This is a genomic window from Isoptericola dokdonensis DS-3, from assembly GCF_001636295.1.
In the GTDB taxonomy this organism is placed as follows: domain Bacteria; phylum Actinomycetota; class Actinomycetes; order Actinomycetales; family Cellulomonadaceae; genus Isoptericola; species Isoptericola dokdonensis.
Map to the genome: position 1 here is coordinate 1134523 of NZ_CP014209.1, position 56343 is coordinate 1190865.

General features: G+C 74.3%; 53 protein-coding genes (2 of these 53 cut by a window edge). 16 read left to right on the plus strand and 37 right to left on the minus strand.

Annotated elements, in window-relative coordinates; all coding sequences use genetic code 11:
* The 14 genes from I598_RS05405 to ileS form a co-directional block, all read right to left on the minus strand.
* A protein-coding gene (locus I598_RS05405) for a P-II family nitrogen regulator (RefSeq protein WP_068201948.1) crosses the window boundary here: on the minus strand, positions 1 to 247 show its 5' portion. Its footprint begins 92 nt before the window's first position; the window shows 247 of its 339 coding nt (coding positions 1-247); it begins with the start codon at positions 245 to 247; its stop codon lies beyond the left edge, outside the window.
* On the minus strand, positions 244 to 1518 hold the full coding sequence (locus I598_RS05410; RefSeq protein ID WP_068201951.1) for an ammonium transporter: 1275 nt from the start codon (positions 1516 to 1518) through the stop codon (positions 244 to 246). The genes I598_RS05405 and I598_RS05410 overlap by 4 nt, the downstream gene beginning before the upstream one ends.
* Before the next feature lie 316 nt (positions 1519 to 1834).
* Positions 1835 to 2986 carry a signal recognition particle-docking protein FtsY gene (gene ftsY, locus I598_RS05415; RefSeq protein WP_068201953.1) on the minus strand — a complete coding sequence of 384 codons (1152 nt, stop codon included), beginning with the start codon at positions 2984 to 2986 and terminating at the stop codon, positions 1835 to 1837.
* A 61-nt stretch (positions 2987 to 3047) separates the two neighbouring features.
* A complete protein-coding gene (locus I598_RS05420) occupies positions 3048 to 3377 on the minus strand; it encodes a hypothetical protein (RefSeq protein WP_157557160.1) in 330 nt (109 codons plus the stop codon).
* 11 nt (positions 3378 to 3388) lie between these two features.
* Positions 3389 to 6946, minus strand: a complete 3558-nt coding sequence (gene smc / locus I598_RS05425; protein WP_068201957.1) for a chromosome segregation protein SMC — start codon at positions 6944 to 6946, stop codon at positions 3389 to 3391.
* Positions 6947 to 7079: 133 nt separating this feature from the next.
* Positions 7080 to 7526: a nucleoside-diphosphate kinase gene (gene ndk / locus I598_RS05430; RefSeq protein ID WP_068201960.1), complete on the minus strand. Its 447-nt coding sequence runs from the start codon at positions 7524 to 7526 to the stop codon at positions 7080 to 7082.
* Between the two features lie 73 nt (positions 7527 to 7599).
* Positions 7600 to 8049 carry a DUF4233 domain-containing protein gene (locus tag I598_RS05435; RefSeq protein WP_068201962.1) on the minus strand — a complete coding sequence of 150 codons (450 nt, stop codon included), beginning with the start codon at positions 8047 to 8049 and terminating at the stop codon, positions 7600 to 7602.
* A complete protein-coding gene (locus I598_RS05440; RefSeq protein WP_068201964.1) occupies positions 8046 to 9710 on the minus strand; it encodes an MDR family MFS transporter in 1665 nt (554 codons plus the stop codon). The genes I598_RS05435 and I598_RS05440 overlap by 4 nt, the downstream gene beginning before the upstream one ends.
* 72 nt (positions 9711 to 9782) lie before the next feature.
* Entirely contained in the window at positions 9783 to 10385 is a 603-nt protein-coding gene (locus I598_RS05445; RefSeq protein WP_083972907.1) for a TetR/AcrR family transcriptional regulator, read from the minus strand.
* Between the two features lie 56 nt (positions 10386 to 10441).
* Positions 10442 to 11182 (minus strand): dihydroxyacetone kinase phosphoryl donor subunit DhaM, encoded by a 741-nt coding sequence (gene dhaM, locus I598_RS05450; RefSeq protein ID WP_232314270.1) that lies wholly within the window; start codon positions 11180 to 11182, stop codon positions 10442 to 10444.
* A gap of 11 nt (positions 11183 to 11193) precedes the next feature.
* Entirely contained in the window at positions 11194 to 11847 is a 654-nt protein-coding gene (dhaL, locus tag I598_RS05455) for a dihydroxyacetone kinase subunit DhaL (RefSeq protein ID WP_068201970.1), read from the minus strand.
* Positions 11841 to 12836: a dihydroxyacetone kinase subunit DhaK gene (dhaK, locus tag I598_RS05460; RefSeq protein WP_068201972.1), complete on the minus strand. Its 996-nt coding sequence runs from the start codon at positions 12834 to 12836 to the stop codon at positions 11841 to 11843. The genes dhaL and dhaK overlap by 7 nt, the downstream gene beginning before the upstream one ends.
* A gap of 85 nt (positions 12837 to 12921) precedes the next feature.
* Positions 12922 to 14337, minus strand: coding sequence for a bifunctional folylpolyglutamate synthase/dihydrofolate synthase (locus I598_RS05465; protein WP_068201975.1), 1416 nt, complete (start codon positions 14335 to 14337; stop codon positions 12922 to 12924).
* Complete coding sequence (gene ileS, locus I598_RS05470; RefSeq protein ID WP_068201977.1) at positions 14334 to 17651, minus strand: isoleucine--tRNA ligase; 3318 nt, start codon at positions 17649 to 17651, stop codon at positions 14334 to 14336. The genes I598_RS05465 and ileS overlap by 4 nt, the downstream gene beginning before the upstream one ends.
* Positions 17652 to 17978: 327 nt before the next feature.
* Here ileS and I598_RS05475 point away from each other — a divergent pair, with 327 nt between their 5' ends.
* Both I598_RS05475 and I598_RS05480 read left to right on the plus strand, forming a co-directional pair.
* Positions 17979 to 19277, plus strand: coding sequence for an MFS transporter (locus I598_RS05475; RefSeq protein ID WP_068201979.1), 1299 nt, complete (start codon positions 17979 to 17981; stop codon positions 19275 to 19277).
* Positions 19278 to 19316: 39 nt separating this feature from the next.
* On the plus strand, positions 19317 to 19955 hold the full coding sequence (locus I598_RS05480; RefSeq protein ID WP_068201981.1) for a LysE family translocator: 639 nt from the start codon (positions 19317 to 19319) through the stop codon (positions 19953 to 19955).
* Between the two features lie 39 nt (positions 19956 to 19994).
* Here I598_RS05480 and I598_RS05485 read toward each other — a convergent pair whose 3' ends face one another.
* Positions 19995 to 21602: a molybdopterin-dependent oxidoreductase gene (locus I598_RS05485; RefSeq protein ID WP_068201983.1), complete on the minus strand. Its 1608-nt coding sequence runs from the start codon at positions 21600 to 21602 to the stop codon at positions 19995 to 19997.
* 221 nt (positions 21603 to 21823) lie between these two features.
* On the opposite strand from I598_RS05485, the gene I598_RS05490 reads away from it, so the two are divergent.
* The 3 genes from I598_RS05490 to I598_RS05500 are packed head-to-tail and all read left to right on the plus strand — an operon-like array spanning position 21824 to position 24844.
* Entirely contained in the window at positions 21824 to 22921 is a 1098-nt protein-coding gene (locus I598_RS05490) for a putative F420-0 ABC transporter substrate-binding protein (RefSeq protein WP_232314271.1), read from the plus strand.
* A complete protein-coding gene (locus I598_RS05495; RefSeq protein ID WP_083972909.1) occupies positions 22914 to 23978 on the plus strand; it encodes a putative F420-0 ABC transporter permease subunit in 1065 nt (354 codons plus the stop codon). Before I598_RS05490 ends, I598_RS05495 begins: the two co-directional genes overlap by 8 nt.
* On the plus strand, positions 23975 to 24844 hold the full coding sequence (locus I598_RS05500) for an ABC transporter ATP-binding protein (RefSeq protein ID WP_083972910.1): 870 nt from the start codon (positions 23975 to 23977) through the stop codon (positions 24842 to 24844). Before I598_RS05495 ends, I598_RS05500 begins: the two co-directional genes overlap by 4 nt.
* Positions 24845 to 24850: 6 nt before the next feature.
* Here the strand turns inward: I598_RS05500 and I598_RS05505 are convergent, their stop codons facing one another.
* Positions 24851 to 25231: a DoxX family protein gene (locus tag I598_RS05505; RefSeq protein WP_068201985.1), complete on the minus strand. Its 381-nt coding sequence runs from the start codon at positions 25229 to 25231 to the stop codon at positions 24851 to 24853.
* A 25-nt stretch (positions 25232 to 25256) separates the two neighbouring features.
* Here I598_RS05505 and I598_RS05510 point away from each other — a divergent pair, with 25 nt between their 5' ends.
* A complete protein-coding gene (locus I598_RS05510; protein WP_068201987.1) occupies positions 25257 to 26444 on the plus strand; it encodes an FAD-dependent monooxygenase in 1188 nt (395 codons plus the stop codon).
* Between the two features lie 5 nt (positions 26445 to 26449).
* Here I598_RS05510 and I598_RS05515 read toward each other — a convergent pair whose 3' ends face one another.
* Both I598_RS05515 and I598_RS05520 read right to left on the minus strand, forming a co-directional pair.
* Entirely contained in the window at positions 26450 to 26701 is a 252-nt protein-coding gene (locus I598_RS05515; protein WP_068201989.1) for a DUF1272 domain-containing protein, read from the minus strand.
* Between the two features lie 123 nt (positions 26702 to 26824).
* On the minus strand, positions 26825 to 27451 hold the full coding sequence (locus I598_RS05520; RefSeq protein WP_068201991.1) for a hypothetical protein: 627 nt from the start codon (positions 27449 to 27451) through the stop codon (positions 26825 to 26827).
* A 29-nt stretch (positions 27452 to 27480) separates the two neighbouring features.
* Here I598_RS05520 and I598_RS05525 point away from each other — a divergent pair, with 29 nt between their 5' ends.
* Genes I598_RS05525 through I598_RS05540 form a run of 4 tightly spaced genes read left to right on the plus strand, consistent with a single transcriptional unit; the run spans position 27481 to position 30666 of the window.
* Positions 27481 to 28092 (plus strand): HhH-GPD-type base excision DNA repair protein, encoded by a 612-nt coding sequence (locus I598_RS05525; RefSeq protein ID WP_068201993.1) that lies wholly within the window; start codon positions 27481 to 27483, stop codon positions 28090 to 28092.
* A complete protein-coding gene (locus I598_RS05530; RefSeq protein WP_068201995.1) occupies positions 28089 to 29144 on the plus strand; it encodes a glutathione S-transferase family protein in 1056 nt (351 codons plus the stop codon). Before I598_RS05525 ends, I598_RS05530 begins: the two co-directional genes overlap by 4 nt.
* A complete protein-coding gene (locus I598_RS05535; protein WP_198155755.1) occupies positions 29144 to 29806 on the plus strand; it encodes a DUF4126 domain-containing protein in 663 nt (220 codons plus the stop codon). The genes I598_RS05530 and I598_RS05535 overlap by 1 nt, the downstream gene beginning before the upstream one ends.
* A gap of 11 nt (positions 29807 to 29817) precedes the next feature.
* Positions 29818 to 30666 carry a hypothetical protein gene (locus I598_RS05540; RefSeq protein WP_068201996.1) on the plus strand — a complete coding sequence of 283 codons (849 nt, stop codon included), beginning with the start codon at positions 29818 to 29820 and terminating at the stop codon, positions 30664 to 30666.
* Between the two features lie 359 nt (positions 30667 to 31025).
* On the opposite strand, the gene I598_RS05545 is transcribed toward I598_RS05540, so the two are convergent.
* Positions 31026 to 31478 (minus strand): anthrone oxygenase family protein, encoded by a 453-nt coding sequence (locus I598_RS05545; protein WP_068201998.1) that lies wholly within the window; start codon positions 31476 to 31478, stop codon positions 31026 to 31028.
* Complete coding sequence (locus I598_RS05550) at positions 31475 to 32392, minus strand: SDR family oxidoreductase (RefSeq protein ID WP_068202001.1); 918 nt, start codon at positions 32390 to 32392, stop codon at positions 31475 to 31477. The genes I598_RS05545 and I598_RS05550 overlap by 4 nt, the downstream gene beginning before the upstream one ends.
* A gap of 131 nt (positions 32393 to 32523) precedes the next feature.
* Between I598_RS05550 and I598_RS05555 the strand changes: the two genes are divergently transcribed.
* Complete coding sequence (locus tag I598_RS05555) at positions 32524 to 33486, plus strand: AraC family transcriptional regulator (protein ID WP_068202002.1); 963 nt, start codon at positions 32524 to 32526, stop codon at positions 33484 to 33486.
* Between the two features lie 6 nt (positions 33487 to 33492).
* On the opposite strand, the gene cutA is transcribed toward I598_RS05555, so the two are convergent.
* Positions 33493 to 33834 carry a divalent-cation tolerance protein CutA gene (gene cutA, locus I598_RS05560; protein WP_068202004.1) on the minus strand — a complete coding sequence of 114 codons (342 nt, stop codon included), beginning with the start codon at positions 33832 to 33834 and terminating at the stop codon, positions 33493 to 33495.
* A gap of 87 nt (positions 33835 to 33921) precedes the next feature.
* On the minus strand, positions 33922 to 36249 hold the full coding sequence (locus I598_RS05565; protein WP_198155756.1) for a M28 family peptidase: 2328 nt from the start codon (positions 36247 to 36249) through the stop codon (positions 33922 to 33924).
* Positions 36250 to 36317: 68 nt separating this feature from the next.
* Between I598_RS05565 and ddaH the strand changes: the two genes are divergently transcribed.
* Positions 36318 to 37073: a dimethylargininase gene (gene ddaH, locus I598_RS05570; RefSeq protein WP_068202006.1), complete on the plus strand. Its 756-nt coding sequence runs from the start codon at positions 36318 to 36320 to the stop codon at positions 37071 to 37073.
* A gap of 251 nt (positions 37074 to 37324) precedes the next feature.
* Positions 37325 to 38470, plus strand: a complete 1146-nt coding sequence (gene corA, locus I598_RS05575; protein WP_083972912.1) for a magnesium/cobalt transporter CorA — start codon at positions 37325 to 37327, stop codon at positions 38468 to 38470.
* A 1-nt stretch (position 38471) separates the two neighbouring features.
* Here the strand turns inward: corA and I598_RS05580 are convergent, their stop codons facing one another.
* Positions 38472 to 38906, minus strand: coding sequence for a cold-shock protein (locus I598_RS05580; RefSeq protein WP_068202009.1), 435 nt, complete (start codon positions 38904 to 38906; stop codon positions 38472 to 38474).
* Between the two features lie 96 nt (positions 38907 to 39002).
* On the opposite strand from I598_RS05580, the gene I598_RS05585 reads away from it, so the two are divergent.
* Complete coding sequence (locus tag I598_RS05585; RefSeq protein ID WP_068202011.1) at positions 39003 to 40346, plus strand: AI-2E family transporter; 1344 nt, start codon at positions 39003 to 39005, stop codon at positions 40344 to 40346.
* A 33-nt stretch (positions 40347 to 40379) separates the two neighbouring features.
* Here I598_RS05585 and I598_RS05590 read toward each other — a convergent pair whose 3' ends face one another.
* The 5 genes from I598_RS05590 to I598_RS05610 all read right to left on the minus strand — a co-directional run bounded on the left by I598_RS05590 (position 40380) and on the right by I598_RS05610 (position 44529).
* The gene (locus I598_RS05590) at positions 40380 to 41168 is read right to left on the minus strand and encodes an alpha/beta fold hydrolase (protein ID WP_068202012.1); all 789 of its coding nucleotides are present in this window, start codon (positions 41166 to 41168) and stop codon (positions 40380 to 40382) included.
* A gap of 76 nt (positions 41169 to 41244) precedes the next feature.
* Positions 41245 to 41625 carry a hypothetical protein gene (locus tag I598_RS05595; RefSeq protein ID WP_068202014.1) on the minus strand — a complete coding sequence of 127 codons (381 nt, stop codon included), beginning with the start codon at positions 41623 to 41625 and terminating at the stop codon, positions 41245 to 41247.
* A gap of 53 nt (positions 41626 to 41678) precedes the next feature.
* Positions 41679 to 42503 carry a coenzyme F420-0:L-glutamate ligase gene (gene cofE, locus I598_RS05600; RefSeq protein ID WP_232314272.1) on the minus strand — a complete coding sequence of 275 codons (825 nt, stop codon included), beginning with the start codon at positions 42501 to 42503 and terminating at the stop codon, positions 41679 to 41681.
* On the minus strand, positions 42500 to 43504 hold the full coding sequence (locus I598_RS05605; RefSeq protein ID WP_068202017.1) for a TIGR03557 family F420-dependent LLM class oxidoreductase: 1005 nt from the start codon (positions 43502 to 43504) through the stop codon (positions 42500 to 42502). The genes cofE and I598_RS05605 overlap by 4 nt, the downstream gene beginning before the upstream one ends.
* A 56-nt stretch (positions 43505 to 43560) precedes the next feature.
* On the minus strand, positions 43561 to 44529 hold the full coding sequence (locus I598_RS05610; protein WP_083973547.1) for a bifunctional helix-turn-helix transcriptional regulator/GNAT family N-acetyltransferase: 969 nt from the start codon (positions 44527 to 44529) through the stop codon (positions 43561 to 43563).
* A gap of 80 nt (positions 44530 to 44609) precedes the next feature.
* Between I598_RS05610 and valS the strand changes: the two genes are divergently transcribed.
* The gene (gene valS / locus I598_RS05615; RefSeq protein ID WP_083972914.1) at positions 44610 to 47384 is read left to right on the plus strand and encodes a valine--tRNA ligase; all 2775 of its coding nucleotides are present in this window, start codon (positions 44610 to 44612) and stop codon (positions 47382 to 47384) included.
* An 86-nt stretch (positions 47385 to 47470) separates the two neighbouring features.
* Here valS and I598_RS05620 read toward each other — a convergent pair whose 3' ends face one another.
* The 7 genes from I598_RS05620 to I598_RS05650 all read right to left on the minus strand — a co-directional run bounded on the left by I598_RS05620 (position 47471) and on the right by I598_RS05650 (position 54702).
* On the minus strand, positions 47471 to 48718 hold the full coding sequence (locus tag I598_RS05620) for a baeRF2 domain-containing protein (protein ID WP_068202019.1): 1248 nt from the start codon (positions 48716 to 48718) through the stop codon (positions 47471 to 47473).
* 298 nt (positions 48719 to 49016) lie between these two features.
* Positions 49017 to 49394: a chorismate mutase gene (locus I598_RS05625; protein ID WP_068202021.1), complete on the minus strand. Its 378-nt coding sequence runs from the start codon at positions 49392 to 49394 to the stop codon at positions 49017 to 49019.
* 77 nt (positions 49395 to 49471) lie between these two features.
* Entirely contained in the window at positions 49472 to 50737 is a 1266-nt protein-coding gene (clpX, locus tag I598_RS05630; protein ID WP_068204993.1) for an ATP-dependent Clp protease ATP-binding subunit ClpX, read from the minus strand.
* Positions 50738 to 50880: 143 nt separating this feature from the next.
* Positions 50881 to 51606 carry an ATP-dependent Clp protease proteolytic subunit gene (locus I598_RS05635; RefSeq protein ID WP_068202023.1) on the minus strand — a complete coding sequence of 242 codons (726 nt, stop codon included), beginning with the start codon at positions 51604 to 51606 and terminating at the stop codon, positions 50881 to 50883.
* A 40-nt stretch (positions 51607 to 51646) separates the two neighbouring features.
* The gene (locus I598_RS05640; protein ID WP_068204995.1) at positions 51647 to 52276 is read right to left on the minus strand and encodes an ATP-dependent Clp protease proteolytic subunit; all 630 of its coding nucleotides are present in this window, start codon (positions 52274 to 52276) and stop codon (positions 51647 to 51649) included.
* 181 nt (positions 52277 to 52457) lie between these two features.
* Positions 52458 to 53855: a trigger factor gene (gene tig, locus I598_RS05645; protein ID WP_068202026.1), complete on the minus strand. Its 1398-nt coding sequence runs from the start codon at positions 53853 to 53855 to the stop codon at positions 52458 to 52460.
* Between the two features lie 208 nt (positions 53856 to 54063).
* Complete coding sequence (locus I598_RS05650; protein WP_068202028.1) at positions 54064 to 54702, minus strand: helix-turn-helix domain-containing protein; 639 nt, start codon at positions 54700 to 54702, stop codon at positions 54064 to 54066.
* A gap of 65 nt (positions 54703 to 54767) precedes the next feature.
* Here I598_RS05650 and I598_RS05655 point away from each other — a divergent pair, with 65 nt between their 5' ends.
* Positions 54768 to 55721 carry an NAD(P)/FAD-dependent oxidoreductase gene (locus tag I598_RS05655; protein ID WP_068202030.1) on the plus strand — a complete coding sequence of 318 codons (954 nt, stop codon included), beginning with the start codon at positions 54768 to 54770 and terminating at the stop codon, positions 55719 to 55721.
* Between the two features lie 12 nt (positions 55722 to 55733).
* Here the strand turns inward: I598_RS05655 and I598_RS05660 are convergent, their stop codons facing one another.
* Together I598_RS05660 and I598_RS05665 are read right to left on the minus strand one after the other, a co-directional pair.
* The gene (locus I598_RS05660) at positions 55734 to 56285 is read right to left on the minus strand and encodes a DUF4190 domain-containing protein (RefSeq protein ID WP_068202032.1); all 552 of its coding nucleotides are present in this window, start codon (positions 56283 to 56285) and stop codon (positions 55734 to 55736) included.
* Between the two features lie 49 nt (positions 56286 to 56334).
* On the minus strand, positions 56335 to 56343 hold the final stretch of the coding sequence (locus tag I598_RS05665; protein WP_083972918.1) for a cation diffusion facilitator family transporter. Its footprint extends 990 nt past the window's final position; the window shows 9 of its 999 coding nt (coding positions 991-999); its start codon lies off the right edge, out of view; the stop codon is at positions 56335 to 56337.

Consider the following 56343-nt stretch of genomic DNA (forward strand, 5'->3'; position numbering starts at 1 on the left):
TCTGGGCCGCGCCGACCACGACGTCCACGATGGAGGGGGCGTCGGCGTCGGACACGAGGACCTCGATACGGACCTTGGGGACCAGGTCGACCGTGTACTCGGCACCGCGGTAGACCTCGGTGTGGCCCTTCTGCCGGCCGTAGCCGCTGGCCTCGCTGACGGTCATCCCCCGGACGCCCGCGGCCTCCAGGGCCGACTTCACGTCGTCGAGACGGTGGGGCTGGATGACCCCGGTGACGAGCTTCATGCGCGAACCTCCTTGATGACGGAACCCGACGAGAGACCCTCGTACGCGGACTCACCGTGGACGGCGAGGTCGATCCCGTTGACCTCGACCTCCTCGGAGACCCGCCAGCCCATGGTGGCCTTGAGGAGGATCGCCAGGATGTAGGTGACCACGGCCGAGAAGACCATCGCGACGACCGCGATGATCGCCTGGACGGCGAGCTGGTTGACGCCGCCACCGTAGAACAGGCCGGTCTCCGTGGCGAGGAAGCCGATGGCCAGCGTGCCCCAGAGGCCGGAGACCAGGTGGACACCCACGACGTCGAGCGAGTCGTCGTAGCCCAGCTTGTACTTCAGGCCGACGGCGAAGGCGGAGAACACACCGGCGAGGACGCCCACGAAGATCGAGCCGAACGGGCTCACCGAGCCGGCGGCCGGGGTGATGGCGACCAGACCGGCGACGACGCCCGAGGCGGCACCGAGGGAGGTGGCGGAGCCGTCGCGGAACTTCTCCACGACGAGCCAGCCGAGCACCGCGGCGGCGGTGGCGACGGTCGTGTTGACCCAGGCGAGACCGGCGAAGCCGTCCGCGGTGAAGGCCGAACCACCGTTGAAGCCGAACCAGCCGAACCACAGGAGGGCGGCGCCGAGCATGACGAGCGTGAGGTTGTGCGGGCGCATCGGCTCGGTGCCGAAGCCCTTGCGCTTGCCGACGACGAGCGCCAGGACGAGCGCGGCGACACCCGCGTTGATGTGGACCACCGTGCCGCCGGCGAAGTCGATCGGCGCGGCGATGGAGGCGAAGGGACCGTCGCCGGAGAGGAGGCCACCGCCCCAGACCATGTGCGCCATCGGGAAGTAGCCGAAGGTGACCCAGAGGGCGACGAAGACCATCCAGGTGCCGAACTTGACGCGGTCCGCGATGGCGCCGGAGATGAGCGCGACCGTGATGATCGCGAAGGTGGCCTGGAAGCCCACACCGACGATCCCGGGAACACCGAAGCCGTCGATGATGAACTCACCGGCCTCGTCGTAGATCGCACCCTGCAGCGCGAACTGATCGAAGGGGTTGCCGATGATCCCGCCGATGTCGCTGCCGTAGGACATCGACCAGCCCCACAGCACGTAGATCACCGCGGTGACGGCGATGGCCCCGAAGGACATCATCATCATGTTGAGGACGGACTTGCCGCGCACCATGCCGCCGTAGAACAACGCCAGCCCGGGCGTCATCAGGAGCACGAGAGATGCTGAGGTCAGCATCCACGCGGTTGCTCCGGTATCCAGCTCCATCTGTCTATCTCCCCTCGCCAGCCCGTGTGGCCGGTCGGGGACTACCGTCTTGGAGCGGCATTTCCCCTGAACTGTCCGGGGGTTACAGCCGTGTGACAAGCACCCGCGTCACGTAAACGTTGGGTTTCCGTCCCGCACTGCGAGACGCGGACGGCGGGTCGTGATCGCACCGTGACCTGACCGTGTCCGGGCCGCGACCTCGCGCGCACCGCCCGCTGCACCTCCGGCTCAGCCGGGTCCGTGTCGACCGACCCTGCGGCTCCACGACCGGCGAGCGCCTCGTCCCTCGGCGCGCACCGCCCGCTGCACCTCCGGCTCAGCCGAGGAGACCGTCGACGAACTGCTCCGGCACGAACGGCGCCAGGTCGTCCGGGCCCTCGCCGAGCCCGACGAGCTTCACCGGGACGCCGAGCTGACGCTGGACCGCGACGACGATGCCGCCCTTGGCGGTGCCGTCGAGCTTGGTCAGCACGATGCCGGTCACGCCGGCGACCTCGCCGAACACCTTGGCCTGCTGCATCCCGTTCTGGCCCGTCGTCGCGTCGAGCACGAGCAGCACCTCGCCGAGCGGCGCCTCGCGCGTGATGACCCGGGTGATCTTGCCGAGCTCGTCCATGAGGCCCGCCTTGTTCTGCAGCCGGCCCGCGGTGTCGACCAGCACGACGTCCGCGCCGTCGGCGACGCCCCGACGCACCGCGTCGAAGGCGACCGCGGCCGGGTCCGCACCGTCGGCGTGGGAACGCACCGTCGGGACGCCCACCCGCGAGCCCCACGTCTGGAGCTGGTCGGCGGCGGCCGCGCGGAACGTGTCCGCGGCACCGAGCACGACGCTGCGGTCCTCCGCGACGAGCACGCGCGCGAGCTTGCCGACCGTGGTGGTCTTGCCCGTGCCGTTCACGCCGACGACGAGCATCACGGCGGGCTTCGTCACGCCGTCGACCACGGGGCGCTCCAGGGCGAGCGTCCGGTCGAGCGTCGGGTCGACGACGCGCAGCAGCTCCTCGCGCAGCAGCTCGCGCACGGCACCCGGCTCCCGCACGCCCAGCACCCGCACCCGCGTGCGCAGCGCCTCGAGCAGCTCCTCCGCGGGGCCGGGGCCCAGGTCGGCCAGGAGCAGGGTCTCCTCGATCTCGTCCCAGTCGTCCTCGGTGAGGTGGTCGCGGGACAGCACGCTCAGCAGGCGCGCGCCCAGCGGGGAGCCCGACCGGGCCAGCCGGTCGCGCAGCCGCACCATCCGCCCCGACGCAGGCTCGGGCACCTCGACCGGCGGCGCCGCGACCTCCGGGGTGGCGTCGGCTCCCGTCGCCTCGGCGGCCGCACCGTCAGGCGGCGCGACGACACCGGGCTCCGGGGACTCGTCGAGGGTCGCGGCGCCCCGGCCGCGACGACGGGGGACGACGAACGCGGTCGTGGCGCCCGCCACGACCAGGACGCCGAGAAGGATCCAGAGCCAGGAAAAGTCGGTCACGGTGCCCCAGTCTCCCAGACGCCCGGCGCCGCGTCGTCAGGTCGCGGCCGTCCCCGTGGGGTCAGGCGTCCGCGCGGCCCACGGCCGACGGCGGGTGGTGCGGCAGCCGCACCCGGCCCTGCGCACGGTGCAGCACGTCGGTGAGCTCCTCGGCGTCGACGTAGCCCGGCGCGTCCTCGACGTTCGCGGCGAAGAAGTCGTCCATGTCGGTGTCCACCGACTTCGGCACCGCCCCGCGGTGCCGGCGCAGGCCGCCGCGGAAGTCGCGCAGGAACGCGCGCGCACCACGGACGTCGTCGTCGCCCTCGCGGCGCTCCATGACGCTCGCCACGAGGAACACGGCCCCCGCGAGCAGGAGCGTGACGACGAGCCAGACGACGAACGTGACCATGTCCACCATTCTCACCCTGCCTCGGCGGTTTCACGCAGGCGCTGGGAGATGACCGTCGTCACACCGTCCCCGCGCATGGTCACGCCGTACAGGGCGTCGGCGACCTCCATCGTGCGCTTCTGGTGCGTGATGACGATCAGCTGGGAGTCCTCCTGCAGCTCGCGGAAGATGTCCAGCAGCCTGCCCAGGTTGACGTCGTCGAGCGCGGCCTCGACCTCGTCCATGACGTAGAAGGGGCTGGGCCGCGCCTTGAAGATGGCCACCAGGAAGGCGACCGCCGTGAGGGACCGCTCCCCGCCCGACAGCAGGGAGAGCCGCTTGACCTTCTTGCCCGCGGGTCGCGCCTCGACCTCGATGCCGGTCGTGAGCAGGTCCCCGGGATCGGTGAGCACGAGCCGTCCCTCCCCGCCGGGGAAGAGCCGGGCGAACACGCGCTCGAACTGCGCCGCGGTGTCCTGGTAGGCCTCGGCGAACACCTGCTGCACGCGGTCGTCGATCTCGGAGACGATGTGCAGCAGGTCCTCGCGGGACTTCTTGAGGTCCGCGAGCTGGGTGGCGAGGAACTGGTGCCGTTCCTCCAGGGCGGCGAACTCCTCCAGCGCCAGCGGGTTGACCGTGCCGATGCGGCGCAGCGCCTTCTCCGCGGCGGCGAGCCGCTTCTCCTGCTCGGCGCGCACGTACGGCACGGGTGCGGGGTCGGGGTCGTCGTCGGCGGCGCCCTCGGGTCGCGGCACGGGCACGTCGTGGTGCGGCCCGAACTCCTCGACGAGCAGGTCGGGGTCGGTGCCGAGCTCGTCCACGGCCCGGCCGCGCAGCTGCTCCCAGCGCGCGAGCTGGGCGGCGCGGGCCACCTCGTCGCGGTGCGCGGCGTCGGTGAGGTCACGCAGCTCGCGGGTGTGCCGGTCGACGTCGCCACGGGTCCGGGCGACCTCCTGGCCGGCCGTCCCCCGGTCGGCCTCGGCGGAGGCCCGCTCGTCCGCGACCCGGTCGAGGGAGGCCGCCAGCGCCGCGAGCACGACGTCGGTGTCGGCGCGGACCTCGGCGGCCCGGCGCGCCTGCCCGGCCCGGCGGCGGGCCCGCTCGGCGGCCTGGGCGCGGGCCTGTCGCTCCTGCTCGGCGGCGCGGGCCAGGCCCTGGGCGCGGCCGGCCACGGCGCGGGCGCGCTCCTCGGCGGTGCGCAGCGCGAGCCGGGACTCCGTCTCCGCCTGGCGCGCCCCGGTGGCCGCCGCCTGGGCGGCGTCGCGGGCGGCGGCCTGCCGGGCGAGGTCGTCCTCCGACCCGGCGGGCTCCGCCTGGGCCACCTCGAGCCGCCGGACGAGGTCGGCCAGCTCGGTCTCGTCGGCGGCGCGGCGAGCCTGGACGGCCTCCACGGCCTGCCGGTGCCGGTCCGCCTCGGTCTGCGCGGCGCGGCGGGCGGCGCCCAGCGTGCCGAGCTGCTCGGCCACCGCGGCCATCGCCGCGTCCGACTCGTGCAGGCGGGCGAGGGTGGCGTCGTGCCGGTCCTGCGCCTGTGCCGCCGCGGCGCGGGCGTCGACGAGCCCGGCCACGCACCGCTCGGCGCGGGCGAGCGCGTCCTGCAGTCCCGCGCGCGCCTCGTCGAGCGCGCCGGTGAGGTGCAGCACGCTCGGCGCCGCGGCCGAGCCGCCGGACGCACGCGTGGCGGTGAGCAGGTCACCGGCGCGGGTCACGACCACCCGGCCGGGCTCCGCGGTGAGGAGCGCGCGGGCCTCGGCGAGGTCCTCCACGACGACGACGTCCGCGAGCAGGGACCGCAGCGCGGAGGCCGCCGGGCCGGAGGCGGTGACGACGTCGAGGACGGCCCGCCCGGACGCCGGCGCGGACGCCACGACAGGGGCGTGGTCCCCGCCGACGACGATCCCGGCCCGGCCCGCGTCGTCGTCGCGCAGGGTGCGGATCGCATCGACGGCCGCGCCGAGGGACTCGACCGCGACGGCGTCGGCGAGCGGCCCGAGCGCGGCGGCGACGGCGGCCTCGTAGCCGGGCTCGACGCCGAGCAGAGCGGCCACGGAGCCGAGCACCCCGTGCTGGTCGCCCGCGAGGAGCGCGCCCGCACCGTCCTTGCGGTCCAGGCTGAGCTCGAGCGCCTCCACCCGCGCCGACCAGGTCGCGCGGTCGGTCTCCGCGGCGGCGGCCTCCGCCTCCAGCGCGGCGACGGCCTCCGTGGCCCGGTCGAGCGCGTCGGCGGCGGCCTCGTGCTCGGCGTCCAGGCCCGCCTCGCCCGCCTCGGCGCCGGTGACCTCCGACTCCAGGGCGGCGAACTCCCCCGCAGCGGCCTCGGCGCGGCGTTCTGCCTCGCCGAGCTGTTCGCGCACCCGCTCGAGCTCGGCGTCCGCGGACTCGACGCGGCTGCGCCGCGTGGCGACCTGCCCGGCGAGGCGGGCCAGGCCCTCGCGGCGGTCCGCCGCGCCGCGCAGCAGCGTGGCCACCTCCCGCTCGGCGTCCGCGGCGGCGCGCTCGGCCTGCGCCCGGGCAGACTCGGCGTCGCCGAGCGCGGCGCGGGCGATCTCCACCTCGCGCGTCAGCTCGGCCTCGGAAGCACGGGCGCGTTCGGCCTGCGCCTCCAGCGCGTCGGGGTCCTGCCCCTGGTGGGCGGGCTCGGCGACCCCGAGCAGGCGGACGCGCTCGTCGGCGAGCGACGCGACGCCGCGCAGCCGCTCCCGCACGGCCACCAGCCCGTGGTACGTGTCGTTGGCGGCGGCCGCCGCCCGGGAGGCGCGGGCCGCGTCCACCTCGGCGCGCGCCAGCCGCGACCGGGCGTCGTCGAGCGCCTCCTGCGTCGCCTCCCGGCGCTCGGCGAGCGCCGCCTCGTCGGCCCGTTCCTGGTCGAGCCGCGCGCCGAGCTGTGCCAGGTCGTCGGCGAGCAGGCGGGCACGGGCGTCGCGCAGGTCCGCCTGCACGACACGTGCCCGGCGCGCGGCCTCCGCCTGCCGGCCGAGCGGCCCGAGCTGACGGCGCAGCTCGGTGGTGAGGTCGGTGAGGCGGGCCAGGTTGCCCTGCATCGCCTCCAGCTTGCGCAGCGCCTTCTCCTTGCGCTTGCGGTGCTTGAGGACCCCGGCGGCCTCCTCGACGAACCCGCGCCGGTCCTCCGGGGTGGCGCGCAGGACGGCGTCGAGCTGCCCCTGACCCACCACGACGTGCATCTCCCGGCCGATGCCGGAGTCGCTGAGGAGCTCCTGGATGTCGAGCAGGCGGCAGCCGCTGCCGTTGATCGCGTACTCCGACCCGCCGCTGCGGAACAGGGTGCGCGAGATCGTGACCTCGGTGTACTCGATCGGGAGGGCGCCGTCGGTGTTGTCGATGGTGAGCGCGACCTCGGCCCGGCCGAGCGGGGGGCGACCCGACGTCCCGGCGAAGATGACGTCCTCCATCTTGCCGCCGCGCAGCGACTTGGCGCCCTGCTCCCCCATCACCCACGACAGGGCGTCGACGACGTTCGACTTGCCCGAGCCGTTGGGGCCCACCACGCACGTGATGCCCGGCTCGAAGCTCAGCGTCGTCGCCGAGGCGAACGACTTGAAGCCCCGGAGCGTGAGCGTCTTGAGGTGCACCCGCCGAGCGTAGCCGCCGCGGGCCGCGGTTCCGCGCAGGCGGGCCGGTGTTCCGGGAACGGCGAGGGCGGGGCCCCGGCGTCGCCGACCGCTGCGGGTCGACGACCGGGACCCCGCCCAGGTCGACGGTCGGTCAGGCGGCGGTCTGCGGGAACCACAGGCCGATCTCGCGCGCGGCCGACTCGGGCGAGTCCGACCCGTGCACGAGGTTCTGCTGGACCTTGAGGCCCCAGTCGCGGCCGAGGTCGCCGCGGATGGTGCCGGGCGCGGCGGCGGTCGGGTCGGTCGCGCCCGCGAGGGAGCGGAACCCCGCGATGACGCCCTGGCCCTCGGCCACGACCGCCAGGACGGGCCCGGAGAGCATGAACTCCACGAGGGGCGCGTAGAACGGCTTGCCCTCGTGCTCGGCGTAGTGCTGCGCGAGCAGCTCGGGGGTCGCGTGCTTCAGCTCGACGGCCGCGAGCGTGTAGCCCTTGGCCTCGATGCGCCGCAGGATCTCGCCGGACAGGCCCCGGCGGACGCCGTCGGGCTTGACGAGGACGAGCGTGCACTCGACGGTGACGGTGGTCGGTTCGGTCATGCGGACCACCCTATCGGCGCACCGGTGCCCGGCCGGACCCGGGCCGGCCCGCGAACGGGTCGGACGGGCGGCCTCAGGCGTTGGGCGCGGTCTCCGGGTGCTGCGCGTCGTAGGCGGCCCGCTCGGCGTCGACCCGTCCGCCGAGCCGCAGCGCGACGAACCACATGACGACGAAGACGCCCCCGACGAGGTACATCATCGGCAGCAGCAGCCCCAGCGCCAGGACGGGCACCTGAACCACCGACCCGGCGACGTAGCCGCCGGGTCGGGTGACCATCCGGGACAGGACGAGCAGGACGACGAACAGCACGCCGGTGACGGTCCACATCGCGGCCGTCGAGTCGAGGACGAGCAGGCCCTTCTCGAACACCGAGTCGCGCAGCCCGTACAGGGCCAGCGCGGCGAACGCCACGACGAACGCCTCCAGCTGGAGGACCATCGACGCGAACTGCGGCTTGGCGGCCTTGCGCGGGACGATCGTGTCCCCGGGGGCCGGGCGGTCGTCCTTCTTCCTGCTGCTCACCGCTCCAGGATATCCGCCGTCGGGCGTGCTCCCGGAGTGCCGGTGGCGTCCGAGGTGTCCTCGGCGCGGACGGCACCGGGCAGGTCCGCCTCGTCGGTGACGGCCTCGCCGCGCGCGACCATCCCGGCGACGTCGGACAGCTTGATGACGGGCAGGAAGAACGCCAGGACCAGGCCGACGAGCACGAGCGGGACCAGATACCAGAACGACGGCGCGAGGGCGTCGGCGTAGGCGTCGATGACGCCGGTGCGCAGCGGCTCGGGCAGCGCCTGGACCAGGGCCGGGGTGAGCATCGACTCCTCGCCGCCGCCCGCACCGGCGGGTGCGCCGGCGAAGACCGAGTCGAGGCTCTCGGTGAGGCGGGTGGTGAAGATCGTGGTGAACAGGGCGGTGCCGACCGCCGCGCCGATCTCGCGGAAGAAGTTGTTGGCGCTGGTCGCGGTGCCGAGCTCGTGCGGGTCGACGGCGTTCTGGACGGCCAGCACGATGATCTGCATGACCAGGCCCATGCCGGCGCCGAGCGTGAAGATCATCAGCCCGAAGGTCCACATGGACATGTCGCCGGACAGGGTGGTCAGCCACACCATGGCGAGCGCGACCACGCTCAGGCCCACGATCGGGTAGGCCTTGTAGCGGCCGCTCTTGGAGACCGCGATGCCCGAGACGATGGAGGTGAGCATGACGCCCGCCATCATCGGCAGCATCAGCCAGCCGGACTCCGTGACCCCGGCGCCCGTCGACATCTGCAGGAACGTGGGGATCATCGCCATCGCGGAGAACATGCCCATGCCGAGCACGAGGCCGATGAGCGTGGTGATCGTGAAGGTGCGGTTCTTGAACAGCCGCAGCGGGATGAGCGGCTCGGCGGCACGGTTCTCGACGACGACGAACGTCGCGACGGCGGCGAGGGTGGCCACGACGGCGCCCGTCAGGCGCCAGTCGGACCAGTCGTAGCCGCCGGTGACGATGGACTCCCAGCTCGTGACGAGCACGATGCCGGTGGTCGCGACGGCCATCGAGACGATGCCGCCCCAGTCGACCGGGCGCGACGAGCGGTGCGACGGCAGCTTGAGGGTGATCCAGGCGACGGCGAACGCCGCGATGCCGATCGGGATGTTCAGCCAGAAGGCCCAGCGCCAGCCCGGGCCCTCGGTGAGCCAGCCGCCCAGGAGCGGGCCGAGCACCGCGGAGACGCCGAACAGCGCGCCGAGGGGGCCCATGTACTTGCCGCGCTCGGAGGCGGGCACGATGTCGGCGATGATCGACTGCGACAGGATCATCAGCCCGCCGCCGCCGAGGCCCTGCACGGCCCGCCAGACGACCAGCGCGCCCATGGAGTCGGCGAACCCGGCGCCCGCGGAGGCGATCGTGAACAGCCCGATGGCCACGAGGAAGGGCCAGCGGCGCCCGTAGAGGTCGCCGAACTTGCCGTACAGCGGCATGGCGATCGCCACGGCCAGGATGTAGGCCGTGATGACCCAGCCCTGGTGCGAGACGCCGTGGAGCTCGCCGACGATCGTGGGCATCGCGGTGCCGACGATCGTCTGGTCGAGCGAGGACAGGAACATCGACGCCAGCAGGGCGCCGAAGATCAACCAGATCGTGCGCTGGTTCAGCACCACCAGCGGCTTGTCGGGTGCGGTCGGGGCGGGGTGGCTCATGGGTACCTCGGGTCGTGGCGCGCGGGCGCCGGTCGGGGCGGGGTCGGGCGGGTGGTGCGGGGCGGGCTCCGGTCAGGGGGCGAAGACGGCGCCGAGCTGGTCCAGCACGGACCGGACGTGGTCGCCGACGTCGCCGGTGCGGCCGTCGCGGTCCCAGTCGTCCATCGCGGCGCGGGCCACGAAGAAGACGACCATGGTGCAGGTGTCGGCCGACGCCGGGAGCGGGACGACGCCGGAGCGCCGTTCGAAGAGCGCGACGACCTGGGACTTGTGCCGCTCGAACCAGGCGAAGTGCCGCCCGAGCAGGCGGGGCTCGCGCTGGAGGATCTCGAGGGTCTGGGCGGCGGCGTCCGGGCCGTGGCCGACGAGGGCGTCGAGGAGCCCCCGCACGAGCGGGTCGAGGTCGGTGAGCAGGCGGCCGGTGGGGCCGCCGCCGACGAAGGTCTCGCGCACGTGCGTGTCGAGGTCGAACGAGCCCTGGCCGAGCACGGCGTCGTCCTTGGACTCGTAGTAGTTGAAGAAGGTGCGCGGCGAGATGCCGGCCTCGGTGGCGATGTCCTCGACCGTCACCGCGTCGAGGCCGCGGTCGAGCACGAGCCGCTGGGCGGCCTCGACGATGGCCTCGGCGCGGGCGCGCTTCTTGCGCTCGCGCAGTCCGGTGGGGTCGGGGGTCACCCGGATATTCTGCACGCGCTGCAACTTTGCAGTCAATGCAGAAAGTGTGACGTGCGTCAGACCTCGCCGAACCCGCCCTCGATGAGCCCCGTCACCAGCGCGACCGCCGCCTCGGCACCCGGACCGCGCGCCGCCACCCGCACCACCTGGCCCTCCGTGGTGCCCAGCGACATGAGCTGCAGCACGCTCGAGGCGTCCGCACCGTCGATCGTCACCGTCGCCCCCAGGCCTGCCGTCGACCGCGCCACCACGGCCGCCGGACGCGCGTGCAGCCCCAGCGCGTTGCGGATCCGGACGTGCGCCACGACGTCGTCGCCCCCGCCCGCCGGGGCCGGACGCCCGACCACCTCACCCTGCACCGTCGTCGCGGCCACCGCCGGCGAGTCCGTGCCCTCCGCCTCGACGAGCTCCAGCACCGGACCTCCGCCGATCGACCGGACCGCACCCGCCGCCGCCTCCGCGACCCCCTCGAGGTCCGCGCCCTGCTGAGCCGTCACCGCGGCGGCCACCGCACCCTCGACGAACGGCGCCGAGACCAGCCGCGCCCGGCGGGGCAGGTCCGGGTCCAGCTCGAACGCGCTCTCGACCGTCAGCACCGCCGACCCCAGGTCCGCCAGCACCACGACCGCGTCGACCTCCTCCAGCGCGGCCGCGAGCACCGCCACCACCCGGTCGAAGGACGTGCCCAGCCCGCCGTCGGGGCCACCCGCGGCGGGACGCACGACGACGTCCGGCGCCATCTGCGCCGCCAGCTCCGCCGTGCCCTCCGCGAGCCGCACCGAGTGCGACACCAGCACCAGCCCGACCCTCACGAGGCGTCGGCCGCCTGCGCCGCCTCGACCGCCGCGGCCAGGACCAGCGCCGTCGAGCAGGCCCCGGGGTCCTGCGTCCCCGCGCTCCGCTCCCCCAGGTACGACGCCCGGCCCTTCGTGGCCGTCATCGGGATCGTCGCGAGCGCCCCCGCCGCGGCGCCGTCGGCCGCCGCCCGCAGCACCGCGAGCGCGTCGCCCGCGGTCACCACCGGACCTGCGGCCTCGACCGCGGCGTGCCATGCGTCGACCATCGTCTTGTTCCCCGGCACCGCGTGCCCGCGCGACGCGATGCCCTCACCCGCGGCCTCCACGAGCGCCAGCACCCCGGCGGCGTCCAGCACCGGGCGGTCCGTCACGCGCGAGGCGTGCAGGAACGCCGTGCCGTACAGGGGACCCGCCGCGCCGCCGACGGTCGACATGAGCGTCGTGGCCACCAGCTGCAGCACCTGCCCCACCGTCGCGAGCCGCGTCCCGTCCGGGCCGTCGAGCCGCGCCACGACGGCCGTGAACCCGCGGTCCAGGTTGACGCCGTGGTCGCCGTCGCCGATGAGCCGGTCGAGCTCGGTGAGCTCGTCGCGGTGCGTGCGCACGTCCGCGGCCGCGCACCGCACCCAGCGCACGGCCCAGTCGGCGTCGAGCGCCGTCACCATGTGAGCGCCGGGGTCCGTACCGGCGCGTCCCACAGGGCGGTGAGCTCGTCGTCCAGCACGGCCACGGTCACCGACGCCCCCTGCATCTCCAGGGAGGTCACGTACGAGCCGACGAGCGAACGCACCACCCGCACGCCGCGCGCCTCGACGACCTCCCGGGCGCGGGCGTACGTGCCGTACAGCTCGCTGAGAGGCGTGCCACCCATCCCGTTGACGAACAGCAGCACCTGCTCCCCGCCCGCCGGCGCGAGGTCGTCGAGCACCGCGTCGACCAGGCGCGTCGCGATGTCGCGCGCCCCGCCCGCCGGGATGCGGTGCCGCCCGGGCTCGCCGTGGATGCCGATGCCGATCTCGACCTCGTCGTCCGGCAGGTCGAAGCTCGGGCGTCCGACGTGCGGGACGGTGCACGCGCTCAGCGCGACGCCCATCGTGCGCACCCGCCCCACGGCCCGCCGCGCGAGGCCCGCGACCGCCTCGAGCGAGTCGCCGCGGGCCGCCGCGGCCCCGGCGACCTTCTCGACGAACAGCGTGCCCGCGACGCCGCGCCGACCCGCCGTGTACATCGAGTCCTCCACGGCGACGTCGTCGTTGACCAGCACGCTCGCGACCTCGACGCCGTCGAGCTGGGCGAGCTCGACGGCGGTCTCGAAGTTCAGGACGTCGCCGGTGTAGTTCTTCACGATCGCGAGCACGCCCGCGCCGCCGTCGGCGGCCTTGAGGGCGGCCGCGACCTGGTCGGCGGTCGGCGACGTGAACACCGCGCCGGGCACCGCGGCGTCGAGCATGCCCGACCCCACGAACCCGGTGTGCAGCGGCTCGTGCCCCGAGCCGCCGCCGCTGACCACGCCCACGTGGCCCGGCGGCGTCCCGCCGGCGCGCTGCACGTAGGTCGGCTCGTGGTGCACCGTCAGCAGGTCCGGGTGCGCCGCCGCGAGCCCCTGCAACGCGTCGGTCACCGCCTCGGCAGGGTCGTCCAGCAGCTTCTTCATCGCCCAGCACCCCTCTCGGATCGTCCTCGACCATCCAACACCCGTCACGCCCCGCACGCAGCACCCGGCCGGGTGCAGCGGCCGGTCAGGGGCGGCCGAGCAGCAGCCGGGCGTCGGCCACGGTGACGACCGACCCGGTGACCACGACCCCGGTCCCCGTCCCGACGCCCACGACGTCGTCGGCCTCGACGAGGTCGGTGGCGACCTGGAGCGCCTCGTCGAGCCGTTCGGCGACGTGCACGCGGTCCTCGCCGAACACGTCGCGCGCGACCTCGGCGACGTCGAGCGGGTCGGCGGAGCGCGGCGACGACGACCGCGTGATCACGACGTGCGCGAAGGCGGGCTCGAGCTCGGCGAGCAGACCCTCGGCGTCCTTGTCGGCCATGAGCCCGACGACGCCGACGACGGTGCGCAGCGTGAACGCCTCCTCGAGGGCCGCCACGAGCGCGCGGGCGCCGTGCGGGTTGTGCGCGACGTCCACGAGCACGGTCGGGCTGGACCGCACCAGCTCGAGACGGCCCGGCACGGACACGTCGGCGAACGCCGTCTCCACGACCGCCCCGTCGAGCGCGCGCCCGCCGAGGAGCTGCTCGACGGCGGCCAGGGCGAGCAGCGCGTTGTGCGCCTGGTGCTCCCCGTGCAGCGGCACGAACACCTCGGTGTAGGTGGCCGCGGGGGTGCGCAGGGCGACGAGCTGACCGCCGACGGCGACGCGCCGGTCGACCACGGCGAGCTCGTCGTCCTCGGTGAGGATCCGCGCCCCGACCCGGGCGACCTGCTCGCGCAGGACCTCGGTGACCTCGGGGAGCTGGACGGCCGACACGGCGGTGGCGCCCGGCTTGATGATGCCCGCCTTGACCTCGGCGATCTCCGCCGGCGTGGAGCCGAGCCACCGCTCGTGGTCGACGCTGACCGGCGTGATCACGGCGACCTCGCCGTCCGCGGTGTTGGTGCAGTCCCAGGAGCCGCCCATGCCGACCTCGACCACGGCGACGTCGACGGGGGTGTCCGCGAACGCGGCGAACGCCATCGCGGTGAGCACCTCGAAGAAGTGCAGCCGGGACCTGCCCGCCGCCTCCAGCTCGGCGTCGACGATCTGCACGTACGGGTAGACGTCGTGCCACACCTCGACGAACCGGGCCGCGCTCAGGGGCTCGCCGTCCACGCAGATGCGCTCGGTGACGCTCGTCAGGTGCGGCGAGGTGAACAGGCCGGTGCGCAGCCCGTGCTCGCGCACCAGGCGCTCCGTCATGCGGGCCGTCGAGGTCTTGCCGTTGGTGCCCGTGAGGTGCACGACCCGGAACGCGTGCTGCGGGTCGCCGAGCATCTCGAGCAGCCGGCCGACCCGGTCGTCGATCGTCGGTGCGACGTCGTGCTCCGGCGCCCGGGAGACGATGTGCTCGTAGATGCGTTCCAGGTCGGCGCGGGCCGCGGCATCCTCGGCCGCGTCGCGCGCCGCGTTCCGCTCGGCCGCGCGGGCCTTCGCGTCCTTGCCGCTCATGCGTCCTCCTTCGCGACCCGGACGACGCGCTCGGCGCCGTCCGTGCCGGTGACGGTCAGGGTGGTGGCGAGCGTCTCGCTCGTGACCAGGCCACGGTGCGCCTCGACGTCGGCGACGTGCGCGGCCGGGACGTCGAGCTCCAGCGCGATCCGGTCGCTCACCTCCAGGCCGGCGGCCTTGCGGGCGTCCTGGACGTCGCGGACGACGTCGCGGGCGTACCCCTCGGCGCGCAGGGCGTCGTCGAGCGCCAGGTCGAGGACGACGAACCCACCGCCGGGCAGCACGCTCGCGGCGACCTCTCCCCCGCCGGCCTGCTCGCCGACGACCGTGGTGAGGTCGTACTCGGACTCCAGCATCACGACCGGGCCGTCGTCCGTGGCGACCACGACGGCGCCCTGGTCGTCGCGCGACCACGCACCGGCCTTGGCCGCGCGGATGACGGCCTGGACGCCCCTGCCGAGGCGCGGGCCTGCGGCGCGGGCGTTGACGGCGAGCCGCTCGGTGATGCCGAACCGCTCGGACGCCGCGGCGTCCGCGGTCACCAGGTCGACCGCCTTGACGTTGAGCTCGCCCGTGAGCAGCCCGACGTAGTCGGCGAGCGCCGCCGGGTCCGGCACGGCGACCGTGAGGCGGGCGAGGGGCTGGCGCACCCGCAGCTGGTGCGCCTTGCGCAGGGCGAGCGTCGTGGAGACCACGGCGCGGACCTCGTCCATGGCGGCGACGAGCTCGTCGTCGGGCACCAGCGCGGGCTCGACCGCGCCGTCCGCGGCGGGCCAGTCGGCGAGGTGCACGGACCGACCGCCGGTGAGGCCGCGCCAGATCTCCTCGGCGAGCAGCGGGGCGAGCGGGGCCATCACCCGGGTCAGCGTCTCCAGGGCCGTGCACAGGGTGTCGAACGCGTCGGCGTCCTCCTCCCAGAACCGGTCCCGCTGGGTGCGCACGTACCAGTTGGTGAGGACGTCGAGGTGCTCGCGGACGCTCTCGCAGGCACCCGCGATGTCGTAGGCGTCGAGCTGGGCGGTGACCGTGCCGACCAGGTCGTGGGTGCGGGCGAGCAGGTAGCGGTCGAGGGCCGGGAGGTCCGGCACCCGCTCCGCGGTGACGGGCCCCGCCGTGCGGCCGCGCCCGGCGTCGGCGCTGTTCGCGTACAGGGTGAAGAAGTAGTAGGTGCTCCACAGGGGCAGCAGCACCTGGCGGACGGCGTCACGGATGCCGTCCTCGGTGACCACGAGGTTGCCGCCGCGCAGGATCGGGCTGGCCATGAGGAACCAGCGCATGGCGTCGGAGCCGTCGCGGTCGAACACCTCGTTGACGTCCGGGTAGTTGCGCAGCGACTTGCTCATCTTGCGGCCGTCGGAACCCAGCACGATGCCGTGCGAGATCGCGGAGCGGAACGCGGGCCGGTCGAACAGGGCCGTGGCGAGCACGTGCAGTGTGTAGAACCAGCCGCGGGTCTGGCCGATGTACTCGACGATGAAGTCGCCCGGGTAGTGGTGCTCGAACCAGTCGGCGTTCTCGAACGGGTAGTGCACCTGGGCGTACGGCATGGAGCCGGAGTCGACCCACACGTCCATGACGTCCTCGACGCGGCGCATGGTGGACGCGCCGGTCGGGTCGTCGGGGTTGGGGCGCGTGAGGTCGTCGACGAAGGGCCGGTGCAGGTTCGGCTGCCCGTCCTGGCCGAGCGGCAGCCGCCCGAAGTCGCGCTCGATCTCCGCGAGCGAGCCGTAGACGTCGATGCGCGGGTAGGCCGGGTCGTCGGACTTCCACACGGGCACGGGCGAACCCCAGAACCGGTTGCGCGTGATCGACCAGTCGCGGGCGCCCGCCAGCCACTTGCCGAACTGGCCGTCCTGGATGTGCTCGGGCGTCCAGGAGATCTCCTGGTTGAGCTCGAGCATCCGGTCCTTGATCTTCGTGACCTCGACGAACCAGGAGGAGACGCCCATGTACATCAGCGGCTGCCGGCAGCGCCAGCAGTGCGGGTACGAGTGGTCGTAGGACTCGCGGCGCAGCAGCACCGTGCCGGGCGTGACGGAGCCGGCGTCGGCCTCGCCGCGGGTGGCGGCCTTGAGGTGGTCGATGATCGGCGCGTTCGCGTCGAACACCTGCAGGCCCGCGTACTCGTCGACCGGGTGGACGAACGTGCCGTCCGCCTTCACCGGCATCACCGACGCGACGCCCTCGCGGTCGCAGACGACCTTGTCGTCCTCGCCGAACGCGCCGGCCGAGTGGACCAGGCCGGTGCCGTCGGTCGTCGTGACGAAGTCGGCCTCGACGACGCGGTGGGCGCGCTCGTGACCCGCGTAGTAGGAGAACGGCGGGCGGTAGGTGGTGCCGAGCATCTCGGCACCGGTGAGGCGCGCCACGACGCGCGGTTCCTCGGCGCCGTCGTCGGTGAGCTCGCGGGCGAAGGCCGCGACCCGGGCCTCGGCGAGCACGTAGCGCTGCGCCTGCCCGGTGTACGCCGACTCCACGACGACGTAGTCGATGTCCGCGCCCACCATGACGAGCAGGTTGGACGGCAGCGTCCAGGGGGTGGTCGTCCAGACCAGCAGCTTGTCGCCGGGGAGCAGCGCCCCGCCCGCGGGGGCGTCGAGGACGTCGAGGCCCACCGTGACGGCCGGGTCCTGACGGTTCTGGTAGACGTCGTCGTCCATGCGCAGCTCGTGGGTGGACAGCGGCGTCTGGTCGTTCCAGCAGTACGGCAGCACGCGGTAGTCCTCGTAGACGAGGCCCTTGTCGTACAGCTCCTTGAAGCCCCACAGCACCGACTCCATGTAGGAGGTGTCGAGGGTCTTGTAGTCGTGGTCGAAGTCGACCCAGCGCGCCTGGCGGGTCACGTAGTCGCGCCACTGCGAGGTGTACCGCAGCACCGAGGCGCGGCAGGCGTCGTTGAACTTCTCGATGCCGAGCTCGACGATCTCGTCCTTGGTCTTGATGCCGAGCTGGCTCATGGCCTCGAGCTCGGCGGGCAGGCCGTGCGTGTCCCACCCGAACCGCCGCTCCACCCGCTTGCCGCGCATCGTCTGGTAGCGCGGCACGACGTCCTTGGCGTAGCCGGTGAGGAGGTGGCCGTAGTGCGGCAGCCCGTTGGCGAACGGCGGGCCGTCGTAGAAGACGAACTCGTTGGAGCCGTTCTCGCCCGCGGGGTTCTTGTCCACCGAGGCGCGGAACGTGTCGTCGGCCTCCCAGTAGGCCAGCACGTCGCGCTCGATGTCCGGCAGGCGCGGGGACGCCGGGACGCCGGCGATGCCGAAGGCCGCGCCGGGGGCGCCGGTGGGCTCGGTCGAACGGTGCAGCGGGTAGGCCATGGGTGGGCTCCTGAACGGGCGGTCGGGCGGTGGTACGGGTCGGTCCTGCCGTGCGAGGACGACGCCGCCGCCCCTCGGGGACGGCGGTACCGCGGTACCACCCCGCTTGCGGGTGCCAGGACCTGCCTGGGACCCACCGCTCGTTCACGGCTGTGACGGGCCTGCCCGTCCGGTTCTACTGAGCCGCACCAGGGTGCGGCCGTTCTTCCGGAGGCTCGCCGGTGATGGCCGGGTCGACGCCTGTGCGCACCATCGTAGCCCTCCGACCCGGCGGGCGCGGGACCGGCCCGTCGCCCCGCCGGAGCACGGCTGGGCTAGGTTCGGCGGGTGGCAGCGCACTCCCCCGACCCGGCACCCGCCGTCGAGGTCGTCGACCCCGTCCAGCGACGCACGCTGGTCGTGCTCGTCGCCGCGCAGGTGCTGTCCGGGGCCGGGCTGGCCGCCGGGATCACCGTCGGCGCCCTGCTGGCCGCCGAGATGCTCGGGTCCGCGGGGCTCGCGGGGCTCCCCGCCGCCCTGTTCACCTTCGGGTCGGCGTCCGCGGCGCTGGTGGTGGGTCGGCTGTCCCAGCGGTGGGGACGGCGGGTCGGGCTGGCCGCCGGGTACCTCGTCGGCGCGGGCGGCGCGGTGCTCGTGGTGCTCGCCGCGACCCTCGACGACGTCGTGCTGCTGTTCGTCGCGTTCACCGTCTACGGGGCCGGGACCGCCACCAACCTCCAGGCCCGGTACGCGGGCGCCGACCTCGCCGCGCCGGCCCACCGCGGCCGCGCCGTGAGCACGGTGCTCGTCGCGACCACGCTCGGCGCGGTCGCCGGGCCCAACCTCGTGGGGGTGACGGGCGACCTCGCGACCGGCTGGGGGCTGCCGGCGCTGGCGGGCCCCTTCCTCCTCGCGGCGGCGGCCTACGGCGGTGCGGGTCTCGTGCTGGCCGCGTTCCTGCGGCCCGACCCGCTGCTGCTGGCCCGTGCCCGCGCGGCCGACGACGCGGCCGCCGACGCCGCAGGCGCCCCCGACCGCGCGCCGGGCACCCCCGCGGCCCCGGAGGCCACCGGCGACGCGGGCGACGCGCAGGTGCGCCGCGTGGTGCTGCTCGCGGGGACCGTCATGGTGCTCACCCAGGGCGTCATGGTCGCGATCATGACGATGACCCCGGTCCACATGACCCACCACGGGCACGCCGTCGCGACCGCCGGGCTCGTCATCGCCGTGCACGTCGGGATGATGTACCTGCCCTCACCGCTGTCCGGCCGGCTCGTGGACCGGCGCGGGCCGCGGTTCGTCGCCGTCCTCGCCGCCACGGTGCTGCTGGCCGCCGGGATCGTGTCCGCCGTCGTCCCGCCGTCGTCGGTGGTCGGGCTGGCCGTCGGCCTCGGGCTGCTGGGCCTCGGCTGGAGCCTGGGGCTCGTGGCCGGCACCGCGCTGCTCACCACCGCCGTGCCCCTGGAACGACGTGCCCGCACCCAGGGGTCGGTCGACCTCGCCGTCGCCCTCGCCGGGGCCGCCGGCGGCATCGGCTCCGGGTTCGTCGTCGCGGGGTCGAGCTACGCGACGCTCGCCCTCGTCGGCGGCGTGCTCGGCCTGGCGATCCTGCCGGTCGTCGCGCTCGACGCGCGGCGCCGCGACTGAACCGCCCGACGTCGACGGGCGCCCCGGTACGGTGCCGTCATGACCGTCCCCGAAGCGCTCCTCGCGTTCGCCCTCGTCGCCGGGCTCCTCACCGTCGTGCCCGGCCTCGACACGGCGCTCGTGCTGCGCAGCACCGTGACCCGGTCCCGGGCGCACGGGTTCGCCGCGCTGGCCGGCATCCAGGTGGGCACGCTCGTGTGGGGCGTCGCCGCCGCGGCCGGGGCGGCCGCCCTGCTGGCCGCGAGCCAGACGGCCTACCGCGTCCTCACCGTCGTCGGCGCCGCATACCTGGTGTGGCTCGGCGGAACCATGCTGTGGTCGTCGTTCCGCCGTCCGGCCGGCCCGAGCCCCGACGAGCTCCCGGTGATCTCCGGCGGGCACGGGCGCGACCTGGGAACCGGACTGGTGACGAACCTCCTCAACCCCAAGGTCGGGGTGTTCTACGTCGCGACCATCCCCCAGTTCGTGCCCGACGGCGTCAACCCGCTCGCGATGGGCGCGCTGCTCGCGCTCGTGCACTGCGCGCTCGGGACGGCCTGGCTGACCGGCGTCGTCCTCGCGGCCGGGTCGCTCGGCCCGCGGCTGCGCCGCGCGTCGGCCACCCGCTGGATCGACCGCGTCACGGGCGGGGTGCTCGTCGCCCTCGGCGCCCGGCTGGCCGTCACCGCGCGCGTCTGACGTCCCGGTCCTCGACGCGCGGCGCCGCGACCGGCCGGCTCAACCGACCGACACCTCGACGGTGTGCCACCCCGTCGCACCGTCGGGGGCGGGGGGCGCCTCGTCGGCGGTCTGCACCTGACCGTCGGCGTCCGTGGCCCGCACCGCGACGGTGTGGTCACCGGCGGCGGCGTCCCACGTGTACCGCCACTGCCGCCACGTGTCCGGGCCGACGGTGTCGGCGAGCTCGGCGGCCTGCCACGGCCCGCCGTCGACGCTCACCTCGACCGCCTCGACGCCGGTGTGCTGCGCCCAGGCCACCCCCGCCACGACGACCTCCCCCGCCGTGAGGTCCGCACCCGGGCGCGGCACGTCGATCCGGGACTGCAGCTTGACGGGCCCCAGCGCCGACCAGCCGCGCGGCGTCCAGTAGCCCTCGTCGTCGGCGAACCGCGTCACCTTGAGCTCGGTCACCCACTTGGTGGCCGACACGTACCCGTACAGGCCCGGCACGACGAGCCGGGCGGGGAAGCCGTGCTGCTCGGGCAGCGGCTCGCCGTTCATGCCGATCGCGAGCAGGCACTCGCGGTCCGGGTCGGTGAGCACCTCCAGCGGCGTCCCCGCGGTGAAGCCGTCCACCGACGTCGACAGCACCATGTCCGCCCCGGCCTGCGGGCGGGCGCGCGCCAGGAGCTCGCGCAGGGGGTGGCCGAGCCACAGCGCGTTGCCGATCAGGTCACCGCCCACCCCGTTCGAGACGCAGGCGAGGGTGAGGTGGTGCTCGGTCATCGGCAGGGCCAGCACGTCGTCCCACGTGAGCTCGAACGGCTCGTCCACCAGCCCGGTGACGCGCAGCGTCCACGTCGCCGGGTCCACCTGCGGGACCCGCAGGGCCGTGTCGATGCGGTAGAAGTCGTCGTTGGGCGTGACGTAGGGGGCGACGTCGGCGATCCCGAGGTCGGCCCCCGCCGGCACCGCCGGGGCGGGCGTGGACGGCGACGGCAGGCGGATCGCGTCGCGGACGACCTGCACCGCACGGCTGCCCGCGGACGCCGCCCGCGCCGCCACCAGGGCGACGACCGCCCCGGCAGCCGTCGCGCCCGTCCAGGTGAGGAACGTGCGGCGGGAGGCGCCGTCGGCCACGTGCCCCGGATCGCCCGTCACGACGTCGCCCGGCAGCCCGGTCGCGACGGCAGCCGACGCCGTGCCGGGCACGCGCGCGACGAGCGCCCGCAGCAGGACCACGCCGACACCGACGCCCAGCACCGCGGGCAGCGCCCACACCGGCGTCGCGCCCGGACGGGTCGCCGCGACCACGCCGAGCGCCAGACCCACGACCGCCAGGAGCACGCCCCCGGACGGCGGACGTCGTCGCTCCAGCACCCCCGCGAGCGCCGCGCCCGCGGCCAGCACGACGCCCATGGACAGCAGCAGCACGAGCTTGTCGTTGGTGCCGAACCACTCCACCGCGAAGTCCTTCAACCACGGCGGCACGCTGTCCACGACGACGCCGCCGAGCGCCAGCACGGGCGAGGACGCCGGGTCGATCAGCGCCGCGACCAGCTCGGCGAGCGCCAGGCCCGCCCCGGCGGCGACCACCCCGGCGAGCGCCGCCGCCCCGTCGCCTCGTCGTCGTCCACCGCTGCCGTCGCCCCCGCGCCCGCTCATGTGCCCACCTTGCCACCACGGGCGGCGGTTGCCGAGCCCCGGCGGCGCCGTGGCGCGGAGACCGCCGGCACCGCGGCGGCGGGTACTAGGCTGGAGGTTCGCGGACCACGGGCACCGGTGACTCGCCCGTCGGTGCGGCCCTCCGCTCTGGGTCGCAGGTCCCTGCGGCGCGAGATGACGCGCCTGCCCTGACCGAACCCTGCTCGAGGGAGCCTCCGTCCGTGCGCCTGGCACACCACCGTCCTGTCGTCGTCCCCGCGTCCGGGTCGACCCCGCCCCCGTCCGTCCTGCGTCCCGTCCGTCGCGCGGCCGCGCCGCTGGCCGGCGTCGTCGGCGCGACCCTGCTGCTCGGCGCGTGCTCCGCACCCGACGAGCCCGGCCCGACGACGCAGGAGACCACCGAGGGCGGCGCTTCCGCCTCCGCGACGACGTACCCCCTCACGCTCGACAACTGCGGCACCGAGGTCACGTTCGACGCGGCGCCGCAGCGCGTCGTCACCGTGAAGTCGTCGACCGCCGAGACGATGCTCGCCCTCGGCGTGGGCGACCGGATCGTCGGGGCCGCGTTCCTCGACGGCCCCGTGCCCGACGACCTCGCCGACGCCGCGGCCGGGACCGCCGTCGCCGAACCGCTCAGCGACCAGGTGCCCGGCACCGAGGCCGTCCTCGCCCTGGAGCCGGACCTCGTGTACGCCGGCTGGGAGTCGAACGTGTCCGCCGACGGCGCGGGTGAGCGCGACACCCTGCACTCCCTCGGGGTGGACACGTACGTGTCCCCGGCCGCGTGCAAGGACCCGGCGTACATGCCGGACCCGCTGACGTTCGACGAGGTCTTCGCGGAGATCACCGAGGCCGGGCAGGTCTTCGACGTCAACGAGGCCGCCGCCGACCTCGTCGCGGAGCAGCGGGCCGAGCTCGACGCCGTCGTCCCCGACGACCGCGGCCTCGACGCCCTGTGGTACTCCTCGGGCACCGACATCCCGTACGTCGGCGCGGGCATCGGCGCGCCCGCGATGATCATGGACGCCGTCGGCCTGGACAACGTCGCCGGGGACGTCCAGGACACGTGGACGTCGCTCGGCTGGGAGAGCGTCGTCGAGGCGGACCCGGACGTCGTCGTGCTCGTCGACGCCGCCTGGAACACCGCGGAGAGCAAGATCGAGGCCCTGGAGGCGAACCCCGCCACGGCGACGCTCACCGCCGTCCAGGAGGGCCGCTACCTGACGGTGCCCTTCCCGGCGAGCGAGGCGGGCGTGCGCAACGTGGACGCCGTCGTCGACCTCGCCGCCCAGCTGGCCGCCCTGGAGATCGATGGCTGAGACCACCCTCCCGGCGACCCGCGCACCCCTGACGCGCGGGCGGCTCGCCACGTGGGTCGCCGCCACGGCGGCGGTGCTGGCGGCGAGCGTCGTCGTCGCCGTGACGATCGGGCCCGCAGGTCTGACCCCGTCGGACGTCGGCCAGGTCGTCGCCACGCGCCTGGGCCTGGGCGACCTGCTGAGCCTGGCGGCGCCCGACCGGCTCGACGACGGCATCGTGTGGCAGCTCCGGCTGCCGCGCGTGCTCACCGCGGCGGCCGTCGGCGCCGGGCTCGCGGTGTGCGGCGTCGTCATGCAGTCGCTCCTGCGCAACCCGCTGGCCGACCCTTACCTGCTGGGGCTCAGCTCGGGCGCGTCGCTGGGGGCCGTGTGCGTGCTGGTCCTCGGCTGGCTCGCGGTGCTGCCCGTCGCGGCGTTCGTCGGCGCGGCCGCGGCGCTGGTGGCCACCCTCGTGCTGGCGACGTCGGCCGGGCGGGGCGAGCTCTCCCCCGCCCGGACCGTGCTGGCCGGGCTCGCCGTGTCCCAGCTCGCCGCCGCGGCCACCAGCTTCGTCATCTTCTGGTCCGCGCAGGGCGACCAGTACCGCGAGATCCTCGCGTGGATGCTCGGGTCGGTCGCCGGGGCCACGTGGACGTCGGTGGCGATCACCGTCGGCGCGGTGCTCGTGCTCGGCACCCTGCTGGCGCTCACCGGGTCGGTGCTCGACGCGTTCACGTTCGGCGACACCGCCGCCGCGGCCCTCGGCGTGCCCGTGGCGAAGGTGCGGTGGGGGCTGCTCGTCGTGGTGGCGCTGCTCACCGGGGCCCTCGTGTCCCAGTCCGGAGCCATCGGCTTCGTCGGGCTGATCCTGCCGCACGCCGTCCGGCTCGTCGTCGGCGCCCGGCACCGCACCCTGCTGCCCCTGTCGATGCTGTGCGGCGCCACGTTCCTCGTCTGGGCGGACACCCTCGCCCGCACCCTCTTCGAGCCGCGCGAGCTGCCCGTCGGCATCGTCACCGCCGCCATCGGCGCCCCCGTGTTCGCCGCCCTGCTCTGGAAGGGACGGACCCGCGCATGACCCAGGCACCCACCCGCACGACCCGCGCGACGGCGGACGCCGCGGAGGTCGTCCCTGCGCCCACGGCCGGCCTGGTCGCGCAACGCGTGCGCTGGTCCGTCGGCGGGCGGCTGATCCTCGACGACGTCGACGTCACCGCACCGCCCGGCGCCGTCACCGGGCTCCTCGGGCCCAACGGCACCGGCAAGTCCACGCTGCTGCGCCTCGTCGCGGGCGTGCAGCGGCCCGACGGCGGCGGGGTCCGGCTGGTGGGGCCCGACGGCGGGGACGACGCCGACCTGCTCGCGATGGACCGGCGCCGGCGCGCCCGCACGGTCGCGTTCGTCGAGCAGGACGCCACGAGCGAGCTTCCCGTCACCGTGCTCGACGCGGTCCTGCTGGGCCGCACCCCGCACCGGCACCTGCTCGCCGGCCCGAGCGCCCGCGACCGCGACGTCGCCCGGGCCGTGCTCGTGCGCGTCGGCGCCGCGCACCTCGCGGACCGGGAGGTCGCCACGCTCTCCGGCGGCGAGCGCCAGCGCGTCCACCTGGCCCGCGCGCTCGCCCAGGAACCGCGCGTGCTGCTGCTCGACGAACCGACGAACCACCTCGACGTCGCCGCGCAGCTCGCCACCATGCGGCTCGTCACCGAGCTCGCCCGCGACGGCGTCACCGTGCTCACCGCGCTGCACGACCTGTCTCTCGCCGCCGCGACCTGCGACCACGTCGTCGTCCTCGCCCCCGGACCGGCGGGACGCGTCGTCGCCGCCGGACCCGTCGAGGACGTGCTGGTGCCCGAGGTGATCGACCCCGTCTACGGGGTGCGCACCACCGTGCTGCGCCATCCCCGCACCGGGCGGCCCGTGCTGACGTTCGACGATGTCTGAGCGGGCCTAGCCTGCCGTGCGGGACACCCGCCACGCCCACGCCACCAGCGGGACCTGCAACGGCAGCCGCCCCCAGGTGACGGACCGCCGACGCGACCAGTGCCGGGCCGCCGGACGGGAGTCGAGCGCCATCTTCACGTTGCCGGGGAACACCCCGACGAACAGGGCGGCCGTCGCCAGCCCGCCCGGCCGCCGGGTCGCGGGGATCGCGACCGCGGCCGCGCAGGCCAGCTCGGCCACGCCGCTGCCGTACACCCAGGCCCGCGGCGAGCCGAGCGCGTCAGGGATGAGCCCCTCGAAGACGCGGGGGCGCACGAGGTGCAGGGTGCCGGACGTGGCGAGGACCGCCGCGAGCGTGCAGGCCGAGAGATCCGATCGACGGGACATGGCCCGAGGCTAATAGCCTGGCGCGATGACATCGGAGGGTGGCGCGCCGGGCGCCGGCAGCACGGACGGACGGCGTGCCGTCGTGGTCGGCGGCGGGATCAGCGGGCTGGCATCGGGTGTGGCCCTCGCCCGTCAGGGGTGGACGGTCACCGTGCTGGAGCGCGCGCCGTCCCTCGAACCGGTCGGCGCCGGGATCGCGATCGCTCCGAACGCCGTCCGGTCGCTGGCCGCGCTCGGTATCGCCGAGCAGCTGCGCGACCTGTCCGCGCTGCAGGGCGAGTACGGCATCCGCCGGGCCGACGGCGGCTGGCTGGTCCGCACCGACGCGCAGGAGGCCGGCTCGCTCTTCGGCGACCGCACCCTCGTCCTGCACCGGGCGCACCTCGTCGGGCTGATCGCGGACGCACTGCCTGCGGGCTCGCTGCGGACCGCCACGAGCGCCACCGTCGTCGAGCCGGGGACGGACGGCCGCGCGGCGCGCGTCTCGACGTCGGACGGCGACCTGGAGGCCGAGCTCGTGGTCGCCGCGGACGGGATCGGGTCCGCGACGCGCACCCGCTGGTGGCCGGACGCCCCGTCGCCCGGGCCGGCCGACTCGACCGCCTGGCGCTTCGTGGCGCCCGCCGTGCCGGGGGTCGTGGGGTCCGAGTCCTGGGGGCGGGGCGTCGTCGTCGGGGTCATGCCCCTCGCGGACGGGCGCGTGTACTGCTACGTCTCGGTCGCGCACGCGGCCGGGGTGCCGCGCGACCTGGACGAGCTCCGCGACCGGCTCGCCGGGTGGCATGACCCGATCCCCGCGCTGCTCGCCGCCGTCGACCCCGGCACCGTCCTGCGCAACGAGCTGCGGGCCCTGCCCGCCCCGCCGCCGTCCCTCGCCGTCGGGCGCACCGTGCTGGTCGGCGACGCCGCCCACGCCATGCTGCCGAACCTCGGCCAAGGCGGGTGCCAGGCGCTGGAGGACGCCGTCGTGCTCGGCGCCCGGGTCCACCCCGGGCCCGAGGTCCCCGCCGCCCTGCTGCGGTGGTCCCAGGAACGCCGTCCCCGGGTCGAGCACGTCATGCGGCTCTCCGCCCGCATCGCGGGACCCACTCTGTGGACCTCACCGGTGCTCACCGGCGCCCGCGACGTCGGCATGCGGCTGGCTGGCCGGTGGGGCGCAGCCCTCGGGGCGCGGGCGCTGCGCCCGGTGATGAGCTGGCGCCCGCCCGCCTGACCAGGCTAGGCGCGGGCGAACCGCTCCTGGCACCCGGGTTGCACCACGCGCCGCACCCCTGCCGGGTGCCTCGTCAGAGCCGCCGGCGGACGCACCGGCCGGCGCTGGAGGTCGCCGCCGCAGTTCGGGCACGCCCGCCCGGGGAAGGTGTCGACGCAGGGCGGGCACCAGGTGCACTCGAAGCTGCAGACGTACGCCTCGTCGGCGAGCGCCAGGTCGCGGTCGCAGCACTCGCAGCCGGGTCGGATCTCGAGCATGGCGCCAGGTTATGCCGCCGTGACGGCTCCCGGCGTCCGGGGCAGAGATGTGCCCACGACGCGCAGGTCAGGCAAGGCACAACCCGCTCAGGTGAGTCGCAGCAGGCACAGCCCCACTTGGACTCAGTCCTTCGGCGGTGGTCCTGCGACCAGGGCGAGCGCCTCCTCGTAGGCTCCGCCGAAATCGATCCGCGTCACGTCGCTCGCATCGATCGGACGCACCTTGCGGTGCCACTGGGCTTGCTGATCGACTTCGAGAAGGCGGAGCGTGTCCGCGTCGACCGAGACGACCGCCCCGATGTAGCAGATGTCGGGTCGGTCGAGCTCCACGAAGATCGAGGTCATCGGGGCCATGGCGGCAGAGGTGGCCACGGCGCTTCGGAAGTCGTCGAGCTCGACGTCCGTCGACGGGGGCGGCCACTCCGAGCGAGCCCGCAGCGCCTTCACCGTGAAGGAGTCCGGGTCAGGATCGACGGTGACCGCCTGGATGTCCTCCAGCCGCAGCAGCGTCCAGCCGTCGAACCTCACACTGCCGTCCACCTCTGCGAGGGCCACCCACCGAGCACCGATGCCCACCACGAACCCTTCGACACGGTCCGCACGGCGGATCCAGCGCCGGACTCCCACCATGAGCCGGTCATCCTTCGCTCGCTCCAGCCGGGCGCGAACGACTGAGCTGTCGATGGGCGGCGTCGACTTCTTCCCGGGCACGAGGCTCAGGATGCCGCACCGCGGGCCGGTCGTCTGCATCGTCGATCGCGGCCGGGCATCATGGACTCATGACGACGCAGCTCTGGATCACCGGCGACCCCGACACCGACGCGTTGCTGCGCGACGACCCGTTCGCCCTCCTGATCGGCATGCTCCTCGACCAGCAGTACCCGATGGAGCACGCGTTCGCGGGCCCGCGCAAGATCCGCGACCGGATCGGCACGCTGGACCCGCAGGTGATCGCGGACGCCGACCCGGACGAGTTCGTGACGATGGCGACCACTCCCCCGGCGATCCACCGGTACGGCCGGTCGATGGCGGGGCGGGTGCAGGCGGTGGCGCGCGCCGTCGTCGACGACTACGACGGCGACGTGACGCGGATCTGGACCGCGCCCGGCGCGACGGGCGACGCGCCGACGGGTGCGGAGGTGCTGAAGCGGCTCAACGCCCTGCCGGGTTTCGGCGCGCAGAAGGCGCAGATCTTCCTGGCGCTGCTCGGCAAGCAGCGGGGCGTGGAGCCGACGGGCTGGCGGGAAGCGGCGGGACACTACGGCGACGAGGGCTCACGGCGGTCCATCGCGGACGTCACGAGCGCCGAGTCGCTGGCCGAGGTGCGCGAGTTCAAGAAGTCCGCGAAGGCGGCGGCCAAGGCCGCGCAGGCGACGAAGGCACGCTCGTGAACGCGAACCCGACGGAGCGTCCCGAGCACGCCCAGGGCGGCACGTACACGGTCGAGGGCCAGGAGTACGTGCGCGACCAGCGGTACATCACCACCCGCATCACCGCGGACGGCTCCGACGGCTACCCGGTGGAGGAGGGCCGGTATCGGCTGGTCGCGGCCCGTGCCTGCCCGTGGGCGAACCGCGCGATCATCGTGCGGCGCCTGCTCGGCCTGGAGGACGCGCTCAGCATCGGCCTGGCCGGGCCGACGCACGACGAGCGGAGCTGGACGTTCGACCTCGACCCCGGCGGGAAGGACCCGGTGCTCGGCATCGAGCGGATCCAGGAGGCGTACTTCCGGCGCGACCCCGACTACCCGCGCGGCATCACCGTGCCCGCGATCGTCGACACCCACGACGGCGCCGTCGTGACCAACGACTTCGCGCAGATGACGCTCGATCTGTCGACGCAGTGGACCGCCCACCAGCGCCCCGGCGCGCCCCGGCTGCTGCCCGACGACCCCGACCAGCGCGCCGAGATGGACGCCGTCATGCGGCGTGTCTTCACCGAGGTCAACAACGGGGTGTACCGGTGCGGCTTCGCCGGGTCGCAGGAGGCGTACGACGCCGCGTACGTGCGGCTGTTCGACGCCCTCGACTGGCTGGAGGAGCGCCTCGCGGACCGCCGCTTCCTCATGGGGCCCGCGGTCACCGAGGCCGACGTGCGCCTCTTCACCACGCTCGTGAGGTTCGACGCCGTCTACCACGGCCACTTCAAGTGCAACCGGAACAAGCTCACCGAGATGCCGGTGCTGTGGGCGTACGCCCGCGACCTGTTCCAGCTGCCCGGGTTCGGCGACACCGTCGACTTCGCACAGATCAAGGAGCACTACTACGTGGTGCACCGCGACATCAACCCCACCGGGATCATGCCCGCGGGGCCCGACCTGTCCGGCTGGACGACCCCGCACGGGCGCGAGTCGCTCGGCGGCGACCCCTGGGGCGGCGGCACCCCGCCCGGCCCCGTGCGCGACGGCGAGCAGGTCGACCCCGACCACACGCCGCTGCGCTGATGCTGGAGCTCGCCACCGGCGCAGGCCTGGCGCTGGCAGCCGGGCTCAACGCCTGGATCCCGCTGCTGGCCCTCGGCCTGCTGTCCCGGTACACCGACCTGCTCGCCCTGCCGCCGGGCTGGTCGTGGCTGGAGAACGGGTGGGTGCTCGTCGTGCTCGGCGTGCTGCTCCTGCTGGAGGTCGTGGGCGACAAGGTGCCCCTCGTCGACTCGGTCAACGACGTCGTGCAGACGGTCGTGCGGCCCGGGGCGGGCGGGATCGCGTTCGGTGCCGGCGCGACGTCGGAGACGGCCCGCGTCGAGGACCCCGGCACGTTCCTCGAGTCCGGCGCCTGGGTGCCCGTGCTGCTCGGCATCGTGCTGGCGCTCGCGGTGCACCTCGCCAAGGCGGGCGTGCGCGCCACGGCGAACGCCGCCACCGGTGGGATCGCGGCCCCGGTGCTGTCGACCGCGGAGGACGGCGCGTCCGTGGGCCTGAGCCTCGCCGCGGTCCTCGTGCCGCTGCTCGTCGTCCCGGTGCTCGTCGGGCTGGGCGTCGTGGTGTGGCGGCTGCTCCGCCGACGACGACGCACCGGCCTCCCCGACGACGGGCCGCCCGACACGGCGCCCGGCCCGCCGGCGCTTCCGCCGGCGGTGCCGCCCGCCGGACCGCACGGCCGTTAGGCTCGGTCCCCATGGACGCCCTGCTGCCCCTCGGACCCGCCCCGCGCCCCACCACCGACGACGACCTCGCCGCCCGGCTGGGCGACACCCTCGTCACGCTGGCCGCCGGTCGGGCCCAGGGCCTCGACGCCGCGAAGATCGTGCCGGTGCTCGACGGCGCCGACCTCGCCTCGCTCGACGTCGACCTCACCGGTGTCGCCGTCGGTCTGCCCACCGGGCAGCAGGCCGCCGTCGAGCACTGGCGACCCACCGTCGCGGCCCGCGAGGACGCCACCCTGCGCACGCTGCGGATCGACGCGCACCCGCTGACCGCCGTCGACCTCCCCGTGGACGTCACGGCCGAGCTCGCCGGCGTCCGGTTCGCCTGGGTGTCGACCGACGACGGCCAGGTCGGCGCCGAGCTCGTCGAGCCCACCACCGACGCCCCCGTCACCGGCAGCGCCCGGGTCGCGGTCTCCCGCGCGGGCCTCGCCGGCACCGTCCAGGGGATGCTCGCCGTCGCGCTGCAGTCGAACGGCATCCAGCTCACCTCGTTCGACCTCGACGTCACCCAGTCCGGTCCCCGCGGCGCGGCCCTCAAGGCGTCCGCCGGGATCCGCAAGGGCATGTTCCTGTCGGCCACCATCACCGCCACCGCCTCGGCCGCCGTCGACGACACCATGGTGCTCACCGTCGGCGACGTCCAGCTCTCCAGCGGCAACCCCCTCGTCGGTGCCATGCTCGGCGCGTTCCGCGGCAAGATCGAGGCGGCCGCCGGCCAGCGCATCGACCTGGCCGCCTCCCTCCCGCCGGGCGTCCACCTCACCGACGTCACCCTCGACGTCGGTGACGACGTCGTCATCGCCGCCCGCCTCGGCTGACGAGTCAGCGCTCGTCGGCGCGAGTCAGCGCACGTCGACGCGAGTCAGCGCAGGTCCCGGCCGGTCAGCGCAGCCCAGCACGAGTCAGCGCGAAGGTGCCGCGAGTCAGCGCACGAAGGCGCGAGTCAGCGCTCGTCCGAAGCTCCCGACGCGGCGCGTGACGTGAAAGGACGTCGGGGGATGCCGCGCGTCGTCGTCGATCCCGGAGTGGAGCGCCCCCTGGGGCGCGTGAACGCGACGACGCGCGGCATCCCCCGACGTACGGACCCGACGGTGTGCGCTGACTCGCGCCGAGGAGCGCTGACTCGCGGCAGTCCACGCTGACTCGGCCGAATCTGCGCTGACTCGCGCCCACGCCGTCAGGCGAGGACGAAGCACAGGCAGGCGGCGGCACCGGCCGCGGTGCGGACGTGGTTCCAGCGGAGCCACGGGCCGACGAACCGCTCCCACTCGGCGGCCGGGTCGGTCGCGGCGTCGAGCCGCTGGTTGAGGGGCACGTTGCGCAGGCCGGTGACGCCGAGGACGCCGACGACGGCGAGCACGGCACCGGCGACGGCCCAGGGTGCGCCGTCCCCGCCGGTCACCGGTCCGGCCACGGCCGCCGCGACGGGCACCACGAGGGTCGCGACGAGCAGCACGCCCAGCGGCGGGCGCACCGCCGTGACGTTGATGGACCGCATGGCGGCGGCCGCGGCGTCGGGCGGGAGCCGGCGCAGACCGGCCATGACGAACGCCGAGAACGCGTACAGGACGCCGCCGGCGAGGCCGGTGACGACAGCGGCCGCGACGGCGAGGGCCGCGTAGGCGCTCATGACCCCACCCGTCCCGGCCCGGGCACGAGCTGGGCGCCGGGCGCCCAGACGGCGGCGTCGCGGACGGCGTACTCGCGGAAGTCCGTCGCGCCGCGGCCGATCGCGGCGCGGACGCCGTCGGTGGTGCGGGAGCCGCGACCGTCGAGCACCTCGGTGAAGAGGTAGCGCAGGAGGTCGACGACGTCGCCCGGCAGCCCGAGATCGGCCAGCGCGGTGGTGAACTCGTCCAGCGTGATCGGCACGAACGTCAGGTCGCGCCGGGAGGCGGCCGCGAGCTCCGCGACCGCGGCCGCGAAGGTGAGGGAGCGCGGGCCGGTGAGCTCGTGGACGGCGCCGGCGTGCCCGTCGCGGGTGAGCGCGGCGACGGCGACCTCGGCGACGTCCTCCAGGTCGACGAAGGGCTCGGTGAGCTCCCCGACGGGCAGGGCGAGGGTGCCCTCGAGGAGGGGGTCGAGCAGGAAGCTCTCGGAGAAGTTCTGCGCGAAGAAGGCGCACCGCAGGACGGTCCGGTCGGGGAAGGCGTCGGCGACGAGCTGTTCGGCGCGCTGCGCCTCGGTCTCCCCGCGACCGGTGAGGAGCACGAGCCGACGCACGCCGAGGTCGTGGGCGAGGCGAGCGAGGCGGGTGACGGTCTCGGGTGCGCCGGGGATCGCCAGGTCGGGCGCGTAGGCGACGTAGACGGCGGAGGCACCGTCGAGCAGGGGCGGCCAGGTGGACTCGTCGTCCCAGTCGAAGCGTGGTGTGCCGGTGCGGCTCGCCCGCCGCACCGGGACGCCGAGGGCGTCGAGGCGGTCGGCGACGCGCCGTCCGGACCTGCCGGTGGCGCCGAGGACGGTGACGGTGCCGCGGCCTGTGACGACGCCGTCGTGGACGGACCGGGTGGACGGGGTGGACCGGGTGGACTGGGTGGACATCGTGACCTCCGAGGTCGGGGTGGGTTGGCCCTCCGATTCCACGCCGCCGGGGCGAGACGATCCATCGTCGTGGCGCTCCGATCCATGCGCGAGCGTCTCCCGCGACCGGATCCCGGCCTACGCTGGTGCGCATGGACGTCGTCGCCGGACTCCTCGACGGACCCCGCGCCAGGGGCGCGTTCCTGCTGCGCAGCCACCTGTCCGCCCCGTGGGGGATGCGGGTCGAGGACGAGTCGCCGCTGACGATCGTCCCGGTGCTGCGCGGGTCCGGGTGGGTCGGCACGGTCGGGGGCCCCGGCGGTCCGGTGGACGCACCGACCGATGCGGGCGTGCTGCTCGAGGCAGGCGACGTCGTGCTGCTGCGCGGCCCGCAGCACTACCAGGTCGCGGACTCCCCCACGACGCGACCGACCGTCGTCGTCGGCCCGCACCCGGAGGACTGCCGGGCGATCGACGGCGGCCCCTCGCCGATGACGGTGTTCGGGGTGCGCAGCTGGGGCAACGACCCCGGCGGCGAGACCGTGTTCGTCACGGGCACCTACCCGCTCGACGGGGCGGTCGGGCGACGCATCCTGCGGGTGCTGCCGCACCGGGTGGTGCTGCGCCGCGGCGACGTCGACCCGACGCTGGTGGACCTGCTGGCCCGCGAGGTCGTGCAGGACCTGCCCGGCCAGGAGGCGGTGCTCGACCGGCTGCTGGACCTGCTGCTCATCACCTGCCTGCGCACCTGGCTCGACCGCCCGGACGCCCCCGGCTGGTACCGCGCGGACGCCGACCCCGCCGTCGGGGCCGCGCTGCGGCACATCCATCACGACCCGGCGCGGGCCTGGACGGTCGACTCCCTGGCCCGCGAGGTGGGGTTGTCCCGGGCGGCGTTCGCCCGCCGGTTCACGACGCTCGTCGGCGAGCCGCCGATGACCTACCTGACCGGGTGGCGGCTCGACCTCGCCGCGGACCTGCTGCTGGCGGACGACGACGCCACCCTGGCGTCCGTCGCCCGCCAGGTCGGGTACGCGACGCCGTTCGCGCTGTCGGCGGCGTTCAAGCGGGTGCGCGGCGTGAGCCCGGCCACGCACCGGCGACGGGCCGCCTGACCGGCGTCAGCGCACCTCGGCGCGCACCCAGGACTGATACCCCGGCCCCGCGGCCTTGACGAGGGTGCGCAGCACCTCGGGCACGTCGTAGGGGTGGCGCACCACGATCCACTCCTCGAGGTCCGGTGCGCGCCCCGCCGTGGTCTTGAAGGTCACGCGCACCTCCGTGGTGGTGACGACGGCGCCGTCCCACCAGTAGGTGCTGGTGCTCGGGGCGTCCACCTGTGCGCAGGCGGCGAGCCGTTTGCCCACCGCCTCGGCGGCGAGCTCTTGCGCGGCCTCGACGGTGTCGACCGTCGTGGCGACGAGGGCGAGGGGCTCGCGGGCGTTCGGCAGGTCGATGGCCATGCCCAGCAGCGTCGCAGCACCGGCCGGGTCGCGCCAACCGGTCGGCGGTGAAGGTGTGCCACCGGGGTCGTGACGGTCCTGCGACGGTCAGAGGGTGACGGTGGTCCCGACCAGCACGAGCTCCGCGGAGTGCGACCCGGCGACCCCGACGTCCGCGGGCCGCTCGACGAACCCGGGCAGCCTGTCCAGCCCGCCGCCGGCGGCGACGACCCGCAGCGCGACGTCCTCGCCGGCGGGCACGGTGACGACGACCTGGAAGCCGTCGGCCCCGGGAGCGTAGTAGCGGGTGTCGAGGTGGCCGTCGACGCCGACGGGGATCTCGCGCCCTGCGACGCTCGCGGCCCGGACGACGCCTGGCGCCATCTCGCCGCCGCTGACGTCGACGTAGCGCAGGGCTCCCGCGGTGCCGAGCGCGCCGTCGCCGGGGCGCACCTGCAGGGTCACGGTGCGGCCGTCGCCGGCGGTGACGTCGTCGAGCACCTCGACGGTCGGCACCGGCAGGTCCGCGACCTCGGCGGGCCCGGCCCAGACGTCGTCGTGCAGCGGCGGGAACTGCGGCGACAGCGCCTGGGTCCCGTCGACGTACTGCGCGGTCCAGTCGCTGGGCGTGACCTCGTCGGACACCCACCACGCCTCGCCGGTGTCGGCGTCGAGCGCATAGCCGAGCGCGGTGGGGCGTGGGTGCTCGGCGTCGAACGAGTCGACGGCGAACCCGGTGACGAGGGCCCCGACGGCGACGGCGCCGCACGCGGCGACCGTCCAGCGGCCGGGGCGACCGGTCGGCAGGACGACGGCGAGCACCGGCACGAGCGCCAGCCCGAGCAGGGCGGCGACCACGGCGGGCGCGGCACCGGTGGCGAGGCCGAGCGCGGGGAAGAACAGCAGCACGATCGGCGCGAGCACGACGACGCCGACGCCGGCACCGAGGGTCACCGCGACCCTGCGCCCGACCGGTCCACGGCCGAGCGCGACGAGCCCGGCGACCGCGCCGGCGAGGGCGGGCAGCGCCGCGAGGTACGAACCCCCCGGGGTGAGCGCGGCGAGCACGACGCCCAGCACGGCGAGCCAGCCGAGGGCACCCACGACGAGCGCCGGGGCGCCGAGCCACCGGCGCAGCCCGACGAACCACCCGGTCACGACCAGGGCGACGATGCCGAGCAGCGCCGCACGGAAGCCCCACGGCTGCCACGGGTCGAGCAGCTCGGCGTACCCGGGACGCACCGCGACCAGGGCGGCCCACAGCCCCGTGGCACCGAGGACCGCACCGGCGAGGGGCAGCAGCCCGGAGAGGAAGCCGAGGGCGAGGCGGCCGGGCCCGGCGACGCGGGTGCCGTCGTCGGACCGGTGTCGTGCGACGGCGACGGCCAGGGCGACGACGGCCCCGAGCGCGGCGAGCGCCAGCGGCCACACGAACCCGCCGGGGTAGGTGACGAGCAGCCGGCCCGGCAGCGGGAAGTACGTCGCGTCGGCGGCGGACGGCGCGGCGAGCGCGGTGAGGTCGGCGTCCCCGAGCGTGCGGGTCAGCGCCAGCGCGTTGGAGCCGTGGTGCTGCAGGCTCGCCAGGGACATGCGCTCCGGGGTGTCCTGCGGCGAGTGGTAGGCGGCCGAGCCGTCGATGTAGGCGGTGTTGAGCCCGGTGAAGCGGCCCTCCGGGTCGCCGAGGAACGGCGAGAAGTCCGTGTCGTTCGGCAGGGCCCGGTAGACCTCGACGGCGAGCGAGCTGCCCACCGGGTAGGGCACGTCGGCGTACGCGGACACGAGGTCGGCGTTGCCGTCGGAGGTCTCGAACATGATGGCCGGGCCGGACGAGCCCCGCGCCTCGAAGTTGAGCACGACGCCGCCGGCGGCCGCCCGCGGGTCGGCGTCGACGAACGCCTCGGCCCCGCACAGGCACGCCTCCTCGGCGTCGGTGAGGGCCAGGACGACGTCGTTGCGCAGCGCCGGGCCCTCGCGCAGCGCGCGGACGGTCTCCAGGATCGTGGCGAGACCGGCACCGTCGTCGTTGCCGCCGTACGACACCTCGGCGGAGTCGTAGTGCGCGACGAGGAACAGCGGCGACGTCGGGTCGGTGCCCGGCAGCGTGGCGACGACGTTCTGCGTGGCGGCCACCCGGCTCTGCTCCCCCAGCCCGCCGAACATGCCGGTGCCGCCGACGACCTCCGGCTCCAGGCCCAGCGCGGTGAGCCGGTCGAGGAGGTAGGCGCGCACGTCGTCGTTCGCGGCGGTGCCGTGCGGGTGCACCTGCGCGCCGACGGCCTCGACGACGTCGAAGGCCCGGGTCGCGGAGAACTCGTCGGCGGGCGCGTCGGCGCCGCGCGGGGAGGGCGGGAGCACCGTCCACACCGACAGCGCGGCGAGGACGAGCAGGAAGACGGTGCACGCGAGCGTCGTCGCCCGCGTCCGGGTGATGGTCACGGCGCGCACCGTACGCCCGGGGGCACGTCGTGGCCCAATCGTGACCGGGCGGCGGTAGGTTCGCTCTCGTGCCGCGCCTGATCGTCCGTCCGCCCTCGCCCGCCCTCGCCGACGGCGAGCTGACGCACCTCGACCGGGTCCCGGTGGACGCCGCGCTGGCGACGGCGCAGTGGACGGCCTACGTCGGCGTGTTCCGCGAGCGCGGATGGGACGTCCACGAGCTGCCGCGCGCCGACGAGCACCCGGACGGGGTGTTCGTCGAGGACGCCGTCGTCGTCTTCGACGACCTGGCGGTGCTCACCCGGCCGGGAGCGGCGTCGCGGCGCGGCGAGCAGGCCACGGTCGCGCCCGCGCTCGACGGTCTCGGGCTGACGGTGGCCCGCCTGGGGCAGGGCTCCCTCGACGGCGGCGACGTGCTGAAGATCGGGCGCACCGTGTACGTCGGCCGCGGCGGCCGGACCGACGACGCCGGGATCGCCGCGCTGCGCACCCTGCTCGCCCCTCGGGGGCTGACGGTCGTCAGCGTGCCGGTGACCCGGGTGCTGCACCTCAAGAGCGCGGTGACGGCCCTGCCGGACGGGACCGTCGTCGGCCACCTGCCGCTCGTCGACGCCCCGGCGACGTTCCCCGCCTTCCTGCCGGTGCCCGAGCCGGAGGGCAACGCCGTGGTGGTCCTCGACGAGGGCACCGTGCTGATGTCGGCGTCCGCGCCCCGGACCGCCGCCCTGTTCCGGGATCGGGGCCTGGAGGTCGTCACGACGCCCGTCACCGAGCTGGAGAAGCTCGAGGGCTGCGTCACCTGCCTGTCCGTCCGCGTGCGCTGAGCGGTGACCCCCGGAGTAGACTGTGCCCGGCCCCACCCGGCGCTCGGCACACCGGCCGTCGCCCGACCACGAAGGAGGTACGCGCATGACCCGCAGCGAACCTCCCAGTAGTCCGAGCCGCGACTGAGCCGGTTCCACACCGCCGTCCCGGCACGGGGCGGTGACGCCGCCGTCCCCGAGCGCACCCGTCGGCACCCCCAGTCGCGGATACCAGCACGCAGACCACCGATCCTGCACGCCTGGGAGTCCTCATGGCCTTCAGCTCCAACCGTTCGGTCCGTACCCGTCAGATGCTGGGCGCGCTGCGCCCGCGTCGCCCCGGGGTGAACGACCCCGCCACGGACCCGACGCCCCCCACCCCGATCCGTCCCCGTTCCGCGATCGTCGCGGCCACCGTCTACGACGACGAGGGCCACCGCACGGCGGGCTTCACGCGCCTGGCCGACACGTTCCGCGCGCTGCGCTCGTCCCCCGGCGGGATGGCGTGGATCGGGCTGGAGCGGCCCGACGAGCACGAGCTCGCGGCGCTCGCCCGCGAGTTCGACCTGCACCCGCTCGCCGTCGAGGACGCCATCCAGGCCCACCAGCGGCCGAAGATCGAGCGCTACGGCGAGACGCTGTTCGTCGTGCTGCACGCGGCGCGCTACCTGGACTCGATCGAGGAGGTCGAGTTCTCCGAGCTGCACGTGTTCATCGGCCCCGACTTCGTCGTGACGGTCCGCCACGGCGACTCCCCCGACCTGGCCACCGTGCGCGCCCGCCTGGAGTCGACGCCGCAGATGCTGGCCCGCGGTCCCGAAGCCGTGCTCTACGCGATCATGGACCGCATCGTCGACGACTACGCGCCGGTCGTGTCCGGCCTGGACTACGACATCGACCAGATCGAGGGCGAGGTCTTCTCCGGCGACGCGCACGTCTCCCGGCGCATCTACGAGCTGTCCCGCGAGGTCGTCGACTTCCAGCGGGCCGTGCGCCCGCTGCAGAGCGTCTGCCAGTCGCTGGCCAAGGGTGCCGAGAAGTACCGGGTGGACGAGGAGATGCAGACGTACCTGCGCGACGTCGCGGACCACCTCATCGAGGTCGCCGAGTCCGTCGAGACGTTCCGCGCGGCCCTGCGCGACATCCTCACGGTGAACGCGACCCTCGTGGCGCAGCGGCAGAACGAGGAGATGACGCACCTCACCGAGGTGTCGATCAAGCAGGGTGACGAGGTCAAGCGGATCTCCGGCTGGGCGGCCATCCTCTTCGCGCCGACCCTCGTGGGCGCCATCTACGGCATGAACTTCGACACGATGCCGGAGCTGCACTGGGTCTGGGGCTACCCGTTCGCGCTGCTGCTGATGCTCGCCGTCAGCGTCGGGCTGTACGCCGTCTTCCGCTGGAAGAAGTGGATGTAGGTCAGCCGTCGAGCCAGCCGTGCCCCCGGGCGACCTGCTCGACGGCGTGCCGCACGGCGAGCACCTGACGCCCCGTGAGGTCGCCCGCGGCGGTGAGCAGGCGCTCCGTGAGCTCGGCCCGCAGCTCGGCCGCGGACAGCACGTCGGCGAACCCGTCGTGGGGCGGCGGGTTCGCGGCGTCAGCAGGTGTGGAGGTGCCCGTCCCGAGGGCGGCCTGCACGGCGTCCGCCACCGGCGACGACACGAGCGAGGCCCCGAGGGCTCGCGGCCCGCGGTCGCCGTCCTCGTAGTCAATCTCGACCACCGTGCCGACGGCCATGAGGGACTTGTCGAAGTCGAGGTCGTTCACGTGCAGGAACACGTCCTCGTCGAGGCCGTCGGCCGCGACGAACGCGTACCCCTTGGACACGTCGTACCGCACCACGCTGCCACGCACCCGAGCCACCACCTCTAGCCGCACTGCTCCGACAGTCGCAGCATAGACCCGCGCGGCAGCGCGCCGCGGGGCGAGGACGCCGCTAGCCTCGCCCACGTGACGACCATCGCGCACCCGAGCCCGACGGCCGACGTCGCGGCCGACGGCCCGACCGGCCCCGCCGGGCTCGGCCCCACCCTGCGGACCCTGCTCGGCCTGGCCGCGGCGGTGGTGGTGCTCGCCGGCATGAGCGCCGCCGGGGAGGTGCTCGCCCCCCTGCTGCTCGCCGCCGTCATCGTCATCATCTGCCACCCGGTACGGTTCCCGCTCCTGGCCCGCGGCTGGCCGAGCTGGCTCGCCACGACCGCCGTCATCGTCGTGTCGTACCTCATCCTCGCCGCGCTCCTCGCGATGGGCGTCTGGGCGGGGTTCCGGTTCGCGGCGCTCGTGCGCGAGTACGTGCCGCAGCTGACCTCCATGGTGAACGACATCCAGGCGCAGCTCGCCACGCTCGGCCTGGACACCCAGATCGCGGACGCCGTGACGACGTGGCTCCAGCCGTCCAACATCGTGTCGATCGCGGGCACGGTGACCAGCATGGCGCTCGGCATCGGGACCGCGTTCTTCTTCGTGCTCGCCTACGCCGTGTTCATGGCCGCCGACGGCGCCCGGTACGCGACGGCCCGCGCCCGCTTCGGTCGCACGCACGCGGACGCCATCGACCGGTCCGAGCGGTTCAGCTCAGGAGTGCGCCGGTACTACGTCGTCAACGCGTCGTTCGGTGCCGTCGTCGCCGTGGTCGACGGGGTCGCCCTGGCGCTGCTCAACGTCCCGGGTGCCGCCATCTGGGCGATCCTGGCGTTCGTCACCAACTTCGTGCCGAACATCGGGTTCGTGCTCGGGCTCGTGCCGCCGGCCGTCATGGCGCTCGTCGCCGGCGGGTGGCAGCTCTCCCTCGCCGTCGTCGCCGTCTACTGCGTGGTCAACGTCGTGCTCCAGGTGTTCGTCCAGCCGAAGTTCGTCGCCGACGCCGTCTCGCTGTCGCTGACGCTGAGCTTCGTGTCCGTGGTGTTCTGGACGTTCGTCATCGGCCCGCTCGGCGCGATCCTGTCGATCCCGCTGACGCTGCTGGTCCGTGCCCTCGTGCTGGAGGGCGACCCGCGCAACGTGTGGCTGCGCTGGCTGTCGGGCGACGTCGTCACCGAGGACGACGGGCCACCGGCGCCGGCCCCGCCGCCCGCCGCCGACGACGAGCGGGTCCCGGTGGCCGCGTCCGCCCGCCACCTCGGCACGGCGGTCGAGACGGCCGACGACGCACCGGCCGGGCCGGCGCCCGTCGCCGCCGAACCCGGCCCGCCCGCAGGCCCGGTGCCGACGACGGAAGGCCCCGACACCCCGGAGCCGCCGTTGCGCGACCCGTGGGACGACGTGGACTCCCCCGCCGGGCCGTCCGGCTCCTGACTCCCGGCAGCCGCCCGAGGCCGGGCCGCTCGGTCAGAGCTCGTGGCGGACGAACTGCACGATCCGCGCGGCCATCGCCTCCGGGTCCCACGAGTGGTCCGCGCCCGCGACCTCCTCGACGGTGCCGCGCGTCGCGACGTCGGCGACCCGCTCGGCCGCCACGGGCATCTCGGGGAAGGTGGTCGTGCCGTAGGTGGCCAGCACGGGCACGGCGAGCTCGCGCAGGGCCCCCGTCTCGAGCAGCTCGGTGGCACGCACCAGCGCCTGCCCGTCGGCCCGCTGGCTCAGCGCGGCACGGGCCAGCACCTCGAAGTCGGGCGACGCCTTCATCCCCGCCAGCCACTCCGGCGGCATGTCCTTCATGTACTGCTCGGTGGCGCCGACGAGGTCGCCGACGTCGAGACGGCGCTCGAACTCGGCGATCCAGGCGGTGACCTCCTCGAGCGTGCCCGCCAGCGGCGCCTCCCACAGCAGCAGGCCCGCCACCGGCTGCTCGCGATCGGCGGCGGCCAGCGCGATCGCGGCGCCCGACGAGTGCCCCACCAGGACGGCGGGGACGCCGGCCGCATCGATCGCCGCGCCCAGCGCCGACACCTCGCGGTCCAGGTCGAGGACTCCGTCGGCCGGGCTGTCGCCCCGGCCGAGCCGGTCGTAGACGACGGTCGTCAGGCCGTGCGCGGCGACGAGCTCCGCCGTGCGGGTGGTGACCGGGTCCGTCGCGCGGGTCGGTCCGGCACCGGCCACGAAGACGACCCCCGGGCCGTCCCCGTAGCGGTCGAACCCGACCTGGTCACCGGCCACGCTCGTCACGTGCTGCGTCATCACGTCCTCCCTGCGGCGCGGCAGGTCCGCGCCAGAGGTGACGCTAGCCCCCCGCGCCGACATCCGACAGCGGAGCTCATCCGCCGAAGGAGGTGACGCCGTCGGGGTCGTCCGTGCGGCGGGGCCGCAGCGCGGACGGCGCGGGCCACGGGAGCTCGAACCGCTCGACGGGGACGTCGACGGCACCGAAGTCGTCGGTCTGCACCACCACACGCTCCGGGGTGAGCTCGACCAGCCGTACCCGCAGCGCCGCCGCACCGTCCCGCTCGAGCATCCACACCTCGCCGAGCCACGCGAGGCTGACGTCGTCGAGCACCTCCTCCGCGGCGAGCCAGTCGACGGGTCCCGTGAGCTCCTCGCCGAGGAGGGAGACGGCCACCCAGTCGTCCCCGGCGGGCCTGATCCACCCCACGTGCTCCCGGTCGCCCGGGCGCCGGTGCTCGATCCATCCGTCCATGGTCGCGACCCTAGGCCGACCGGCCGACCCCGTCGAGGCGATTCCGGCGCGGCTCAGGACCCGGCGCGCCCGTCGGCGAGCCCGCGGGCGTACGCCTCGGCCGTGCCCTCGCGGAACAGGTCGTCCGGACCCGTGCGCACCAGCGACCGCGCCCGTGGACCGCCGTCGGCGCCGCCCAGGACGAACCGCCCTGCCCCCCGCACCACCGCGACCGCCCGACCGCTGGCCTTGCCCCGCACGAGCTCCGAGGCCGCGGCGAGCTCGTCGGCCACGGCCGTCACCGTCACCGTCAGCGCGCGCCCGTGGCTGTCGACGCCGCCGCGCAGGTCGTCGAGCACCCGCAGGCCCGCCGAGCCGATCGCGACGTCGGTGACGCCGTCGCGCCAGGTGCGGCCCGCGGTGTCCGTCACCAGGACCGCGAGCCGGTCGAGCCCGAACCGGGCCCGCCACGCGGCCCGCAGCGCGCGGGCGGTCGCGTCCGGGTCGAGCGGCAGCAGCAGCACCGTGCCCTCGGGGGTGTTCGAGGCGTCCACCCCGGCCGCGGCCATGACGAGGCCGAGCCGGTTCTCCACGATCCGCAACGGCGGAGCGCCGGGGCGCTCCCGTGTCGCGACGACCCGCACCGTCTCGTCGGTGATCGCCTGCTCACGGTCGGCGGCGGCCACGACGCGCCCCTCGGCCTTGGAGACGATCTTGGACGTGACGACGACGACGTCCCCCTCGGCCAGGGCGTCGCCCGACCGGGCGGCGTCGGCGGCCAGGAGGTCGCCGACCAGCGCCGCGAGGTCGTCGCCGGGGCGCACCTCCCCCAGGCCGGACGGCGCCCACAGGCTCAGGCGGGCTTCGCCCAGCACCTCGGGACGCTCCGGGACGGTCACCGGACGAGCTTCGGCAGCACCTCGCGACCGAAGACCTCGATCCACTCCCGCTGGTTGCGCCCGACGTTGTGCAGGTAGATGCGGTCGAAGCCGAGGTCGACGTACTTCTGGATGGCGGCGCGGTGCTCGTCCGGGTCGGCCGAGATCACCATGCGGCCCTCGAAGTCCTCGGGGCGCACCAGCTTGGCCATCTGCGCGAAGTCGTGCGGCGAGCGGATGTCCGCCTTGGGGAACTTCATGCCACCGTTCGGCCACTCCGTCATGGCGTTCGCGAGCGCCTCCTCGTCCGTCTCCGCCCACGACATGTGCACCTGGAGCACCTTGGGCATGCCCTCGGGGTCGCGGCCGGACTCCTTGACGCCGGCGTCGAAGCGGCCGAAGAGCATCTCGATCTTCTCCAGCGGCGCGCCGACGGTGATGAGGCCGTCGGCGTGCTTGCCCGCACGCTTGGCGGTGATCGGGCCCGCCGTGGCCACCAGGATCTCGGGGGCGACCTCCGGCATGGTCCACAGCCGGGTGGACTCCAGCTTGAAGAACTGCCCCGAGTGCTTGACGTCCTTGCCCTCCAGGCCGGACGCGAAGAGCTTCTTGATGACGTCGATCGCCTCGAACATGCGGTTGATGCGCTCCGGCGCCTCGGGCCAGTAGCCCGCGGTGACGTGCTCGTTGAGGGCCTCACCGGAGCCGAGGCCGAGCCAGTGCCGACCCGGGTACATCGCGGCGAGCGTCGCCGACGCCTGCGCGACCACCGCGGGGTGGAACCGGAACGACGGGCACGTGACGCCGGGGCCGAGGTCGCCGCGGGTGCGCTCGCCGAGGGCCGACAGGACGTTCCACACGAACGCCGCCTCGCCCTGCTGCGGGACCCACGGCTGGAAGTGGTCCGCGGCCATCACGCCGGAGAAGCCGTGCTCCTCCGCGTACGCCGACAGCGCGACCACGTCGGTGGGGTGGAACTGCTCGAGCATCGCGGCATAGCCGATGGTGAGATCAGGAGCCATACGACCGAGCCTATCCCCGGCGCGGTGGTCCCCACCGCCGGACGGCGAGGGGGACGTCACCGCAGGTTCTTGGCGAAGAAGTGCGTCGCGTGGGGGTTGTCGCTGTAGCGCTCGATGCTCCGGTAGCCGGCCCGCTCGTACATCGCCACCGCCTCGGTCAGCGCCCCGTTGGTGTCGAGCCGCACGACGTCGTGGCCCAGGTCGCGCGCCGCACCCTCCAGGTGCCGCAGCAGCCGGGAGCCCAGACCGGCACCGCGCCACGCGTCGTCGACCCACATCCGCTTGATCTCCGCCGCGCCGTCCTCGAGGGGCTGCACGCCCCCGCAGGCCACCGGGACGCCGTCCGACACCGCCACGACGAAAGCCCCCCGGGGTGCCACGAGATGCTCGGCGTCCGCCGCGAGCGCGGCGTCGACGTCCAAGGTCTCGCCGCCGCCGATGCGCGCACCGACCTCGTCGAAGAAGGCCACGACCGCGCGCCGCGCCAGGGCCGAGGTGGGCGGGACGGGCTCGATCGCGACCGTGGCGGCACGCACGAGCAGGTCCGCCTCCGCCAGCGCGGCCGAGAGCCGGTCGCGCTGGCGCGCCGTCAACGGGGCGATCAGGTCGCGCGCGCGGTCCGCCGAGCGCTCCTCCAGCTCGCCCCACGTGCGCCGGCCGGCCGCCGTGAGCTCCACCCTGCGTCGACGGCGGTCGCCCGGGTCGGGTTCGACGCGCACCAGGCCGTCGGCCTCCAGCCGGCGCAGCAACCTGCTGAGATAGCCCGAGTCCAGGCCCAGCCGGGAGCGCAGGTCGCGGGCGGTGCCCGGTTCGACGCCGATCTCGTAGAGGAGCCGGGCCGTGCCGAGCGCCATGCCGAGGCCCAGGAAGGACTCCTCGAGCGCGCCGACGCGCTGCGTGTAGCTGCGGTTGAACCGGCGTACGACGTCGGTGTGCTCCGGCTGCACGGTGCTGGGGTCGGGGGCGCGGGGGACGTCCGGGGCGGCGCGGGCGACGAGGGTCGCCGGGCTCGGGTCGATGGCCATGTCTCGGATCATAGTCAGAGAATTTCGGGGGGCGGGACCAGGTGTCGACGAGCCCCGGCCGTCTGGGACAATGGCTGACCATGAGCGACTTCCCGACTCCCGGGGCGCCCGCGGCGCCCGAGCAGACCTCCGCAGCGAACCCGACCACCGGCGCGGTAGCCGGCGACGTCGTGCGCGCGGTGGTCCGGGAGGTACCGGACAAGGTCTCGCTGGACGGCCTCGAGGCGCGGTACGACGAGCGCTGGACGAGCGAGGGCACGTTCGCGTTCGACCGCACGCGCACCCGCGACGAGGTGTACTCCATCGACACCCCGCCGCCCACGGTGTCCGGCTCGCTGCACGTGGGCCACGTGTTCAGCTACACGCACACCGACGTCGTGGCGCGCTACCAGCGCATGCAGGGCAAGGAGGTGTTCTACCCCATGGGGTGGGACGACAACGGCCTGCCCACCGAGCGTCGCGTGCAGAACTACTTCGGCGTGCGCTGCGACCCGTCGCTGCCGTACGTCGAGGGTTTCGTCCCGCCGCACCAGGGCACCGACGGCAAGAACGTCAAGCCGGGCGACCAGGTGCCGGTGAGCCGACGCAACTTCATCGAGCTGTGCGAGCGGCTCACCGCCGACGACGAGCGTCAGTTCGAGGAGCTGTGGCGCAAGCTCGGCCTGTCCGTCGACTGGTCGCAGACCTACCAGACCATCGACGCCACCTCCCGCGCCGCCTCCCAGCGCGCGTTCCTGCGCAACCTGGAGCGTGGGGAGGCCTACCAGGCCGAGGCCCCTGGACTGTGGGACGTCACGTTCCAGACGGCGGTCGCCCAGGCCGAGCTCGAGGCCCGCGAGTACCCCGGCCACTACCACCGCGTGGCGTTCCACCGCCCCGACGGCACCCCGGTCCACATCGAGACCACCCGGCCGGAGCTGCTGCCCGCCGTCGTCGCGCTCATCGCGCACCCCGACGACGAGCGCTACCAGGACCTGTTCGGCACCACCGTGACCTCGCCGCTGTTCGGCGTCGAGATCCCGGTGCTCGCGCACCCCGCCGCCGCCATGGACAAGGGCGCCGGCATCGCCATGTGCTGCACCTTCGGCGACCTCACCGACGTGCAGTGGTGGCGCGAGCTCCAGCTGCCCACCCGCTCGGTGGTCCAGCGTGACGGCCGCCTGTCGCGCGAGACGCCGGAGTGGATCGCCGCCGGGCCCGGCGCCGAGCTCTTCTCCGAGCAGCTCGCCGGCAAGACCGCCTTCTCCGCCCGCAGCGCCGTCGTCGACGCCCTGCGCGCCTCCGGCGACCTCGACGGCGAGCCGAAGGCCACGCAGCGCATGACGAACTTCTACGAGAAGGGCGACAAGCCCCTCGAGATCGTCACGTCGCGCCAGTGGTACATCCGCAACGGCGGTCGCGCGTGGGACCGGCGCGACCTCAAGGACGAGCTGCTCGGCCGCGGCAAGGAGCTCGACTTCCACCCCGACTTCATGCGGGTGCGGTACGACAACTGGGTCGGCGGCCTCAACGGCGACTGGCTCATCTCGCGCCAGCGGTTCTTCGGCGTGGCGGTGCCCGTCTGGTACGGCGTCGACGAGCACGGCGACGTCGACCACGACCGCGTCATCCTCCCGACCGAGGCCGAGCTGCCCGTCGACCCGACGTCGCAGGCCCCGGCCGGCTACGACGAGTCCCAGCGCGGCGTGCCCGGCGGCTTCGTCGGCGACGCGGACGTCATGGACACCTGGGCGACGTCGTCGCTGTCCCCGCTCATCGTGTCGGGCTGGGAGCGCGACGCCGACCTCTTCGAGCGCGTCTACCCGATGGACCTGCGCCCGCAGGGCCAGGACATCATCCGCACCTGGCTGTTCTCCTCCGTCGTGCGCTCGCACCTCGAGTGCGGCGTGCTGCCGTGGAAGAACGCCGCCATCAGCGGCTGGATCCTCGACCCGGACCGCAAGAAGATGTCCAAGTCGAAGGGCAACGTCGTCACGCCGATGGACCTGCTGGTCGAGCACGGTTCCGACGCGGTGCGCTACTGGGCCGCCGCGGCGCGCCTCGGCACGGACGCGGCGTTCGAGGTCGGCCAGATGAAGATCGGCCGCCGCCTCGCGATCAAGGTCCTCAACGCCTCCAAGTTCGCCCTGACGTTCGGGGTGGACGCCGAGACCGGCGCCGGCGAGATCGTCCTCGACCCCGCCGCGGTGACCGTGGGCCTGGACCGGGCGATGCTCGCCGGGCTCGCGGACGTCGTCGAGCAGGCCACGGCCGCGTTCGACGCCTACGACCACACCCGCGCGCTCGAGGTCACCGAGTCGTTCTTCTGGACGTTCTGCGACGACTACCTCGAGCTCGTCAAGGACCGCGCCTACGGCGCCGGTGCCGCGGCGGGCGAGGTGAGCGCCGAGACGGTCTCCGCCCGCACCGCCCTGGCGCTGGCGCTCGACGTCATGCTGCGTCTGCTCGCGCCGTTCATCCCGTTCGCCACCGAGGAGGTCTGGTCCTGGTGGCGCACCGGCTCGGTGCACCGCGCGCCGTGGCCCGTCGCCGCCCCCCTGCGCACGGCCGCGGGCGACGCCAACCCCACCGACCTCGCGGCGGCCGGCCACGCCCTGGCCGCGCTGCGGAAGCTCAAGTCGGCGGCCAAGGTGTCCATGAAGACGCCCGTCCTGTCCGGCACCGTCGCGGCTCCCGCCACGCTCCTGCCGGGCGTCCGCTCCGCGCTGGAGGACATCCGTGGCGCCGGTCGGGTCGAGGGCCCGCTCGGGCTCGTCGAGGCGACCGACGGCCAGGGCGATCCGGACGTCCAGGGCGGCATCGTCGTCGTCGAGCACGAGCTCGGCGAGCCGCCGGTGAAGCAGCCGCGCGCCTGACGCGAGTCGGCGCACACCGGCGCGAGTCAGCGCAGAGGGCCCCGCTCGGGAACGAGCGGGGCCCTCGTGCGTCCGACGACGTGCGGCTACAGGTTGTGCAGACGGCGTCCGTCACCACTCATCGACACCGCCGACTCGTGCGGCGTCCCGCCGTCCGACCAGCGCAGCGTGGCACCGACGCCGTCCATCAGCTCGACGGAGCCGGGCGGTGCGAACGTCAGGCCGGCGTCCTGCGCGACCGCGGCCCGCATCAGCGCGGACGCCGCCGGCAGCTCCTGGAGCCCGTCGCCCACCCCCTGCCCCGTCAGCTCCGCCCGGGCGACGGCGATGTGCATCGGCTCCGGGCCGATCCACAGGTTCCGACCGTCGAGGAGCCCCCCGAACCCGGGGCTGTCGGCGTCACCCGCGGCCCATCGCCGCAGCGCCGACGCCGCGGCGTCCGCCAGCTCCTCCGACAGCACCAGCTGCTTCACCTGTCCACGGGCGAGCACCTGGACGACGTCGTCGATGCTCGTCACCGCACCGTCACCGCGTCCGAGCCCCTGCCGCAGCTCGGCGATCACCTGCTCACGGCGACGCTCCCGGAACGAGTCCAGCGCGTCGGCGAGGGCCTCGGCGAACGCCGCCTGGCGGACGCCCGGGCCCCGACCGCCGCCGGCGACCTCCACGGTCAGGCGTGACGCACCCTGACCGAGCGCACCCTTGACCAGGTTGACCGCACGCACGTCGCCGCTGATCAGCACGATCTCGGGGCGCTCCTCGGCGACCCGGCGGTCGATCTCCGCCGCCACCGCCTCGGCGTTGCGGCGCCACGAGTCCTCCGCGCGCGACTCGATCGTCGCGCGCTTAACGGTGGTGCTGCTGGTCTTGGAGACCTCGTCGTGCGGCCCCTCGAACGCCTCCACGGGTCCGGTGGCGAACCCGTCGGAACCGACCCGGCAGAAGTCGGCCCCCAGGCGGTCCACGGTCACGCACACGGCGTCGACCGTCTCGTCGGCGGATCGCGCGGCCTGCAGCAGGGACGGCACCTCGTGCCAGAGGCCGGTCGTCACCGCCGGGGGCTCACGCAGGATGCGGTCGACCAGCACGCCCGTCGAGTCCGCGATGAGGACGCGCCCGTGGGTGCCGTGCACCCGCGTCGGGACGTCGACGGCGTCGTCCAGGTCGCTGAGCACCGTCGCCGGCGCTCCTTGCTTCTCCAGCGTGCGGCGCACCGCACGCCATCGGTTCGCGACGTCCTTGTCTCCTGCCTCGACCGAACGTGTCGCGTCGAGATACACCGTCGCGAAGGGTCCGGGATGTCCGACGAGCGGCTTGAGCCATCGGGTGGTCATGCAGAGGAGCCCCCTTCCGGGTCCGTCATCCGTGCCCCCAAGACTGCGACGGATCACGGCCGCGCGCCACCGCGCGCCGTGAGCATCCTGCAGGCCGGTGCACGACCTCGACGAAACGGTCACGACCGGCGGACGGGCGTCGTCGGACCGGTCCCGACGTGCGCTGACTCGGCGCCATCCACGCTGACTCGCGCCGATCCACGCTGACTCGGCGCCATCCACGCTGACTCGCGCCGATCCACGCTGACTCGGCGCCATCCGCGCTGACTCGCGGCAGCGGTGGGGCTCACTCACCCCTTCAAGAGTAGGTGTCCAGGGGCGGGGCGTCGCCGAGCCGGCGGCCGGCGGCGTGCTCGGCGGCGATGCGCTCGTGGTGGCGGATCACCTCGGAGACGATGAAGTTGCGGAACTGCTCGGCGAACTCCGGGTCGAGGCCGGCACCCGACGCGAGGGACTTGAGACGGTCGATCTGCTGCCGGTCGCGCTGCGGGTCCGCCGGCGGCATGCCGTTGGTCGCCTTGAGCTCCCCCACCCGGTGGGTCGCGCGGAAGCGCTCGGCGAGGAGGTGGACGAGTGCGGCGTCGATGTTGTCGATCGTGCCGCGCAGCTCGAGGATCTCGGCCGGCATGGGCCGCCCGCCGGCGGGCACGGGCGACTCGTCGAAAGGATCTGCCATGCCCTGATCCTAGGCCCGGGACCGACCTGTCGCGGCGCGGCGACGACCCGTGGACGGCCGGTCCCGGACGAGACCGGTCAGGCCGACTTGCGGTTCCGCACCGGGCCGGAGGTGCGCGGCACGATGGTCGGGTTGACGTTCTCCTCGACGGTCTCGCGGGTCACGACGACCCGTTCGACGTCGTCGCGGCTCGGCACGTCGAACATGACCTGTTGGAGGACCTCCTCCATGATCGCGCGCAGGCCGCGGGCTCCTGTCCCGCGCAGCAAGGCCTGCTCGGCGATGGCGTCGATCGCGTCGTCGTCGAACCCGAGCTCCACACCGTCGATCTCGAACATGCGCTGGTACTGCTTGACGAGGGCGTTGCGCGGCTCGGTGAGGATGCGCACGAGCGCCTCCCGGTCGAGCGGGGAGACCGCCGCGATGACGGGCAGCCGCCCGATGAACTCGGGGATGAGGCCGTACTTGTGCAGGTCCTCGGGCCGGACCTCGGCGAAGAGGTCCTCGTCGACCGTGGACTCCATCGGCGCGGAGAACCCGATGCCCCGCTTGCGGGAGCGCGCGGCGATGATGTCGTCCAGGCCGGCGAACGCCCCCGCCACGATGAACAGCACGTTCGTCGTGTCGATCTGGATGAACTCCTGGTGCGGGTGCTTGCGACCGCCCTGCGGCGGCACGGACGCGCTGGTGCCCTCGATGATCTTCAGCAGGGCCTGCTGCACGCCCTCGCCCGACACGTCGCGCGTGATCGACGGGTTCTCCGCCTTGCGGGCGACCTTGTCGACCTCGTCGATGTAGATGATGCCCGTCTCGGCCTTCTTGACGTCGTAGTCGGCGGCCTGGATGAGCTTGAGCAGGATGTTCTCGACGTCCTCGCCCACGTAGCCCGCCTCGGTGAGGGCCGTGGCGTCCGCGATGGCGAACGGGACGTTGAGCATCTTCGCGAGCGTCTGCGCCAGGTAGGTCTTGCCGGTGCCCGTGGGCCCGACGAGCAGGATGTTCGACTTCGCGATCTCGACGCCGTCGTCGTCCTTCGCGGCGGGCGGTGCCGCCTGGACCCGCTTGTAGTGGTTGTAGACGGCGACGGCGAGCGCGCGCTTGGCGCCGTCCTGGCCGATGACGTACTGCTCGAGGAACGAGAAGATCTCCCGAGGCTTGGGCAGCTCGGTCAGCCCCAGCTCCGTGGCCTCGCCGAGCTCCTCCTCGATGATCTCGTTGCAGAGCTCGATGCACTCGTCGCAGATGTACACGGCGGGACCGGCGATGAGCTTCTTGACCTGCTTCTGGGACTTCCCGCAGAACGAGCACTTGAGCAGGTCTGCACCGTCACCGATTCGAGCCACCATGGGCCTCCCTTGTCTCGAGCGCTTCCGCGTCCATTCCACACCACCGCGGGCCCGTTGTCAGCAGAGTTCCCCCGGTGTGGCGCGACCCGGGTGCCGCGACGTGCGCGGCGACCCGGGTCGCGTGGTGCTCCACCGCCTGGTCAGCGGGCCAGGTGGGCGGGCTTGCGGGACTCCAGCACCTGGTCGACCAGGCCGTAGTCCTTCGCCTGCGCGGCCGTGAGGATCTTGTCGCGCTCGATGTCCTCGCGCACCTGCTCCTCGTCCCGGCCGGTGTGCTGGGCCAGCGTGTGCTCGAGCCACTCGCGCATGCGGATGAGCTCGTTGGCGTGGATCTCGATGTCGGACGCCTGCGCGTAGCCGCCACCCTCCATCGCCGGCTGGTGGATGAGCACGCGGGCGTTCGGCAGCGCCAGACGCTTGCCGGGCTGCCCGGCGGCCAGCAGGACCGCCGCCGCGGACGCGGCCTGGCCCAGGCAGACCGTCTGCACCTGCGGCTTGATGAACTGCATCGTGTCGTACAGGGCGGTCATCGCGGTGAACGAGCCGCCCGGGGAGTTGATGTAGATCATGATGTCGCGGTCCGGGTCCTGGGACTCCAGGACCAGCAGCTGCGCCATGATGTCGTCGGCCGACGCGTCGTCGACCTGGACGCCCATGAAGATGATGCGGTCCTCGAACAGCTTGGTGTACGGGTCCTGGCGCTTGAAGCCGTACGGCGTGCGCTCCTCGAACTGCGGCAGGACGTACCGCGACGTCGGCGCGGCGGCGCTCGAACCGAACGGCAGCGCGACACCGCCGGGACGACCAGCGGCACCGGCCAGCCGCTGCGCCGTCATGGCGAACTGGTACTCGGGTGAGTAGCTCATGGTTCTCCTCGGATGAAGTCTGAAGGGTGGCGTCGGGGCGTCAGTCGGCGTTCGTGCCGCCACCGCCCGCGACCGCCGAGGCGTTGGTCACGACGTGGTCGACGAAGCCGTACTCCAGCGCCTCGGGAGCGGTGAACCAGGAGTCGCGGTCGTTGTCCTTGAGGATCTTCTCCAGCGGCTGGCCGGTCTGCTCGGCCGTCAGCTCGGACAGCACCTGCTTCATGTGCATGATGAGCTGCGCGTTGATGCGGACGTCGGTGGCCGTGCCGCCGATGCCGCCCGACGGCTGGTGCATCATCACGCGGGCGTGCGGGGTGGCGTAGCGCTTGCCCTTCGCGCCCGAGGAGAGCAGGAACTGGCCCATCGAGGCGGCCATGCCCATCGCGACGGTGGCGACGTCCGGCTGGATGTACTGCATGGTGTCGTAGATCGCCATGCCGGCCGTGATCGAGCCGCCCGGGGAGTTGATGTAGAGGTAGATGTCCTTGTTCGGGTCCTCGGCCGCGAGGAGCATCATCTGCGCGCAGATCGCGTTCGCGTTGTCGTCGCGCACCTCCGACCCCAGCCAGATGATGCGCTCCTTGAGGAGTCGGTTGTAGATCGAGTCGTTGAGGCCGAGGCCCTGGGCCTCGCCCCGAGCCACAGGTGCGGCCACGTCCGTCCGCAGCATGTTCACGTCCGTCTCCTTCGGTTCGCTGTCGCTCGACCCTAACGTGCGCCCCTGCCCCGAAGAGTCCCGGAACGCGCCGGTTTCGCTGCTGGCGCACAGGGGGCGGCGGGCCGCTCCCGGGGACGACGACGGCCCGCGCCCTCCGTGCGGAGGACGCGGGCCATCGCGGCGACGCGGGGCGTCAGGCCTTGGTGGCCTCGTCGGCCGAGTCGGCGGACTCGGGCGAGGAGTCGGCGGACTCCGCGGAGTCGACCGAGTCGGCGGACTCCTCGTCGGCGACGGCGGCAGCCTCCGCGGCGTCGTCCTCCTCGGAACCGATGAACTCCGACAGGTCGACGACGTTGCCCTCGCCGTCCTTGACGACGACGTCGCGCAGCGCGACGGCGAGCGACTTCGAGCGGGCGACCTCGCCGACCATGGCGGGGATCTGACCGGACTGGTCGAGCGAGGAGATGAACTCCTGCGGCTCCATGCCGTACTGGCGCGACGCCTGGACCAGGTACTCGATGAGCTCGCCCTGGCCGACCTTGACCTCGAGCTTCTCGGCGAGGGTGTCGAGCAGGATCTGGTTCGTGATCGCCTTGGTGGCGTCCACGGTGACCTCGGCACGGTGCTCGTCGTCCTCCAGGCGACCCTCGGACTCGAGGTGACGGTGCACCTCGGCCTCGACGACGCCGGCCGGGACGGGGATCTCGACGGCCTCGAGCAGCTTCTCCAGCAGGGCGTCGCGGGCGGCGACGGCCTGGTCGGAGGTCTTGGCGGACGCGACCTGCTCGCGCAGGTCGGCCTCGAGCTCGGCGAGCGTGTCGAACTCCGACGCCATCTGCGCGAAGTCGTCGTCCGCCTCGGGCAGCTCGCGCTCCTTGACGGAGGTCGCGGTGACGGTGACCGACGACTCCTCGCCCTGGTGCTCGCCACCGGCGAGCTCGGTCGCGAAGGTGGTGGTCTCGCCGGCCGAGAGGCCGGTGAGCGCCTCGTCCAGACCGTCGAGCATGTTGCCCGAGCCGATCTGGTAGGAGACGCCGGAGACCGAGTCGATCTCCTCCTCGCCGATGACGGCCTTGAGGTCGATGACGACGTAGTCGCCCTCGACGGCCGGGCGGTCGACGCCCACGAGGGTGCCGAAGCGCTCGCGCAGGGCGTCGAGACGCTCGGTCACGTCGGCGTCGGAGACCTCCGTGGACTCCACGGTGAGCTCCAGGCCGGACAGCTCGGGCAGCTCGATCTCCGGGCGGATCTCGACCTCGGCGGTGAAGGTCAGCTGGCCCTCGCCCGCCTTGGCGGGGATCTCGGTGACCTCGACCTCGGGCTGGCCCAGCGGACGCAGCGACTCGGCGGTGACGGCGTCGCGGTAGAAGCCGGACAGGCCGTCGTTGACGGCGTGCTCGACGACGGCGCCCCAGCCGACGCGCTGGTCGATGATGCGCGGCGGGACCTTGCCCTTGCGGAAGCCGGGGATGTTCACCTGCTCCGCGATGTGCTGGTAGGCGTGGTCGATGCTCGGCTTGAGCTCGTCGTACTCCACCTCGACGGTCAGCTTGACCTTGGTGGGATCCAGGGTCTCGACGGCGCTCTTCACTTCGATGTACTCCAACGTGTCGGGTGCGTGCGCGCGCGTCGTCCCGGCGGACCGGGGAGATGGTTGCGGCGCGTGATGCTGGGCAGGCCGCCGGTACGACAGGCGTACGGGCAACCCGTCGATCATACGGCACCGGCCCGTGCGGCCGACAGGGCGCCGGCGGTGGGATGTGCCACTGCCCACGCCGTCCGGGCGGTCCGCCGCCGGGTCAGTCGCGGCGGCGGGGCCGGACCCGGGTGTGCGCCCGTTGCCCCTGCCTGCCGAACAGGCTGAGCAGCTCCACCGCGCCGTCGTCGGCGGGACCGAACCAGTGCGGCACGCGGGTGTCGAACTCGGCCGCCTCCCCCGGGCCCATCACGACGTCGTGATGACCGAGCACGAGACGCAGACGTCCGGACAGCACGTACAGCCACTCGTAGCCCTCGTGCGTGCGCGGGTCGGGCGCCGGGCGCGAGCCCGGCTCCAGCACGAGCTTGTACGCACCGATCTCGGTGGCTCCGGGCGTCAGCGCGATGCTGGTCATGCCGTCCCCGGCGACCGGGCGCAGGTGGACGCGCGGGTCGCCGGTCGTGGGGGCGTCGACCAGGTCGTCGAGCGTGACGCCGTGCGCGCGGGCGAGCGGGAGCAGCAGCTCCAGGGTGGGGCGTCGCGACCCCGACTCCAGCCGCGACAGGGTGCTGACCGAGATGCCCGTGCGCTGCGAGACCTGCGCGAGCGTCAGACCGGCGCCGGTGCGCAGGGTGCGCAGCCGTGCCCCGACCGTGCCGAGCGCGGCAGCGAGCTCGTCGCGCCCGTCGTCCGCCGCGGCGTCGGGCGCGTCGCCCGTGGGCCTGGTGTCGTCCGCCATGAGCCCATCTTGCCAGAACGGCAACGGACGTTGCCGATGACCGTTCGCGAAGGCAGGCTCGGACCATGACCGAGAACCTCGAACCCCGCCACGACGTCGTCGTGGTCGGCGGCGGTGCCGCCGGCCTGTCCGGAGCCCTCACCCTGGCCCGCGCACGCTGGCGCACCCTCGTCGTCGACGCCGGCGAGCCGCGCAACGCCCCCGCCGGCGCGGTGCACGGCCTCCTCGGCCGCGAGGGCACCGCCCCGGCCGACCTGCTCGCCACCGGCCGCGCGGAGGTGCGCGCCGTCGGTGGGCACCTCGTCGCCGGGCGCGTGGCCGACGCCGTCCGCGACGACGACCCGACCCACCCGTTCCGCGTGACGCTCGCCGACGGCCGCGAGACCCGGGCCCGGCGCGTGCTGATGGCCACCGGTCTCGTGGACGAGCTCCCGGCCGTCCCCGGACTCGCGGAGCGCTGGGGCCGCGACGTCCTGCACTGCCCGTTCTGCCACGGCTACGAGGTGCGCGACCAGCGCCTCGGCGTGCTCGCGACCGGCCCGCACGCGGTCCGCCAGGCGCTGCTGTTCCGGCAGTGGAGCCCGCACGTCACCCTGCTCACGCACACCGCCGGGGCCGTCGCCGCCGAGGACGCCGCCCGGCTCGCCCACCGGGGCGTCGAGGTCCGCGGCGGCGAGGTGGCGCGGCTCGACGTCGTCGACGACCGCCTGACCGGCGTCGTGCTGGCCGACGGGTCGCGGGTCGACCTCGACGCCGTCGTCGTCGGCACCACGGTGCGCGTGCGCACCGACGGGCTCGCCGGGCTGGGCCTCCAGGTCGCACCCCACCCGTCCGGCATGGGCGAGCACGTCGTCGCGGACCCCACGGGGCGAACGTCCGTGCCGGGCGTCTGGGTGGCGGGCAACGTGGCGAACCTCGCCGCACAGGTGGGCAACGCCGCGGCCGAGGGCGCCTGGGCCGCCGCCCAGCTCACCATGGACCTCATCGAGGAGGACTCCGCCGTCCCGGCCGCGCGGTGACCGGCGCGAGCCTCAGTAGCCGCCTGTGGAGAGCGCCGCGAGGCCGAGGACGAAGAGCAGGAGGGTCCCGGCCCCCACCCAGCCGAGCACGATGCCGGCGATCGCGATCCCGCGACCGTCCTGCGGGGCCTCGGCGGGGGCACGGCGGATCTGGGCCAGGGCCACGTACCCGAAGATCAGCGCGAGGATGCTGCCCGCCCAGTACAGCCACAGGATGCCCAGGATCAGCGAGGTGATCGCCAGGCCGTTGGTCCGCCGGACCGGGTACGCCCCGTACGGGGACGGCTGGGCGTACGGCTGCTGGGCGTACGGCTCCTGCGGGTACTGCCCCGGTATCGGCACCGGGGCGCCAGGCAGAGCAGCGGCCTGCGGGTAGGGCGGGGCGTTCGGGGCCGTGGGCGGCGCGTACGGCGCCGGAGCGGGCGGGCTCACCGGGGTGTCCGTGGACGACCGCGGGCCCTCGGCCGGGGTGCCGGTCGAGTACGGCGCCGGGAGGGGCTGCGTCCCCTGGTCCTGCGGGTGGCCCGCCGACGGCGGGGCGTACGGGTCGTTCGGGTCGCTCACGGGTGCTCCGGTCCGGGTCGAGGCGGTTCCCCGCGAGCCTATCGGCAGGTCACGACAC

Excerpts from the sequence above, each read along its gene's own strand:
- I598_RS05590 (WP_068202012.1), bottom strand. The coding sequence starts at position 41,168 with ATGACGCAGCACGTGACGAGCGTGGCCGGTGACCAGGTCGGGTTCGAC.
- I598_RS05410 (WP_068201951.1), bottom strand. The coding sequence starts at position 1,518 with ATGGAGCTGGATACCGGAGCAACCGCGTGGATGCTGACCTCAGCATCT.
- I598_RS05655 (WP_068202030.1), top strand. The coding sequence starts at position 54,768 with ATGACCGAGAACCTCGAACCCCGCCACGACGTCGTCGTGGTCGGCGGC.
- I598_RS05625 (WP_068202021.1), bottom strand. The coding sequence starts at position 49,394 with ATGGCAGATCCTTTCGACGAGTCGCCCGTGCCCGCCGGCGGGCGGCCC.
- I598_RS05520 (WP_068201991.1), bottom strand. The coding sequence starts at position 27,451 with ATGCAGACGACCGGCCCGCGGTGCGGCATCCTGAGCCTCGTGCCCGGG.
- dhaL (WP_068201970.1), bottom strand. The coding sequence starts at position 11,847 with ATGGTGACGGCGCTCGACGCCGACTGGGCCGTGCGCTGGGTGCGGTGC.
- I598_RS05535 (WP_198155755.1), top strand. The coding sequence starts at position 29,144 with ATGCTGGAGCTCGCCACCGGCGCAGGCCTGGCGCTGGCAGCCGGGCTC.
- ndk (WP_068201960.1), bottom strand. The coding sequence starts at position 7,526 with ATGACCGAACCGACCACCGTCACCGTCGAGTGCACGCTCGTCCTCGTC.
- dhaK (WP_068201972.1), bottom strand. The coding sequence starts at position 12,836 with ATGAAGAAGCTGCTGGACGACCCTGCCGAGGCGGTGACCGACGCGTTG.
- ileS (WP_068201977.1), bottom strand. The coding sequence starts at position 17,651 with ATGGCCTACCCGCTGCACCGTTCGACCGAGCCCACCGGCGCCCCCGGC.
- I598_RS05640 (WP_068204995.1), bottom strand. The coding sequence starts at position 52,276 with ATGCTGCGGACGGACGTGGCCGCACCTGTGGCTCGGGGCGAGGCCCAG.
- I598_RS05420 (WP_157557160.1), bottom strand. The coding sequence starts at position 3,377 with ATGGTCACGTTCGTCGTCTGGCTCGTCGTCACGCTCCTGCTCGCGGGG.
- I598_RS05550 (WP_068202001.1), bottom strand. The coding sequence starts at position 32,392 with ATGTCCACCCAGTCCACCCGGTCCACCCCGTCCACCCGGTCCGTCCAC.
- corA (WP_083972912.1), top strand. The coding sequence starts at position 37,325 with ATGGCCTTCAGCTCCAACCGTTCGGTCCGTACCCGTCAGATGCTGGGC.
- I598_RS05595 (WP_068202014.1), bottom strand. The coding sequence starts at position 41,625 with ATGGACGGATGGATCGAGCACCGGCGCCCGGGCGACCGGGAGCACGTG.
- I598_RS05620 (WP_068202019.1), bottom strand. The coding sequence starts at position 48,718 with ATGACCACCCGATGGCTCAAGCCGCTCGTCGGACATCCCGGACCCTTC.
- I598_RS05510 (WP_068201987.1), top strand. The coding sequence starts at position 25,257 with ATGACATCGGAGGGTGGCGCGCCGGGCGCCGGCAGCACGGACGGACGG.
- I598_RS05605 (WP_068202017.1), bottom strand. The coding sequence starts at position 43,504 with ATGGCTCCTGATCTCACCATCGGCTATGCCGCGATGCTCGAGCAGTTC.
- I598_RS05525 (WP_068201993.1), top strand. The coding sequence starts at position 27,481 with ATGACGACGCAGCTCTGGATCACCGGCGACCCCGACACCGACGCGTTG.
- I598_RS05555 (WP_068202002.1), top strand. The coding sequence starts at position 32,524 with ATGGACGTCGTCGCCGGACTCCTCGACGGACCCCGCGCCAGGGGCGCG.
- valS (WP_083972914.1), top strand. The coding sequence starts at position 44,610 with ATGAGCGACTTCCCGACTCCCGGGGCGCCCGCGGCGCCCGAGCAGACC.
- I598_RS05515 (WP_068201989.1), bottom strand. The coding sequence starts at position 26,701 with ATGCTCGAGATCCGACCCGGCTGCGAGTGCTGCGACCGCGACCTGGCG.
- I598_RS05495 (WP_083972909.1), top strand. The coding sequence starts at position 22,914 with ATGGCTGAGACCACCCTCCCGGCGACCCGCGCACCCCTGACGCGCGGG.
- I598_RS05650 (WP_068202028.1), bottom strand. The coding sequence starts at position 54,702 with ATGGCGGACGACACCAGGCCCACGGGCGACGCGCCCGACGCCGCGGCG.
- I598_RS05545 (WP_068201998.1), bottom strand. The coding sequence starts at position 31,478 with ATGAGCGCCTACGCGGCCCTCGCCGTCGCGGCCGCTGTCGTCACCGGC.
- I598_RS05610 (WP_083973547.1), bottom strand. The coding sequence starts at position 44,529 with ATGGCCATCGACCCGAGCCCGGCGACCCTCGTCGCCCGCGCCGCCCCG.
- I598_RS05540 (WP_068201996.1), top strand. The coding sequence starts at position 29,818 with ATGGACGCCCTGCTGCCCCTCGGACCCGCCCCGCGCCCCACCACCGAC.
- cutA (WP_068202004.1), bottom strand. The coding sequence starts at position 33,834 with ATGGCCATCGACCTGCCGAACGCCCGCGAGCCCCTCGCCCTCGTCGCC.
- I598_RS05440 (WP_068201964.1), bottom strand. The coding sequence starts at position 9,710 with ATGAGCCACCCCGCCCCGACCGCACCCGACAAGCCGCTGGTGGTGCTG.
- I598_RS05505 (WP_068201985.1), bottom strand. The coding sequence starts at position 25,231 with ATGTCCCGTCGATCGGATCTCTCGGCCTGCACGCTCGCGGCGGTCCTC.
- I598_RS05485 (WP_068201983.1), bottom strand. The coding sequence starts at position 21,602 with ATGAGCGGGCGCGGGGGCGACGGCAGCGGTGGACGACGACGAGGCGAC.
- I598_RS05480 (WP_068201981.1), top strand. The coding sequence starts at position 19,317 with ATGACCGTCCCCGAAGCGCTCCTCGCGTTCGCCCTCGTCGCCGGGCTC.
- I598_RS05635 (WP_068202023.1), bottom strand. The coding sequence starts at position 51,606 with ATGAGCTACTCACCCGAGTACCAGTTCGCCATGACGGCGCAGCGGCTG.
- I598_RS05465 (WP_068201975.1), bottom strand. The coding sequence starts at position 14,337 with ATGAGCGGCAAGGACGCGAAGGCCCGCGCGGCCGAGCGGAACGCGGCG.
- I598_RS05500 (WP_083972910.1), top strand. The coding sequence starts at position 23,975 with ATGACCCAGGCACCCACCCGCACGACCCGCGCGACGGCGGACGCCGCG.